The organism is Sphingobium sp. MP9-4, assembly GCF_005281675.1.
In the GTDB taxonomy this organism is placed as follows: domain Bacteria; phylum Pseudomonadota; class Alphaproteobacteria; order Sphingomonadales; family Sphingomonadaceae; genus Sphingobium; species Sphingobium yanoikuyae.
Window position 1 is genome coordinate 110,315 of sequence record NZ_LUFI01000003.1, and the last position, 44,604, is coordinate 154,918.

48 protein-coding genes and 1 pseudogene (1 of these 49 running past the window's edge) are annotated in these 44,604 nt (G+C 66.0%); 27 read left to right on the forward strand and 22 right to left on the reverse strand.

Annotation, left to right across the window (positions count from 1 at the left end):
• Positions 1-842, reverse strand: partial view of a prolyl aminopeptidase gene (gene pip / locus A0U87_RS02470; RefSeq protein WP_048936251.1) — the 5' portion only. The gene continues 100 nt to the left of window position 1, outside the view; only the first 842 of its 942 coding nucleotides appear in the window; it begins with the start codon at positions 840-842; its stop codon lies off the left edge, out of view.
• Positions 843-892: 50 nt separating this feature from the next.
• Between pip and A0U87_RS02475 the strand changes: the two genes are divergently transcribed.
• On the forward strand, positions 893-2,029 hold the full coding sequence (locus A0U87_RS02475) for a nucleoside hydrolase (RefSeq protein ID WP_048936250.1): 1,137 nt from the start codon (positions 893-895) through the stop codon (positions 2,027-2,029).
• Between the two features lie 3 nt (positions 2,030-2,032).
• Here A0U87_RS02475 and A0U87_RS02480 read toward each other — a convergent pair whose 3' ends face one another.
• The 3 genes from A0U87_RS02480 to A0U87_RS02490 form a co-directional block, all read right to left on the reverse strand.
• A complete protein-coding gene (locus tag A0U87_RS02480; RefSeq protein WP_048936249.1) occupies positions 2,033-2,437 on the reverse strand; it encodes a Rap1a/Tai family immunity protein in 405 nt (134 codons plus the stop codon).
• Positions 2,438-2,447: 10 nt separating this feature from the next.
• Positions 2,448-3,122, reverse strand: a complete 675-nt coding sequence (locus A0U87_RS02485; protein ID WP_048936248.1) for a hypothetical protein — start codon at positions 3,120-3,122, stop codon at positions 2,448-2,450.
• A 118-nt stretch (positions 3,123-3,240) separates the two neighbouring features.
• Positions 3,241-3,540 carry a hypothetical protein gene (locus tag A0U87_RS02490; protein WP_004209889.1) on the reverse strand — a complete coding sequence of 100 codons (300 nt, stop codon included), beginning with the start codon at positions 3,538-3,540 and terminating at the stop codon, positions 3,241-3,243.
• 222 nt (positions 3,541-3,762) lie between these two features.
• On the opposite strand from A0U87_RS02490, the gene A0U87_RS02495 reads away from it, so the two are divergent.
• Together A0U87_RS02495 and A0U87_RS02500 are read left to right on the forward strand one after the other, a co-directional pair.
• Positions 3,763-4,518 (forward strand): methyltransferase domain-containing protein, encoded by a 756-nt coding sequence (locus A0U87_RS02495; protein ID WP_048936247.1) that lies wholly within the window; start codon positions 3,763-3,765, stop codon positions 4,516-4,518.
• 28 nt (positions 4,519-4,546) lie between these two features.
• On the forward strand, positions 4,547-5,254 hold the full coding sequence (locus A0U87_RS02500; RefSeq protein ID WP_048936246.1) for a 2OG-Fe(II) oxygenase: 708 nt from the start codon (positions 4,547-4,549) through the stop codon (positions 5,252-5,254).
• A gap of 35 nt (positions 5,255-5,289) precedes the next feature.
• Here the strand turns inward: A0U87_RS02500 and A0U87_RS02505 are convergent, their stop codons facing one another.
• Entirely contained in the window at positions 5,290-6,894 is a 1,605-nt protein-coding gene (locus A0U87_RS02505) for a M20/M25/M40 family metallo-hydrolase (RefSeq protein WP_048936245.1), read from the reverse strand.
• 223 nt (positions 6,895-7,117) lie between these two features.
• Between A0U87_RS02505 and A0U87_RS02510 the strand changes: the two genes are divergently transcribed.
• Entirely contained in the window at positions 7,118-9,994 is a 2,877-nt protein-coding gene (locus A0U87_RS02510) for a TonB-dependent receptor (RefSeq protein WP_048936244.1), read from the forward strand.
• Between the two features lie 43 nt (positions 9,995-10,037).
• Here A0U87_RS02510 and A0U87_RS02515 read toward each other — a convergent pair whose 3' ends face one another.
• The gene (locus A0U87_RS02515; RefSeq protein ID WP_048936243.1) at positions 10,038-12,635 is read right to left on the reverse strand and encodes an EAL domain-containing protein; all 2,598 of its coding nucleotides are present in this window, start codon (positions 12,633-12,635) and stop codon (positions 10,038-10,040) included.
• Positions 12,636-12,725: 90 nt separating this feature from the next.
• Entirely contained in the window at positions 12,726-13,838 is a 1,113-nt protein-coding gene (gene dnaN / locus A0U87_RS02520; protein ID WP_004209883.1) for a DNA polymerase III subunit beta, read from the reverse strand.
• A 171-nt stretch (positions 13,839-14,009) separates the two neighbouring features.
• On the opposite strand from dnaN, the gene A0U87_RS02525 reads away from it, so the two are divergent.
• From A0U87_RS02525 to A0U87_RS02535, 3 genes are all read left to right on the forward strand, one after another.
• The gene (locus A0U87_RS02525; RefSeq protein ID WP_170978346.1) at positions 14,010-14,513 is read left to right on the forward strand and encodes a hypothetical protein; all 504 of its coding nucleotides are present in this window, start codon (positions 14,010-14,012) and stop codon (positions 14,511-14,513) included.
• Between the two features lie 48 nt (positions 14,514-14,561).
• Positions 14,562-15,821: a 23S rRNA (adenine(2503)-C(2))-methyltransferase RlmN gene (rlmN, locus tag A0U87_RS02530; protein WP_004209881.1), complete on the forward strand. Its 1,260-nt coding sequence runs from the start codon at positions 14,562-14,564 to the stop codon at positions 15,819-15,821.
• Between the two features lie 83 nt (positions 15,822-15,904).
• Complete coding sequence (locus A0U87_RS02535) at positions 15,905-16,327, forward strand: hypothetical protein (RefSeq protein WP_048936242.1); 423 nt, start codon at positions 15,905-15,907, stop codon at positions 16,325-16,327.
• A gap of 52 nt (positions 16,328-16,379) precedes the next feature.
• On the opposite strand, the gene A0U87_RS02540 is transcribed toward A0U87_RS02535, so the two are convergent.
• Entirely contained in the window at positions 16,380-16,889 is a 510-nt protein-coding gene (locus A0U87_RS02540; RefSeq protein WP_004209879.1) for an outer membrane beta-barrel protein, read from the reverse strand.
• Between the two features lie 326 nt (positions 16,890-17,215).
• A complete protein-coding gene (locus A0U87_RS02545; protein ID WP_037507272.1) occupies positions 17,216-17,776 on the reverse strand; it encodes a porin family protein in 561 nt (186 codons plus the stop codon).
• Positions 17,777-18,039: 263 nt separating this feature from the next.
• Between A0U87_RS02545 and A0U87_RS02550 the strand changes: the two genes are divergently transcribed.
• From A0U87_RS02550 to A0U87_RS02580, 7 genes are all read left to right on the forward strand, one after another.
• Positions 18,040-18,756: a cytochrome b/b6 domain-containing protein gene (locus A0U87_RS02550; RefSeq protein ID WP_048936439.1), complete on the forward strand. Its 717-nt coding sequence runs from the start codon at positions 18,040-18,042 to the stop codon at positions 18,754-18,756.
• The gene (locus A0U87_RS02555) at positions 18,753-19,499 is read left to right on the forward strand and encodes a molybdopterin-binding protein (RefSeq protein WP_048936241.1); all 747 of its coding nucleotides are present in this window, start codon (positions 18,753-18,755) and stop codon (positions 19,497-19,499) included. Before A0U87_RS02550 ends, A0U87_RS02555 begins: the two co-directional genes overlap by 4 nt.
• Before the next feature lie 32 nt (positions 19,500-19,531).
• Positions 19,532-20,773 carry a cyclopropane-fatty-acyl-phospholipid synthase family protein gene (locus A0U87_RS02560; RefSeq protein ID WP_004209872.1) on the forward strand — a complete coding sequence of 414 codons (1,242 nt, stop codon included), beginning with the start codon at positions 19,532-19,534 and terminating at the stop codon, positions 20,771-20,773.
• A gap of 163 nt (positions 20,774-20,936) precedes the next feature.
• Positions 20,937-21,245 (forward strand): hypothetical protein, encoded by a 309-nt coding sequence (locus A0U87_RS02565; protein WP_010336501.1) that lies wholly within the window; start codon positions 20,937-20,939, stop codon positions 21,243-21,245.
• A gap of 73 nt (positions 21,246-21,318) precedes the next feature.
• Positions 21,319-21,741 carry a DUF350 domain-containing protein gene (locus tag A0U87_RS02570; RefSeq protein ID WP_004209870.1) on the forward strand — a complete coding sequence of 141 codons (423 nt, stop codon included), beginning with the start codon at positions 21,319-21,321 and terminating at the stop codon, positions 21,739-21,741.
• A gap of 4 nt (positions 21,742-21,745) precedes the next feature.
• The gene (locus A0U87_RS02575; protein ID WP_048936240.1) at positions 21,746-22,576 is read left to right on the forward strand and encodes a serine protease; all 831 of its coding nucleotides are present in this window, start codon (positions 21,746-21,748) and stop codon (positions 22,574-22,576) included.
• Positions 22,577-22,632: 56 nt separating this feature from the next.
• A complete protein-coding gene (locus A0U87_RS02580) occupies positions 22,633-22,911 on the forward strand; it encodes a DUF3297 family protein (protein WP_004209867.1) in 279 nt (92 codons plus the stop codon).
• Between the two features lie 38 nt (positions 22,912-22,949).
• Here the strand turns inward: A0U87_RS02580 and A0U87_RS02585 are convergent, their stop codons facing one another.
• From A0U87_RS02585 to A0U87_RS02600, 4 genes are all read right to left on the reverse strand, one after another.
• Positions 22,950-23,705: a CHAP domain-containing protein gene (locus A0U87_RS02585; RefSeq protein WP_048936239.1), complete on the reverse strand. Its 756-nt coding sequence runs from the start codon at positions 23,703-23,705 to the stop codon at positions 22,950-22,952.
• Positions 23,706-23,785: 80 nt separating this feature from the next.
• On the reverse strand, positions 23,786-24,319 hold the full coding sequence (locus A0U87_RS02590) for a CHAP domain-containing protein (RefSeq protein WP_004209865.1): 534 nt from the start codon (positions 24,317-24,319) through the stop codon (positions 23,786-23,788).
• Positions 24,320-24,426: 107 nt separating this feature from the next.
• Positions 24,427-25,500: a DNA replication/repair protein RecF gene (gene recF, locus A0U87_RS02595; RefSeq protein WP_048936238.1), complete on the reverse strand. Its 1,074-nt coding sequence runs from the start codon at positions 25,498-25,500 to the stop codon at positions 24,427-24,429.
• Between the two features lie 40 nt (positions 25,501-25,540).
• Positions 25,541-26,047 carry a hypothetical protein gene (locus tag A0U87_RS02600; protein ID WP_234893095.1) on the reverse strand — a complete coding sequence of 169 codons (507 nt, stop codon included), beginning with the start codon at positions 26,045-26,047 and terminating at the stop codon, positions 25,541-25,543.
• Positions 26,048-26,148: 101 nt separating this feature from the next.
• On the opposite strand from A0U87_RS02600, the gene A0U87_RS02605 reads away from it, so the two are divergent.
• Positions 26,149-26,541: a VOC family protein gene (locus A0U87_RS02605; RefSeq protein ID WP_004209861.1), complete on the forward strand. Its 393-nt coding sequence runs from the start codon at positions 26,149-26,151 to the stop codon at positions 26,539-26,541.
• 21 nt (positions 26,542-26,562) lie between these two features.
• Complete coding sequence (locus A0U87_RS02610) at positions 26,563-27,096, forward strand: peroxiredoxin (protein WP_004209859.1); 534 nt, start codon at positions 26,563-26,565, stop codon at positions 27,094-27,096.
• 24 nt (positions 27,097-27,120) lie between these two features.
• Here A0U87_RS02610 and A0U87_RS02615 read toward each other — a convergent pair whose 3' ends face one another.
• The 3 genes from A0U87_RS02615 to A0U87_RS26095 form a co-directional block, all read right to left on the reverse strand.
• Positions 27,121-28,032 (reverse strand): dienelactone hydrolase family protein, encoded by a 912-nt coding sequence (locus A0U87_RS02615; RefSeq protein ID WP_048936236.1) that lies wholly within the window; start codon positions 28,030-28,032, stop codon positions 27,121-27,123.
• A gap of 239 nt (positions 28,033-28,271) precedes the next feature.
• A complete protein-coding gene (locus A0U87_RS26090) occupies positions 28,272-28,439 on the reverse strand; it encodes a hypothetical protein (RefSeq protein ID WP_170978345.1) in 168 nt (55 codons plus the stop codon).
• The gene (locus A0U87_RS26095) at positions 28,436-28,672 is read right to left on the reverse strand and encodes a hypothetical protein (RefSeq protein WP_170978343.1); all 237 of its coding nucleotides are present in this window, start codon (positions 28,670-28,672) and stop codon (positions 28,436-28,438) included. The genes A0U87_RS26090 and A0U87_RS26095 overlap by 4 nt, the downstream gene beginning before the upstream one ends.
• Between A0U87_RS26095 and A0U87_RS26950 the strand changes: the two are divergent.
• The 3 genes and pseudogenes from A0U87_RS26950 to guaA form a co-directional block, all read left to right on the forward strand.
• Positions 28,659-28,802 (forward strand): annotated as a pseudogene (locus A0U87_RS26950) (tetracycline resistance MFS efflux pump); the annotation flags it as partial. The gene A0U87_RS26095 and the pseudogene A0U87_RS26950 sit on opposite strands and share 14 nt — an antisense overlap.
• A 67-nt stretch (positions 28,803-28,869) precedes the next feature.
• On the forward strand, positions 28,870-29,817 hold the full coding sequence (locus tag A0U87_RS02620; protein ID WP_276609680.1) for an MFS transporter: 948 nt from the start codon (positions 28,870-28,872) through the stop codon (positions 29,815-29,817).
• Between the two features lie 182 nt (positions 29,818-29,999).
• Complete coding sequence (gene guaA, locus A0U87_RS02625) at positions 30,000-31,571, forward strand: glutamine-hydrolyzing GMP synthase (protein ID WP_010336491.1); 1,572 nt, start codon at positions 30,000-30,002, stop codon at positions 31,569-31,571.
• Between the two features lie 170 nt (positions 31,572-31,741).
• On the opposite strand, the gene A0U87_RS26955 is transcribed toward guaA, so the two are convergent.
• The gene (locus tag A0U87_RS26955; protein WP_048936233.1) at positions 31,742-32,578 is read right to left on the reverse strand and encodes a LysR family transcriptional regulator; all 837 of its coding nucleotides are present in this window, start codon (positions 32,576-32,578) and stop codon (positions 31,742-31,744) included.
• A gap of 102 nt (positions 32,579-32,680) precedes the next feature.
• On the opposite strand from A0U87_RS26955, the gene A0U87_RS02635 reads away from it, so the two are divergent.
• Complete coding sequence (locus tag A0U87_RS02635) at positions 32,681-34,141, forward strand: amidohydrolase family protein (protein WP_048936438.1); 1,461 nt, start codon at positions 32,681-32,683, stop codon at positions 34,139-34,141.
• Positions 34,142-34,145: 4 nt separating this feature from the next.
• Here A0U87_RS02635 and A0U87_RS02640 read toward each other — a convergent pair whose 3' ends face one another.
• Positions 34,146-34,922 carry a carbonic anhydrase gene (locus A0U87_RS02640; RefSeq protein WP_048936232.1) on the reverse strand — a complete coding sequence of 259 codons (777 nt, stop codon included), beginning with the start codon at positions 34,920-34,922 and terminating at the stop codon, positions 34,146-34,148.
• 96 nt (positions 34,923-35,018) lie between these two features.
• Here A0U87_RS02640 and A0U87_RS02645 point away from each other — a divergent pair, with 96 nt between their 5' ends.
• Entirely contained in the window at positions 35,019-36,203 is a 1,185-nt protein-coding gene (locus A0U87_RS02645; protein ID WP_048936231.1) for an aminotransferase, read from the forward strand.
• On the opposite strand, the gene A0U87_RS02650 is transcribed toward A0U87_RS02645, so the two are convergent.
• From A0U87_RS02650 to A0U87_RS02660, 3 genes are all read right to left on the reverse strand, one after another.
• The gene (locus A0U87_RS02650; RefSeq protein ID WP_048936230.1) at positions 36,158-36,670 is read right to left on the reverse strand and encodes a hypothetical protein; all 513 of its coding nucleotides are present in this window, start codon (positions 36,668-36,670) and stop codon (positions 36,158-36,160) included. The two genes, A0U87_RS02645 and A0U87_RS02650, sit on opposite strands and share 46 nt — an antisense overlap.
• Positions 36,671-36,737: 67 nt before the next feature.
• A complete protein-coding gene (locus tag A0U87_RS02655) occupies positions 36,738-37,523 on the reverse strand; it encodes an SDR family oxidoreductase (RefSeq protein WP_048936229.1) in 786 nt (261 codons plus the stop codon).
• Positions 37,524-37,591: 68 nt separating this feature from the next.
• Complete coding sequence (locus A0U87_RS02660) at positions 37,592-38,422, reverse strand: alpha/beta hydrolase (protein WP_048936228.1); 831 nt, start codon at positions 38,420-38,422, stop codon at positions 37,592-37,594.
• Between the two features lie 131 nt (positions 38,423-38,553).
• Here A0U87_RS02660 and A0U87_RS02665 point away from each other — a divergent pair, with 131 nt between their 5' ends.
• Both A0U87_RS02665 and rmuC read left to right on the forward strand, forming a co-directional pair.
• A complete protein-coding gene (locus A0U87_RS02665) occupies positions 38,554-39,537 on the forward strand; it encodes a GlxA family transcriptional regulator (protein WP_048936227.1) in 984 nt (327 codons plus the stop codon).
• Between the two features lie 77 nt (positions 39,538-39,614).
• Complete coding sequence (gene rmuC, locus A0U87_RS02670) at positions 39,615-41,096, forward strand: DNA recombination protein RmuC (RefSeq protein ID WP_048936226.1); 1,482 nt, start codon at positions 39,615-39,617, stop codon at positions 41,094-41,096.
• A gap of 12 nt (positions 41,097-41,108) precedes the next feature.
• Here the strand turns inward: rmuC and A0U87_RS02675 are convergent, their stop codons facing one another.
• Positions 41,109-42,125, reverse strand: coding sequence for an acyltransferase (locus A0U87_RS02675; protein ID WP_080993505.1), 1,017 nt, complete (start codon positions 42,123-42,125; stop codon positions 41,109-41,111).
• Positions 42,126-42,160: 35 nt separating this feature from the next.
• Between A0U87_RS02675 and A0U87_RS02680 the strand changes: the two genes are divergently transcribed.
• From A0U87_RS02680 to A0U87_RS02695, 4 genes are all read left to right on the forward strand, one after another.
• Complete coding sequence (locus A0U87_RS02680) at positions 42,161-42,790, forward strand: nicotinate-nucleotide adenylyltransferase (protein WP_048936224.1); 630 nt, start codon at positions 42,161-42,163, stop codon at positions 42,788-42,790.
• 12 nt (positions 42,791-42,802) lie between these two features.
• On the forward strand, positions 42,803-43,192 hold the full coding sequence (gene rsfS, locus A0U87_RS02685) for a ribosome silencing factor (protein WP_004209841.1): 390 nt from the start codon (positions 42,803-42,805) through the stop codon (positions 43,190-43,192).
• 53 nt (positions 43,193-43,245) lie between these two features.
• On the forward strand, positions 43,246-43,668 hold the full coding sequence (locus A0U87_RS02690) for a 23S rRNA (pseudouridine(1915)-N(3))-methyltransferase RlmH (RefSeq protein ID WP_048936223.1): 423 nt from the start codon (positions 43,246-43,248) through the stop codon (positions 43,666-43,668).
• 57 nt (positions 43,669-43,725) lie between these two features.
• The coding region (locus A0U87_RS02695) for a metalloendopeptidase (RefSeq protein ID WP_137405197.1) at positions 43,726-44,604 on the forward strand (879 nt) is incomplete at its 3' end.

Below are 44,604 nucleotides of genomic sequence, written 5' to 3' on the forward strand. Positions count from 1 at the left end.
GGCCAGGCGCGGTGCAGTGCCCAGGCGGTTTCGGCCGGGCAGGCCATGTCATAGCGGCCCTGAACGATGACGCCGGGGATGCCGGCCAGCTTGCTCGCCTCGCGGATCAACTGGCCATCTTCCAGCCAGCCGCGATGGACGAAATAATGATTTTCGATCCGGGCAAAGGCGAGCGCGAAATCATCGCCCTCATGGGTGGCGGACAGCGCCTCGTCGGGCAGCAGGCGGATGGTCTCGCCCTCCCAGACGCTCCAGGCCTTGGCGGCGGCGACCTGCGCGGCGCGATCATCACCGGTCAGGATGCGGCGATAGGCGCCGACCATGTCGTCGCGCTCGCCTTCGGGAATCGGCGCGACAAAGCGTTCCCACTTGTCGGGATAGATGCGGCTGGCGCCCTGTTGATAATACCAGTCGATCTCTGACTGGCGGATGGTGAAGATGCCGCGCAGCACCAGCTCCGACACGCGCGCGACATGCGCCTGCGCATAGGCGAGCGCCAAGGTCGATCCCCAGCTGCCGCCGAAGACCAGCCACTGGTCGACGCCCATCATCGCGCGCAAGCGCTCGATATCGGCGACCAGATGCCAGGTGGTGTTGGCGTCGAGATGGGCATGCGGGGTCGATCGACCGCAGCCGCGCTGGTCGAACAGCAGCACGTCATAACGGGTGGGGTCGAACAGGCGGCGATGATCGGGCGATATGCCGCCGCCCGGCCCGCCATGCAGGAAGACTGCGGGCTTGGCGCCGGGCGTGCCGGACCGTTCCCAATAGAGGCTGTGGCCATCGCCTACGTCAAGATGACCAGTGGCGTAGGGTTCAATCGGCGGATAGAGGCTGCGCATGACACCGTCCTAACAGGCGGCGGGACGAAGCGAAATGGGGGTTTGACGCAATGCGGACGATGAAGATCATGCTGGGCGCGCTGGCGCTGATGCTGGGCGTGCAGGGCGCGAATGCGAAGCCCGCCGCGCCGGCAAGCCCCAAGCGGCTGGTGATCGTCGACGACGACATGATCGGCCTCAACGGCGTGCCGCTGCTGTTGCTGCAAAGCCCAGATGTCGAGGTGCTGGGCATCACCACCACCAGCGGATCGGTGTGGCGCGACACGGCGACCGCCTATGCGCTGCGCACGCTGGAGATATTGGGCCGGACCGACGTGCCGGTGGTGCCCGGCGCGACCTTCCCGCTGCTCAACAGCGCCGAGGCGACCAAGCGCTGGGAAGGCCAATATGGCCGGCTGGTGTTCAAGGGGCCATGGACCGATTACTGGCCGGGCGACACGATCCAGGAGCATCCCGGATCGACCGATCCGACCAAGGTGCCCGACCTGCCGATCGGCAACCCCAGGACGAAGCCCAGCGCCGAGATTGCCGCCGCCTTCCTGGTGCGGATGGTGAAGGCGCATCCGGGCGAGATCACCCTGTTCGCGACCGGGCCGATGACCAATATCGCCATCGCCCAGAGCCTGGACCCCAGCTTCGCCGCCAATGTGAAGGAAATCCTCTATATGGGCGGCAGCCTGGCGCCGCATCAGGTGCTGGAAGGGCCATCGGCCGAGCAGTTTGCCCGCGAATTCGTCAACTCGCCGCGCCGCGAATTCAACATTCGCTGGGATCCCGAAGCGGCCAAGATCTTTGCCCATGCGCCGTGGAAGAAGATCATGATGATCCCGGTCGATCCGTCCACCGGCACACAGTGGACCCGCGCCTTCCTCGACGGGCTGAAGCCCGCCCACACGCCGCTGACCGATCTGTTCCAGACCGGGCTGGAGCCGGGCTATCCGATGTGGGACGAGATCGTCGCCATGGCCTGGCTCAATCCGGAGATCGTGACGAAGGACGAGACTTTGTGGGTCGATTTCGAGACCAGCCAGACCGCGGCCTATGGTGACACGCTGTCCTGGACGGAATCCTATCGCCCGCATCTGGGCGAGCAGGCGCAGCGCGTGATCCTGTCGGTCGACCGGGCGAAGATGGAGGCAGCGATGGCGCGCCTCTATATGCGGCCCATCGGCAAGGCCGCGAAATAAGCGCTATTTCCGCTTTTTCTTCACGCCAGACCTGGCCTTCGCCTTGGGGCAGGGCCAGGCCTGGCGCGTAGCGGTGAAGACCAGAGCGGAGGCGGACTGGCTGCGCTTGTCCGGATTGGCGCGCAGATAGTCGACGGTGGCGCCCTTCAGCTGGTTGAGCGTCACATCGGCGGGGATGCAGCTTTTGAGACCATTCACCTCGCGCGTGGTGTTGAACGCATCGACCGCGCCGGCGACATAGCCGACGCATTCATAGCTCTTCTCGAAAAAATCCTTGGCATTGCGGTCGGCGGTGCAGCTTTCCAGCAGCGCCTCGCCCGAATAAAAGCCAGCCTGTGCGCTGCCCGGCGACAGGCCCGCCGCCGCAACCAGTATCAGGCCGCTTGCCCTCCGGATCATCATGCGCATGGCTCCCGCCTTATGAGGATGCGTCCGCCTTCCGATAAGACTGGACATGCAGGGGAGGGAAAACCGCTTCGAGCGACTTTGTGTCCGGCAGCACATAGACATAGCCGCCCTTTTTCAGAAATTGCGGGCGCAGGCCGCGATTATAGAAGGCGATCGGCACGTTGATGCAGCCAAAGGTGATGCGATTATCGTCGATCGTGGGCGACAGCATGCGCTCGCGCCGCTTTTCCTTGGGATTGCCCTTGGGGATGGTGTGCATCGCGACCGAGGTCGCATAATCGACCCACAGCACGCGTTGCTTGCCCGCCGCAAGGCCGAATTTGGCGAGAAAACGCCCGGCCGGCGTGGTCTTTTCCGCCGGGCCGATCTCCGCCAGGCTCTTCTTGCCGACGCCGGGCGTGGCATCGTCTCCGGGCGCGATGCCGATCAGCACCGGCGCATCGGCCAGCGCCTTCCCCTTGGCATCGAACAGGAAGACATGGGCCGCCTGCTTGTCGACAATGGCATAGGGCAGGCCATGATTGTCGCCGGTCGCGGCGATCCAGTCGATCACCCGGCGCGCATCGGGCGATCGCGGCGTTTCAGGCGCTGGCTTCTCGGACGCGGCCGCTTCTGGCGCGGCCGCCCGCGCGGGAGAGGCACCGAACAGCGCCAGCATCGCCAGCGCCCATGGGAATTTGTGCATGGAGGAGCCTATCCGGGAATGGGGCCGGCGCCCCCCCATGAAGCGGGGGCGCCGGCACGGGATCGGGACCAGCCCGACCGGATCGGTAGCTTGATCGGCTACGTGATCAGTTGCGTGATCAGTTTCTGGCGCGCTTGGTCTTGGCTTCGCGCATCTGCTGCTCGACACCGTCGACGCGGGCGTTCAGCTGATCGAGGCGCTGGCCGTTATTCTGGGCCTGACCGGCTGCCGACTGGGCCTGGGCCAGAGCCTGCTGTGCCGTGCCGTCGGTGGTCTGCAGCTTGGCGTCGAGCGCATCGACGCGCTGGTTCACGGTCGCCACCTGTTCGCGCACGAAGGATTTCGTGGCACAGCCACCCAGCCCCAGCGAGCCCACCAACACCATGGCAATGGGGGCTAATTTCATCGGGTGCGACATCATTTTCTCCTTATCATCTGCCCCCGCGCCGTCCCAAGCCGAGCCCGTTAACCATGACAATATGATTGGGCCTGAACGTGCATGTGGAGAGCCGAGTGGACGCGGCAGGCCCGCCCCGCCCTTCGACCAACGACCGGAATCGATCGACCGGCATCGGCGCGGATCGTTGAACGGATGCGCGATCGGGCGCATGCTGGCCCGCCTTCCATGAGGGGAAAATCCATGCGCCTGATGCTTGCCCTGGCCCTGAGCGGCCTTGCCCTGTCCACGCCGATCATCGCCCTTGCCAAGACCGACTTGGCCGCCGCCGTGGCCGACCCAAAGCGTCCGGCCGACGCACGGGCGCTGGACGAGAGCCGCAAGCCGGCCGAGACGCTGGCCTTCCTGGGCCTCAAGCCCGGCATGAAGGCGGCCGACATCATGACCGGATCGGGCTATTGGGCGGAGATCATGGCCGATGCGGTCGGCGCCAAGGGTAAGGTGACCGGGTTCGAGCCCAGCCAATTCTATGCCAGCGAGGAAGAGAAGCCCAAATGGGCGGCACTGGTCGCGCGCCGGCCGGAGGTCGACTGGGTGCGCTATCCGTTCGAGGCCTTTGCGGCGGCGCCCGACAGTTTCGACTTCAGCATCATCAACCTGAGCTACCATGATCTCTACTGGCAATCGGACAAATATGGCATTCCGCGCACCGACCCCGATGCCTTCGTGAAGACGCTCTATGCTGCGACGAAACCGGGCGGGATCGTCGGTATCATCGACCATGTCGGCCCGGCGGGCGACACCCGCGCCGTCGTGGACAAGCTCCACCGGATCGACCCGGCGGTGGTGAAGGCCGACTTCCTGCGTGCCGGCTTCGTGCTGGAGGCGCAAAGCCCGCTGCTCGCCAACCCCGCCGACGATCACAGCAAGCTGGTGTTCGATCCCGCCATTCGCGGCAAGACGGATCGTTTCCTCTACCGTTTCCGCAAGCCGAAATGAGGCGGCGGATTTGAGCGCAAGGCACGGGATGACGCCGCGCCGCGCGCCGCCCATGCTGCGCGCCATGGACCTCACTGACCTCGACCTTCATGGCGCCGCGCGCCTGCCTGCCCTGCTTTCCCCGGACCGGTGCGACGCGATCGTCGCGCTATGGGACCAGCCCCATGCCTTCCGCAAGGAGGTGGTGATGGCGCGCCATGGCTATGGCCGGGGGCGCTATCGCTATTTCAACTACCCATTGCCCGAGCCGGTCGCCACGCTGCGCGAGGCACTCTATCCGCCGCTGGCGCAGGTCGCCAATCGCTGGGCGGCGATGCTGGGAAGCGATGCGCTCTACCCCGCCCGTCACGCCGATTTCCTGAACCAGTGCGCGCTCGGTGGCCAGGACAAGGCGACGCCCTTGCTGCTGCGCTATGAGGCGGGCGACTGGAATGCGCTGCATCAGGATGTCTATGGCGCGACCATCTTCCCGTTGCAGGCGGCGATCCTGCTGTCTGAGCCGGAGGCGGACTTCACCGGCGGCGCCTTCATCCTGACCGAACAGCGCCCGCGCATGCAGTCTCGCCCCGAAATGGTGCCGCTGCGCAAGGGCGATGCCGTGGTCTTCCCGGTGCGCGAGCGGCCGGTGAGGGGCACGCGCGGCGTTCACCGGGTGCAGATGCGCCATGGCGTCAGCCGGCTCTTGTCCGGCATGCGCCACACGCTGGGCATCATCTTCCACGACGCCCAGAGCTAGGCGGGGCGATCGAGGGATCGCCCCGCCCCTTTCCATCAATCCAGCGCCGGATCCTCATATTTGAACGGATCGCTGACCGCCGGCTGGGTCGGCAGCGGCATGCGCGGCAGGGTCTTGTCGCTGTTCGCGGCCTGCAGCAGCATGCCGGCGAGGACGACCGCGCCCTGGCGCATATCCTCCGCCTTCAGATGATCGAAGGTATCGATGCCGCTGTGATGGACCCGGCTTTCATAGTCGAGCGGATCCTGGATGAACTGATAGCCCGGCACGCCGATCGCCTGCATATATTCATGGTCGGTGCCGCCGGTCGGCTGCGACACGACATTGCCCGCGCCCATGCTGGCAAAGGGGCTGAGCCATTCGCGCAGCAGCGAGACGGCGGCGACATTGCGTTCGGCATAGAGGCCGCGCAGCTTGCCCGAGCCATTGTCGATGTTGAAATAGGCCTTGAGGTCCGCATAGCCGGGCTTGGGCGTGATCGGGAAACGGGTCTTGTAGCGGAAATACATTTCCTCCCGCCCCTCTTCTTCCTTCGGCCCCGGCGCGCGGGTGGCGAGATATTCGTCGACATAGGCCATGGAGCCGAACAGTCCCTGTTCCTCGCCCGACCAGAGGGCGAAGCGGATCGTGCGCTTGGGCTTGATGCCCAGCGACTTGAGGATACGCGCCGCCTCCATGATCATGGCGCTGCCCGCGCCATTGTCCGCCGCGCCGTCGCCCGCGACCCAGCTGTCGAGATGTGCGCCGGCCATGACATAACCGGCCTTGGGATCGCTGCCGGGGATATCGGCCAGGATGTTGTAGGCGTTGACGTCGCTGTCGTCGAAACGGACGTCGCTGTTGATTTCCAGCACCGGCGCCGGGCCGGTCTTGGCGAGGCGGGCGAGACGGCGATAATCCTCCGCCGCGATCTCGACGCCGGGCAGCGCGGGCGTGTCGCTGACGCCGAAATCATAGCCCTCGCCATGCAGCAGCTTGCCGTCGCGATAGGATTGCCGCGCCCAGCCGACCGCCCCCTCGGCCTTGAGGAAGGCCTCCAGCTTGCGGGTGAAGCTGAGGCGCTTCATCAGCCGCTCCAGCGACGCCGGATCATTTTTCGGCTGCTCGAACTTGTCGAGCTTCTCGATATCCTCACCCTTGAGCCGCTGGAAGGCGGCCTCGTTCGGCTCGTCGCCCGTGCCGGGCAGCGACACCAGTACGATCTTACCGGCGAGCTTGCCGCGCCAGGCGTCGAAATCGCGCGCCTTCTTCATCGGGGCAACGATGATCGGTGCGCTCAGCACGCCATTGGTCGGTGGCGTCCAGGCGATGGGGATGGCGATAAGCTGGATCGGGCGGGGGCTGATCATCTTCACCGAGGAGGCGGCAATCCACCAGCCGCGACCGAAGCGAAAGCCCTGCTTGCGGACATTGGACAGGCCCCATTGGCGAAACTGGTCGGCGGTCCAGGCCTCGGCCTGCCGCATCTGCGGCGAATTGGTCATGCGCCCGCCAATATCGTCGGTCAGATGCTGGGCGATCTGCATCACCTGGCTGTGGTTCAGCCCTTCGTCGATGACGCGGTTGAGATCGTCGGGCTGCTGCGCGGCGACCGGCGCGGCCAGGCACAGCAAGGGCAGCAGGATGATGGAATGGCGCATATAATCCCCCTTCGTCCGGCCGTCAGGCGCGGCCGCGAAAGCCCGTCTATGCCCGACTGACGCGGGATCGCAAGTGAAGCAGATCACGCCCGAACACGCATTTGTTGCACCATGTGACGCGTCGTTACACTTTGCGACAAAACTGTCTTTGCCTTGCCAGATTTTTGCGACAAGTGCGGCCTAAACGAGATCCTGCCAGGGTCCAGATTAGGGGTAAATTTCCGTGCGCCAGACGACGTCGCTGCTGCTGTTTTCACTGATGCTGGGCGCGGCGCCCGGCGCGCTGATGGCGCAGGAAGCCGAGCAGAAGGGGCCGCCGGCCCAAATGGACGAGGGCGACGAGATTGTCGTGACCGGCGCGGTCCAGCGCGGCGCGGTACCCGGCGACATCAAGCCCGAACAGCAATTGTCGCCCGCCGATGTCCGGGCGCTGGGCGTCACGTCGATTTCCGAAATCATCACCGAATTGTCGCCGCAGACCAACGGCACCCCGGTCATCCTGCTGAACGGCAAGCGCATTTCCAGCTTCTCGGAAATTTCCGACCTGCCATCCGAAGCGGTGTCGCGGGTCGACATCCTGCCCGAGGAAGTGGCCCTGTCCTATGGCTATGCGCCGACGCAGAAGGTGGTGAACATCGTCCTGCGCCAGCGTTTCCGCGCGACCACGGTCGACCTGCGCGGCGGCACGACCACCGATGGCGGACGCGAAAATGGTCAGGGCGAAGTGGGCGTGCTGCGCATCCGAGGCGACAATCGGCTGACGCTGAACGTCAAATATAGCCGGGCCGACAATCTGCTGGAGAGCGAGCGCGGCATCAATGCGGCGGCGCCCAGCATGCCCTATTCGCTGGCCGGCAATATCACCGCGATCGAGCGGGGGGCGGAGATCGACCCGGCCCTGTCGGCCGCCGCCGACCAGACCGTGACGGTCGCCAGCGTGCCCGGCAGCGCCGCCAATGGCGCCCCCGCCCTCAATGATTTCATCGCCGGCGCGAACCAGACCAGCGTCAGCAATCTCAGCAAATATCGCACGCTCAGCCCCGCGACCGAAAATTTTTCCGCCAACGCGACCCTGGCGCGCGCGCTGGGCGGCGTATCGGCGACGATCAACGGCCGGCTGGAACTGTCCGACAATGATTCGCTGCAGGGCCTGTCAGCGGCCGCCCTCACCCTGCCCGGCGGCAATCCCTTCTCCGCCTTTGGCGACGATGTCCGCCTCTATCGCTATCTGGAGCAGGCCGGCGCGCTGGGACAGAAGATTCGCGGTACCACCGGGCACATCGGCGTCACGCTGAACGGTCGGCTGGGCGGCACCTGGCAATGGTCCTTCACCGGCAATGGCGACATTTCCGACACTCGCACCCGCACCGATCGCGGCGTCGACACGGGCGGCATCCAGGCCGCGCTCGATGCCGGATCGGCCAGCGTCAATCCCTATGGCGCCTTCACCGCCGACCTGCTGCAATCGCGCCTGACCGACCGCGCCCGGTCGCAATCGCGCGCGATCGGCGGCGACCTGCTGGTCAGCGGATCGCTGCTGACCCTGCCGGCCGGCAATATCATGACGTCGGTGCGGGTCGGTGGATCGGCCAATGGCTTTGAAAGCCATTCGGTGCGGTCAGGCGTGGAGCGCGGCCTCGACTATAATCGCGAGATTGCGAGCGGACAGGTCAGTTTCGACATACCGCTGACCAGCCGGTCCAAGGGGTTCCTGGGCGCGATCGGCGATGTCGGCGTCAACATGAACGCCGGGGCGCAGCATCTGTCGGATTTCGGCACGCTGTCGACGCTAGGCTATGGCCTGCGCTGGCGGCCTGTGCCGGCGGTGCAGTTGCTGGTGTCGGCCAATCAGGACAAGTCGGCGCCGACCGGCACGCAGATCAACGATCCGGTGATTTCGACGCCCAACGTGTCGGTGTTCGACTATGCCACCGGCCAGACCGTGTTCGTCACGCAATTTTCCGGCGGCAACCCGGACCTGCGATCCAGCACGCGGGACCAGTTCCGCATCAACGCCCGGATCAAGCCGTTCGAGAAGCCGAACCTGACGCTGACGGCCACCTATCTCAACAGCCGGACCAGCAACCCCATTTCCGCCTTCCCGACGCCGACGCCGGCGATCGAGAATGCCTTCCCGCAGCGCTTCATGCGCGACGAGGATGGCCAGTTGCTGAGCATTGACGGGCGGCCGATCAACTATCTGCGTTCGCAGAGCGAGCAACTGCGCTGGGGCTTCGACCTGTCCATCTCATTGAAGTCGCACATCCAGAAGGTGATCGAGGCGTGGCGCGCGGCCGGCGCCAAGCCCGAGGATCGGCCCAAGGAATTGCAGGACATGCGCGCAGCCTTCGGCAATCGCGGCCCGCGCGACGGCGCGGAGGGCAATCGCGAAGGCGGTCCGCCGCGCGGCGAAGGCAATGACGGCGCGCCCCGCGGCGACGGCGACAACAACCAGCGCGGCAATGATGGCCCCGGTGGCCAGAATGGCGGCCAGGGTGGCGGCGACAATGCGCCGGGCGGTGGCGATGGTCCGCGCGGGCCGGGCGGTCCGGGTGGTCCGGGCGGCGGCTTTGGTGGGCCGGGCGGTTTCCGTGGCCCCGGCGCCGGCCAGGCTGGCGGGCGGCTGACCTTCAGCCTCTATCATATCTGGCACCTGACCGAGAGCATCCTGATCGCGCCCGGCGTGCCCGAACTCAATCTGCTCAATGGCGATGCGGTCGGCTCGTCGGGCGGGCAGCCGCGCCACGAGCTGAAGGCGCGGGTCGGCTATGTGAACAATGGCATTGGCGGCCGTCTGGGCGTCGACTGGGAAAGCGGCACCCATGTCGATGGCGCCTTGGGCGGCAGTTCGCGGCTGGACTTTGCCAGCCTGGCGACCGCCAATCTGCGGCTGTTCGCCAATTTCGGCCAGATGCCCAGCCTGGTGAAGGCCCATCCCTTCCTGCGCGGCGCGCGCGTGTCGATCGGCATCGACAATATCTTCAACACCCGCCGCGACGTGACCGACGCGACCGGGGCAACCCCGGTCCGCTATCAGCCGGGCTATCTCGACCCGCTCGGCCGGACCGTGTCGGTCAGCTTCCGCAAGCTGTTCTTCTGAAAGGTCGGCCGGCCGGGCGATGTCCGGCCGGTCGCCTGTGTCGCTATCCGGCCAGCGCGCGCGCCTGCGGGCGAAGCAGGGCCAGATCGATCGGGGCGGCAAATTCAACCCCCATGCGGTCCTCGCGCGACCAGCGGGTGGTCGCGTCGACGCTCTGCCCCTCCGACAGGTCGATCGCGAACTGCGTGCCTTCCGGCACATTCCACAGCCCCTCGATCATCGCGCCGGTGGCGGAGATGTTGCGGATGCGACCATTATAGACATGGCCGTCATGATGGACGGCGACCGTGCGCAGCATCGCCTTGCGCTCCGGCCGGCTCGACTGGAAGCCTTCGGACCGGGCGGAGACGCCATTGGCGCGCTGCCCTTCCAGCACCTGGGCGGCGGGCATCGGCCGGCCATAGATATAGCCCTGGATATGGCTGCACCCCAGTTGCCGGATCAGGTCCAGCTCGTCGCGCGTCTCGGCCCCTTCCGCGGTCGTATCCATGCCCAGCGCCTCGGCCAGGCTGACGATCGCCTTGATGATCGCGCTGTTGCGGCTGCCCCGGATCGCGGCGCCGCGCACGAAGCTCTGGTCGATCTTGATCTTGTCGAACGGCGCCTTCTTGAGATAGCCGAGCGACGAATAGCCGGTGCCGAAATCGTCGAGCGCCAGCCGCACGCCCAGCCCCTTGAGCCGGGTGAACATGGCGTCGGTGCCGTCATTGTCGTTCAGGAACACGCTTTCGGTGATTTCCAGCTCCAGCCGTTCGGACGCCAGTTGCGCGCTCGCCAGGGCCTGCATGACGGTGGTCGGGAAACCGGGATTGGCGAATTGCATCGCCGAGACATTGACAGCAACGCGGATGCCCGCGTCCCACTGGGCCGCATCACGACAGGCGGTGCGCATCACCCATTCGCCGATTGGCGCGATCAGGCCGCTATCCTCCGCAATGGGGACGAACAATGCCGGCGAGATGGCGCCGCGCACCGGATGATCCCAGCGCAGCAGCGCCTCATAGCCGGTGATGCGCTCGGTCGTCGAACTGACGATCGGCTGATAAACGAGGTGCAGGCCGTCCGCCGTCAGCGCATGGCGCAGATCCTGTTCGAGCTGGCGGCGATCCTCCGCATCGGCGTGCATGTCCGCCGAATAGAAGCGATAGACGCCGCGCCCATCGCCCTTTGCCTTGTAGAGGGCGAGGTCGGCATTGCGGATCAGGGCATCGGCGGTGACGCCATCCTCGGGGCAGAAGGAAATGCCGATCGACACGCCGATCACCACGCCCGTGCCCTCGATCGAATAGGGTTGCGACAGGGCGCTGATGATCGCCTGCGCCAGCAGGCCCAGCCGGTTGCGGTCATGGCGGCCATGCACCAGCACCTTGAACTCGTCGCCGCCCTGGCGCCCGACCAGCCCCTGATTGCCGACCACGCGCTGGAGGCGCTGGCTGACCTGGCGCAGCAGCGCGTCGCCGGCCGGATGCCCGAGCGTGTCGTTGACGCTCTTGAACCGGTCGAGGTCGAGCATCATCAGCGCGCATTCGCCCTGCTTGCCGCGCGAACCCAGCACCGCCTGCTCCAGCGCCTGCAGCATCTGCACGCGGTTGGCGAGGCCGGTCAGCGAATCATATTGGGCCAGGCGCGTCACTTCCGCCTGGCTGCGGCGCATTTCGGTCAGGTCGGTGCCGGATCCGCGGAAACCGTGGAACTGGCCATATTCGTTGAACACCGGTTCGCCCGAGATCGACCACCAGCGTTCCTCGCGCGCAATCGCGGCCCGCACGGCGATGTCGGCAAAGCCGGTGCGGGCCGAGAGGTGGAAGCCCAGCGTTCGCTCGCCATCGCCCTGTTGCCGGTCACCCTGCTGGATGATGTCGGTCAGCGACCGGCCGATCAGGCTGCCCGCTTCCACGCCCAGCGGTTCGGCCAGGGTGGCGGAGATATAGGTGATGTGGCCGTGGCGATCGGTTTCCCAGAACCAGCCGCGGCCGGACTGTTCATATTCCTCCAGCAACCGGTCGGAACGCTGCGCCTTGAGATCCTGCCGATGCTGTTCGATCGCCCGTTCACGATCCGCCGCCGCCTGCCGCAGGGTGGCGATCGCCATCACCGCCAGGCAGCTGGCCAGCAGCCCCAGATGCACCATGCCCGCATGGGCGATGCCGGCCACCAGCAGCGCGCCCATGAAATAGCTGAGCCCCAGCAGGCGCCGGTCGCCGACGATGCAGACCGCCAGCAGCGCGATCGCCATTTCCGGCACAGCGGACGGCATCGCCACGCCATTACCCTGCGCCAGCCACAGGCTGAAGATCAGTCCCGAACAGAAGAGCGCGGGCAGCATCAGCCAGTTCTGGACATGGGGGCGCAGATTGCGGAACAGCGCCCAGCGCGGCACCAGCATCAGCAGGCCATCGATCAGCACCACGCCGCACAGCAGGGCGCCATGTTCCGGCCGGGTGAAGGAAAGCATGCCGAGCAGCGCCGCAACGCACAGCTTGGCCAGCAGCATCAGCGGCCACAGGGCGGCGACATGGGTGAAGCTGCGCGACAGCCAGTTGGCGGCGACTTCCGTGCCACTTTCGGCCAGACCTAGCGAAACCAGCAGGCTCGCGGTCCTGGCCGGCGCATCAGTATCTGTTTTGCGGACAATAGCCATGCCGATCGTCTAACCGACAAAGCTTGAGAAGCGATTACCCGCCGGGTCCGGGAGATTCCCTGATATTCAGCGATCTCCCGGCAAGACCGGTCAGACGCGCATCGGCATCAGCACATAGAGCGCCGGGCTGCGATCATTTTCGCGGATCAGCGTCGGAGCAGCCGCGTCGGCCAGGTGCAGTTCGACGATATCGGTGTCGATCTGGCCAAGGATGTCGAGCAGATAACGAGCGTTGAAGCCGATATCGAAGCCTTCGCCCTGGAACGCGCCGGGCACTTCTTCGGCCGCCGTGCCATTTTCCGGGCTGGTGACCGACAGGGTGATCTTGTCCTTGTCGAGGCTCATCTTGACCGCGCGGGTCTTTTCGGTGGCGATGGTCGCAACGCGATCCACGCCTTCCTCGAAGCTGCGCGGGTCGATCTTGAGCAGCTTGTCGTTCGCGGTCGGAATGACGCGGCTATAATCGGGGAAGGTGCCGTCGATCAGCTTGCTGGTCAGGATCGCGCTGCCCAGGCCAAAGCGGATCTTGCTGGCCGACAGGCTGACCTGAACCGAACCCTCGACCTCGTCCAGCAGCTTACGCAGTTCGGCGATGCACTTGCGGGGGATGATGATGCCCGGCATGCCATCGGCGCCGTCGGGACGCGGCACGGTGACGCGGGCCAGACGGTGGCCGTCGGTCGCGGCGGCCTTGAGCACCGGCGAACCTTCGTCCGAGACGTGGAAATAGATCCCGTTCAGATAATAGCGCGTCTCTTCGGTCGAGATGGCGAAGCGCGTCTTGTCGATGATCTGCTTGAGCGTTTCGGCCGGCAGTTCGAAGCTGGTCGGCAGGTCGCCCTCGGCAATCACCGGGAAATCGTCACGCGGCAGGGTCGACAGGTTGAAGCGGGCGCGGCCGGCCTGGATCAGCATCTTGCCGTCGGCCGCCTGCAGCGACACCTGGCTGCCTTCGGGCAGCTTGCGGGCGATGTCGAACAGCGTGTGGGCGGAAATGGTGGTGGCGCCGGCCTGTTCGACCTGGGCCGACACGCTTTCCACGACCTGCAGGTCGAGATCGGTCGCCATCAGCTTGATCGCGCCATCCGCCGATGCCTCGATCAGCACGTTGGACAGGATCGGAATCGTGTTGCGCCGCTCGACCACCGACTGGACGTGGCTGAGGCTCTTGAGGAGCGTTGCGCGTTCGATGGTGGCCTTCATGTCCCTGTTCTGTCCGTTCTTTTTGCGTCGATGGCGAGGATTCGGTCGAATCCCGGCGGCAATGATGGATGGTCCTTCATAACCGCTATGTCAGCGGCGGCAAGCACCTCGACGCGCTTTCGAAACGAAGCCGGGCTTGCAAATGGCGATGGCTTGCGCTTTGCCCGGACCATGCGCCGCCTGCCCGCCCTGCTGATCCCGCTCGTCCTGCTCGCCAGTCCGGCCATGGCGCGCGATTCGCTCGGCATTTTCGAAAGCTGGGGGGCGTTTCGCGATCCCGGCGCCGGCCAGAACGGCCCGCGCTGCTACGCCATCGCCATGCCGGTGCCGCGCCGCGCGGGCGATGCGCCCAAGGGTTTTGCCGCCGTCGGCACCTGGCCGCGCCAGCATGTCCGCGGCCAGGTCCATTTCCGCCTCAGCCGGCCGCGCGCCGCCAATGCGCGGGTCTCGCTCAGCGTCGGCGACCGCCGTTTCGCGCTGGTCGCGGGCCAGGCCGATGCCTGGGCCGCCAATCCGCAGGACGATGCCGCGATCATCGCCGCGATGCGCTCCGCCAGCAGCATGAGCGTGCAGTCGACATCGGCCAAGGGCGGCGCCTTTGCCGACAGCTATGCGCTGCGCGGCGCGGCCACGGCGATCGACGCGGCAGCGCTGGGGTGCGCCCGTTTACGCTGATTGCAACGCCACTTTAAAAATCCGGCAAAATCGACTATGTGCGCGACCATGCATTCCGCCGCCAATCCCATCATGCCGATTCCCGGCCTTATCGACCCTGTGCCCGTGCCCCGCGCGGTGACGCCCCGTGAGGACGGGCGCGTCGACATGCTGGGCCTGACCCGCGCCCAGATGAAGGGCGTGCTGGAAGAAGCTGGACTCGATCAGAAGGCCGCCAAGCTGCGTTCCAAGCAACTGTTCCATTGGCTCTATCATCGCGGCGAAACCGACTTCGAGAAGATGACCGACCTGGCCAAGCCGATGCGGCTGTGGATGGCGGAACGCTTCATCGTCGGCCGGCCGCAGGTGGTGGAAGCGCAGGTGTCGAACGACGGCACCCGCAAATGGCTGCTCCGTTCGGACGATGGCCAGGATTATGAAATGGTCTTCATCCCCGATGCGGACCGCGGCACCCTGTGCGTGTCGAGCCAGGTCGGCTGCACGCTCAATTGCAGCTTCTGCCACACCGGCACGATGCGACTGGTCCGCAACCTGACGCCGGGCGAGATTGTCGGCCAGGTCATGCTGGCACGCGATGCGCTGGGCGAATGGCCCAAGGGCAGCATGGCCAGCGCCAATGACGATGAGACGGACGAGGATTCGCAATATACGGCGGACGGCCGCATGCTCACCAACATCGTGATGATGGGCATGGGCGAGCCGCTCTATAATTTCGATCATGTCCGCGACGCGCTCAAGCTGGTGATGGACGGCGATGGTCTGGCCCTGTCGAAGCGGCGCATCACCCTGTCGACCAGCGGCGTCGTGCCGATGATGGCGCGCGCGGCGGAAGAGATTGGCGTGAACCTGGCGGTCTCGCTCCATGCCGTGACCAAGGAAGTGCGCGACGAGCTGGTCCCGCTCAACCGCAAATATGGCATCGAGGAACTGCTTCAGGCCTGTGCCGATTATCCCAAGGCGAACAATGCCCGTCGCATCACGTTCGAATATGTGATGATCAAGGACAAGAATGACAGCGATGCCGACGCGCATGAGCTGGTCCGCCTGATCCGCAAATATAAGCTGCCGGCCAAGGTCAACCTGATCCCGTTCAACCCCTGGCCGGGCACCGACTATGAATGTTCGAGCCCCGAACGGATCCGCGCGTTCAGCACGATCGTGTTCGAGGGCGGCATTTCCGCGCCGGTCCGCACGCCGCGCGGTCGCGACATCATGGCCGCCTGTGGCCAGCTCAAGTCGGCGAGCGAGAAGAAGAGCAAGGCGGAACTCAAGCGCCTGGCCGAAGAGAAGCAAGCTGCCCTGGGATAATCCGGGGACGACTGGCTGCGCGCATGCCGCGCGACGACAAGCCCCGCCCATACCGGCGGGGCTTTTCTTTTGGGGGAATGAGGATGACCGATGACGAGATCGAAGCGCTGGGCACCGGCTTTTGCGCCTGCACCTTGCCCAAGGCGAGCTGGACCCATGGCGCCCATTTCGCGACCGCGCTGTGGCTGATCCTGCGCCGGCCCGATATTGACGCCGAAATTGACATGCCCGGCATGATCCGCCGCTACAATGAAAGCGTCGGCGGGGTGAACAGCGACACGAGCGGCTATCATGAGACCATCACCCAGGCCTCGCTGCACATGGCCCGACAGTTACTGACCGGCCTGCCCGCCGATGTGACGCCGGCCGCAGCCTATGCGGCGCTGATGGCGTCGCCGCTGGGCGACAAGGACTGGCCCTTCACCTACTGGACGCGCGAGACGCTGATGAGCCCGGCCGCGCGCCGGGCATGGGTCGCGCCCGATCGGACGCCGCTGCCGACATAAAAAAAGGGCGGCCCGAACGGACCGCCCTTCCCCATATTCCGATCGAGAGGGATCAGAAACGGAAGCCGATGCCGACGACGCCAGCGTCACGGCCACCGAAATTATCTTCATACTCGGTGCGCTGATATTCGGCCGAGATGTAGGTGTTCGGGGTCACCGAATATTCCAGGCCACCGCCGTAACGCACGCCTTCCAGCGAGGTGTGGGCGCCAGCGGCTTCGATGCGGCTCGAAGCGTAGCCGACCTTGCCGAACGCCAGGATCTGCGGGGTCACGACATAGCCGAGACGGACCGAAGCGGCGAGGTCGCGGCTGGCGTCGAAGCCCTGGCCGTCGACGGTCGAGTCACCGAACGACACTTCCGGACCGAAGGTCACGCGGTTGGCAACGGCGAGGTCATAGCCGGCGGTCACGCCGTAGCTGAAACCGTCTTCGCCCTGCGCCTTGTCAAAGCCCATGGTGACGCCAGCGCGCGGACCGGTGAACGGCGCAGCATCCTGAGCGAAAGCGGGGGCCGAAACAGCGGCGGCAGCAGCAATCGCTGCGAAAATCACAGTCTTCATAAAGTCCTCGATATTTATTATGACGCTACGACTTAATTGTTCATCTAGCGTTCAGGTTTGATGCTAGGAAAATATGAAATAGAATCACACTTCCTCCTGCTTATTCTTCTCCGACACTTCGGAGAGGAACTGCCCCCTCTGCATCATGAGAGCGCAGTGGCCATCTAGGATCGCCAAACTCACTTGCAAAGGGGCAAGGCCTTTATTTCAATCAATTTCAGGGCTTGTGTTGCAAAAGTGTGACAACGCGCCTGCAGCACGACCGACCGCAAAAAGGGGACGGCCCGACAGCCGCCCCCTTCGCGAAAGCCCCGGTTTCCGGGCGATCAGAAGCGCAGGCCGATGCCCGTCACCAACTGGTGGCGCGACACGCCTGCCTCATAATCGGAATAGCGATATTCGCCCTTGAGGAAGAGCTTTTCGGCGATCCGATATTCCAGACCCGCGCCCAGCCGCAGCCCATCGCCATTGTCGCCGCCGCGGATCAGGCCGCCTTCGCCGTCACTGGCTTCATATTCCATCCGGGCATTGCTGTAGCCCGCCTTCACATAGGCGAGCGCCTTGCTGCCAAGCGGCACACCGATCCGCCCGCCGACATACAGGTCGCGATCGGTCTCGCTCTTGCCGCCGGCGACATGCAGACGGGTGGTGGAATCGGAAATTTCGCCCTCGATGCCCAGGATCAGGCCGCCCAGGGCAAAATCATAGCCGGCATTGAGGCCATAGAGCAGACCGTCGGCCGATTTGACGCCCTTGGCATCGACCACATCATAGCCGGTGATGATTTCGGCATGGGCACCCGTGAAAGGGGCATAATCCTGCGCAAAGGCAGGAGCCGAAACAAAACATAGAACAGCCGAAGCGATGAAAAACGTGATACTCTTCATATTACCCATCCAATATCTGCGTCGAAGCGCCGAAAATCGTGACAGGCGACCTTGTTTATACTCCCGTTTCGTGGAGGAATTTTATCAATTCAAATTTCTGTACGAAAATTCTTTGAAGTCGACTTCATCAGTCCCTTGCAGGGCCAGCCGTTGATCGCAATCGCACGGCGCGCACCATGGCCATTCGACCAACGACGGGCCTGGACATGCGAACGACCGCGATGCGGCTGGATATTTCGACGAAAGACAATAGGGTCATGGCCATGGAGCCGCCTTACGCCCCAGGGGACATGGTCCGCCGCCACCGCCTGGCCACCCGGCTGTGGCACTGGCTGAACGCGCTGCTGCTCTATATCCTCTTCACCTCCGGCCTTGGCATCTTCAACGCCCATCCCCGCCTCTATTGGGGGCAATATGGCGCCAATTTCGATCATGCCTGGCTGGAGCTGGACCGGTTCCCCGGCTGGATCACCCTGCCCGCCCTCTATAATCTGGCGCTGTCCCGCCACTGGCACCTGACCGCCGCGCCGATCTTCGCCTTCGCGCTACTCTTCTACATGCTCTGGAGTCTGGCGGGCGGCCATATCGCCCGTGACCTGGCCTTTCGCCGCGGCGAACTGGCGCCGCGCCATGTCTGGCAGGACATTTGTGACCATGCCCGACTGCGCTTGCCCACCGGCGCCGCGGCGCTGCGCTACAATGTGCTGCAGAAGGCGAGCTATATCGCCGTCCTCTTCATCGCCCTGCCGCTGCTGATCCTGACCGGGCTTACCATGTCGCCGGGCATGAACGCCGCCTGGCCCTGGCTGGTCGACCTGTTCGGCGGGCGCCAGGCGGCGCGGTCGATCCATTTCCTGACCGCTTTTGCGCTGGCCGCCTTCTTCCTGGTCCATATGCTGATGGTGCTGCTGGCCGGCCCGGTGAACGAGATAGGATCGATGATCACCGGCCGCTATCGCCTGCCTAAGGACCGGCCATGATCCTGACCCGCCGCACCCTGCTGCTGGGCGCGACCGCGACGCTGGCGGGATGCGACCGGATCGCGCGCCAGCCGCTGGCCCGCGACATCCTCTTTTCCGCCGACAATTTTCATCAATGGGCGCAGCGCACAATCATGGCGCGCGACGCACTGGCGCAGGAATTCCAGCCCGACCAGATTTCGCCCTTCTTCCGCGCGAACGGCACCGCCAATCCCAACACCCCGGCCTACAAGGCGCTGTGGCGCAGCGGCTTTGCCGACTGGCGGCTGCGCGTCGACGGACTGGTCGCCCGCCCCCTGTCGCTTTCGCTGTCGCAATTGTACGCCCTGCCCCATCGCGAGCAGATCACCCGCCATGACTGTGTCGAGGGGTGGAGCGCGATCGGCAAGTGGCGCGGCGTGCCCTTGAAGCTGCTGCTCGACGGCGCGGGCCTGCGCGATCGCGCGCGCTATATCGTGTTCCACTGCGCCGACGACATGGGCGGCGGCACCGCTTATTATGAGAGCATCGACCTGATCGATGCCTTCCATCCCCAGACCATCCTGGCCTTCGCGCTCAACGACCGGCCGCTGAGCGTCGCCAATGGCGCGCCGCTACGGCTGCGGGTGGAGCGGCAACTGGGCTATAAACAGGCCAAATATCTGATGCGGATCGAGGCGGTCGAGAGCCTATTGTCCATCGGTCGGGGCAAGGGTGGTTTTTGGGAAGACCGCGCCAATTATGATTGGTATGCAGGTATTTGACGGCCGCGTAACGAGAAGGACCAGCCTGCTCCATGAAGATTTTCGACCGCGTTCTGAGACGTCTTGTCACCAAGGGTCAGTTGACCGTTTTCTATGCCGATGGCCGTAGCGTTACCGTCGGTTCGCCCGATCCCGACCTGCCCCCGCTGGCGCTGCGCTTCCTCGACAAGCGCGTGCCCCTCGACATCGTCAAGGATCCGCGCCTGGGCATGGCCGAGGCCTATATCGATGGCCGGGTGGCGATCGAGGGCGGCGGCATCATGGAATTCGTGTCCATGATCCGTCAGAACAACGCCTGGGAAAATGGCAAGTCGATCGACGCCAAGGGGCCGGTGCAGCGCGCGCTGAAGACGGTGCGCCGCAAGCTGTGGAAGGCCAATCATCGCAGCCGGTCCAAGGCCAATGTCGCCCATCATTATGACCTGTCGGGCGCGCTCTACGCCCTCTTCCTCGACCGCGACCGCCAATATAGCTGCGCCTATTTCCCCGATGCGGAGAATGAGGCGGGGATCAGCCTGGAACAGGCGCAGGAAGACAAGAAGGCGCATATCGCCGCCAAGCTCTACCTGAAGCCGGGCATGAAGGTGCTGGACATTGGCTGCGGCTGGGGCGGCATGGCGCTGTACCTGCACAAGCATTTCGGTGTCGACGTCACCGGCATCACCCTGTCGGAAGAGCAGTTGAAGGTTGCGCGCCAGCGGGCGATCGACGCCGGCGTGGCCGACCATGTCCGGTTCGAACTGATCGATTATCGCGACATTGAAGGGCCGTTCGACCGGATCGTGTCGGTCGGCATGTTCGAACATGTCGGCACCGCCGACTATCGCGTCTTCTACAACAAGTGCCGCGACCTGCTGACGCCGGACGGCGTGATGCTGATCCACACGATCGGCCGGGTTGATGGCCCCGGCATCACCGATACCTTCACCACCAAATATATCTTCCCCGGCGGCTATATCCCCGCTTTGTCGGAAATGGTGGCGGGCAGCGAAGGCACGCGGCTGATGATCACCGACGTGGAAGTGCTGCGCATCCATTATGGCCTGACCATCCGCGACTGGTACAAACGGACCATGGCGCACAAGGCGGATATCGTCGCCCTCTATGACGAGCGCTTCTTCCGCCTGTGGACCTTCTATCTGGCGGGCGCGGCGACCGTGTTCGAACATGGGTCGATGGTCAATTTCCAGGTCCAATATGTGCGCGACCGCCGCGCGCTACCTATCACCCGCGACTATATGATCGAGGCAGAGACCGCGCTGCGCGGGCGCTGAAACACCATCGCGCACCGATGATGCGAGGCAGAATTGCGACCGTCCGGGCGGGCTGAACAAAGCCTGTCAGCCCCGTTCCCGGACGGTTCAGTGACCGGCCCCCATTCTCCTCCCCACGTCCCCGCGCTGCCCCGGCAGCCGGGCCGGACAGAGGAGAAGCAAGATGAAATTCCTGTGGAAAAGCGCCGCGATGCTGGGCCTGGCCATGGCCGGCATCGCCGCCACGAGCGCGCCTGCCCAGGCGCAGCATTATCGCAGCGACGGCTGGCGCGGCGATCGTGACGGCCGCTGGGATGGCCGGCGCCATTGGGACAATCGCCGCTGGGACGACCGCCGTCGCTGGCGCGGCGACCGGCGCTATTATGACGGACGACGCGGCTATTATCGCTCCGCCTATCGCCAGCGCTGCTGGGACGAATGGCGCTATAATTCCTATCGCGACCGTCGGGTCCGGGTGCGTGTCTGTCGCTGATCCCGCCTGAGCAAATCCATATCGCGGCCCGCCCCGATTGAACCCGAGGGCGGGTTGCGGCATTTCTGTGCCCATGAGCGATCCTACACCCGTCATCCAGAGCCTGTTGTCGGGCCTGCCGATCCTGCTTCTCCACCTCGCCTGCGCCACCCTGGTCTGGGCGGCCGCCATGGCGGTCTATATGTGGATAACCCCGCACGACGAGTTCAAGCTGATCCGCGCCGGCAATGAGGCGGCCGCCATTTCGCTGGGCGGCGCCTCCGTCGGCCTCGCCGTGCCGCTGGCCTTCTGCCTCGCCGGATCGGTCAATGTCTGGGACGTCGTCATCTGGGGCAGCGTCACGCTGGTGCTGCAACTCATCGCCTTTCGCCTGGTAGACCTGTTGCTGGGATCGCTGTCGGGCCGGATCGAGGCGAATGAGCGTTCCGCCGCGATCTTCCTGGCGATGATGAAGGCCGCGGTCGCCTGCCTGACGGCTGCGGCCGTGGCGGGCTGACGCGATGGGGCGTGGGGGCTGTGGCTGCCTGCCCTGGCTGCTGGGCCTGATCCTGCTGCTCGCCTGGCTGGGCGAGATGCAGGCACCGTCCTTGCAGGTCGAACAATATGATCCCCGTTCGCCCCGCCGCCCGCTGCCGCGCGGTAGCGAGGAACAATATATTATCGAGGATCGGCCCGGCGGCCCGGCCGACGCCATGGGCACGGCCTTTGCCGTCGATCGCAGCGGCGTGTGGATGACCGCCGAACATGTCACCCATGGCTGTTCGCGCGTCGGGCTGGAACAGCGCGGCCGCGCGCTGGAGGTGCCGCGCGTCATCGAAAGCCGGGAATCGGATGCCGCGATCATCCCGCGCGGCCCCCGCAGCCCCGCCGCCCTGCCGCTGCGCAGTGGTGCGCCCTCGCCCGGCTCCACCGGCTATCATATGGGCTTCCCCGCCGGCGAACCGACATTGGTCCTGTCCGAACTGATCGGCCGGGCCGAAGCGCGGCGCGGCAGCAGCGGCATCGACCAGCCGGTGCTGGTCTGGGCCGAGCGTGGCCGCCTGCCCGAGGGCGATGGCACCCTGTCGGGGATCAGCGGCGGCCCGGTCTTCTCCACCGATGGCCGGGTGGTCGGCATCAACAGCGCATCGACCGACCGGCGCGGCCGCATCCTGACCGTGGCGCCCGACGCGATGATGCGCCTGACCGCCGCCAGCCGTGCCGTTGGCGACCAGCCGGTGCCCTATCCCTTTGCCGGGCTGACCGACGCGCAGGAACGTTTCGCCAACTGGCTGGACGATGGCGTCATCCGCCGCATCTTCTGCGATGTCGATGACGGGCGCGGCGGTTGACGCCTGCGGGCAGGAAAGAGTAGGCGCTGCGCAGCATTTTCAGGGAAATTGAGATCATGAGCGACACGCCCCCCGACCATCTGTCCACCAACCCGCGCAGCCCCCATTTCGACATGGAGGTGCTGCAGCGCGGCATCGGCATCCGTTTCAAGGGCCGTGAACGCAAGGATGTGGAAGAATATTCGATTTCAGAGGGCTGGATTCGCGTTGCCGCCGGCAAGACCCGCGACCGTCACGGCAACCCGCTGACCATCAAGCTGTCGGGTGAAGTCGAGGCCTGGTTCGAAAACCCGGCCGAAGGCGCCGAGGGCGACAAGGCCGCCGACGCCGAATAAGCTTATAAGGCCGGTCCCCGCTTGATCGCGGGGGCCGGTCAGTTCATCAGGGATTCGCGCTTCACGTCGGCGATGACGTCGCCCAGCGAGCGATCCGACGGGCTGTTGTCCGCATATTCGATGATGAACGGGTCCGCCTCGATACGGGGCGCCGCCTTGCGCCGGGGCGCAGCAGGCTTGGGCGAAACCGCCGCCACCATCGCATGCGTCTGAACCGACGCCATCCGTGTCGCCGCCCTGGGCAGCGGCGCAAGCTCCGCACCGTCCTCACCATCGCCTGTCTCGGCCGCGACGCTGGCATAGCGAAGGCTGCTGCCCAGCGCCGGATCGGGCGTGAAGGGATGCAGCTTCGCCCTGGTCGGATAGATGAAGCCGAAGGTCGGGTTGATGCGGGCGCCCATCTGGCCGGTCGGGCTGTGCCAGACGCGCACCTGGCTCCAGTCGCCCGCATCCGACACGTCGATCGCCAGCACATCCTCCTCGATCGCGCCGGGCGACGACCAGTTGGCGTGGCGGATCAGCACGCGGCGATCATCCAATATCCGGCTGACCACGGCGACATGGCCCAGGGTCATCGGCCCGACGGGCCGGAAGGCGAGCACCGCCCCCTTTTTGGGGATGCTGCCGCGCTTGTAATGATCCTGTGCCTGGTCCCACCAGGTCAGCGCATCACCATAGATTTCCACGCCCGACACGATGCGCGCATAAGGAACGCACTGCAGCGCCGTGGCGCCCAGCACGGGCGCCGCCGTCAGGCCGGACAGCAAAGCCATCCAGCGGACATATCGAAACATTTAATGCGACCTCTAAGCGTCGAGTATCGCCCCACCGCGATCGACCCTAGAGCCCCATCCGTAAGGATTGGGTTAACGGCTCAGAAAGCACCCTTGGCGCTGTCGGTGCCGGCGGTGGCGCGATCGGCCAGGGCGATCTGGACCGGCTGATCGATTTCCGGCTTGTCGGCATAGATGAAGCCGTTGGTCGGGTTCGAACGCAGGCCAACGTCGCCGATCGGGCCATACCATACGCGCACGTCGGTCCAGTCATTGTTGGGCGACACGTCGATAGCGCGGACATTGCGCTCGACACCGCCACGATAGGACCAGTTGGCGTGGGTCAGCAGCACTTCGCGATCATTGACGATCTTGCTGACCATGGCGACATGGCCGACCGGCATGGCGCGGCTGGACGCGAAGGACAGGACGGCGCCGACGCGGGGCTCATGACCACGGTCGTAGCGACCGGCGGCCTGGTTCCACCAGGTGTTGGCATTGCCGAAAATCTCGATGCCCGAAACTTCGCGGGCGAAGGGCGCGCATTGCAGGACACCGGCGGTGGCGGGAACGGCAGAGAAGGCACCGAGCGCAAGCATGGCGGCTGCGAACAGCGCGCGAAAACCACCGATCATTCCTTGCGACCCCCGACTTGTAGGTAGGTATAATCCCCGATGACCTCCTTAGGGCAGACGCCGTTCGTCTTGAAAACCGCCGAGCGATGAGTCGTTGCTGCGATGCGTCATGCTGCGGAACGAAAAACATGCCCGGCCGTTACATGGAGCCGGGTTGCACCGTTCAACTCGTTGAAAAGACTATCTTCCGTGCCGGTCATCCAGACCTGGCCGCCGGTTTCGCGCAATCGGTCGAACAGCGCAGCTCGTCGCGACGGGTCGAGATGCGCCGCCACTTCGTCGAGCAGAAGCACCGGCGGCTGGCCGCGATCAGCCGATACCAGAGCCGCATGCGCCAGCAGGATCGAAAGCAGCAGCGCCTTCTGCTCGCCGGTCGAACAGAGCGCCGCCGCCTGATTCTTGGCGATGTGGATGACATCCAGATCATGACGATGCGGGCCAGAAAGGGTGCGGCCGGCCGCGGCATCGCGTCGCCGCTCGCGGGCAAGCCGCTGGCCGAGCGGTTCGTCACTGGCGCCGTCCTCCTGCGCGATTCGGATGAGGGGCCGGGCGAAGGGCTCGTCGGGCTGATCGACCAATTGCCGGTTGAGGCGCGCGACCAGATCGGCGCGGGCGGCCGCGAGCGCCGTGCCATGCTCTTCCATCTGCGCCTCCAGCGCGCCGATCCACGCCGGGTCCGCCCGGCGCAGATCGGTCAGCAGCCGGTTGCGCGCCCGCATCGCCGCTTCATAACGGGCGCTGTGCGCGGCATGGCCGGGATGGAGCGCCAGGGTGAGGCGATCGAGGAAGCGCCGGCGACCGCCGGGGCTGTCGAGGAACAGCCGGTCCATCGCCGGCGTCAGCCAGACGATCGAGAGATGGTCGGCCAGCGCATTGGCGGACGAGGCGACCCCGCCGATCCGCACCTGCCGCCGGTCGGGCGCATCCGCGCTGACGCCGGTGCCCAGCACCACGCCATCCACCTCCGCCGCGATGCCGAAGCTGCCGCCGCCATCCTGCCGCGCCATCGCCCGCAGCGCCGCGCCGCGCAGCCCCCGGCCGGGCGCCAGCATCGATACCGCTTCCAATATGTTGGTCTTGCCCGCCCCATTGTCGCCGGTCAGCAGGACGAATGGCTGGTCGGGCACGATCAGCGCGTCCGCATGGTTGCGGAAATCACTCAGGGTGAGGCGGCCGATCATCGCGCCGCTGTAGCGAGGACTGCGCGCCGGGGGAAGCGGTTCAGGCCGCCGGGGTGCAGCGCTTGCGCACGATCGCCGTGCCGTCATTGGTGATGGTAAGCTGCTGCCCATCGGTCGAGGGACGCAGCATCAGGGTCCGGGTCCAGCTTTCGCCCTCACCCGTGAAATTGGCGACGACCGCCAGCCGCCCCTCCCCCTCGCGCGTGACACGCTGAACTGTGCCGACGCTTTCGTGGAAGATCAGGCTGGCCGCGGTCAGTTCCAGCGCCTGGGCCGCCGCCCGGTCGCCGCAGCGTTCCTTGGTGCCGGTCCAGCGCCCCTGCAGCGCGATCGGGATCGCATTGGCGTGAAGCGCGTCGCCCCTGGCCACGGGCAGGTCGGGCGCGGGCTCTACCGGGGTGATGGCATTGGCGCCGGGCGGGACATCGCGCGTGCTCGGCAAGGCCTGGTCCAGGATGTTGGTGACCATGCCGGACTGATTCTGTTCCTTGCTGCCGCAACCGGCGAGCAGCAGCAGCGGAAGGGCGAGGAGGAAATGGTTACGCATGCGATGCCAACCCGGCAGGGCGGCATCGGGTTCCCCCAACCCTCGCGTGACCGGCCATCGCGGCCATGCTATCACCGCCGCGACAATCGAGGAGGGATGCCATGCCGGTCCTGGGAATGGGCGGACTTTTCTTTCGCGCGCGTGATCCGCAGGCCCTGTCCGCCTGGTATCGCACTCATCTGGGCGTCGGCGGCGGATGCAGCGCCGATCCCGACATTCCGGCGGTCAACGAATATGTCTGGCAGACGCTGGGCGGACCGATGGTCTTTTCGCCGTTCAAGCAGGACAGCGACTATTTCGCCGCCGACAAGAGCTTCATGATCAATCTGCGCGTGTCCGATCTCGACGGGCTGCTGGCGGACTTGCGCGCGGCGGACGTTGAGGCCATCACCAAGCCCGAATGGGATCATCCCGATGTCGGGCGCTTTGCCCGCATCCATGATCCCGAGGGCAATGCCATCGAATTGTGGGAACCGCCCACCCCCGCCGCCTGACCGACCCATGGGAGCTAGATTATGAAGAGCGCGAAGATCATCCTGGCCCTGGCGGCCGCAGCCCTGGGCACGCAGGGCAGCATGGCGGCACTGGCGGTCGGCGCCAAGGCGCCGGAATTCACCACGCGCGGCGCGCTGGCCGGCAAGACCTTCACCGTCACCCTGTCGCATCAGTTGAAGCGCGGGCCGGTGGTCCTCTATTTCTTCCCCAAGGCCTTCACGCCGGGCTGTTCCGCCGAAGCGCGCGAGTTCGCGGAGAATATCGACAAGTTCAAGGCGGCCGGCGCCACCGTGATCGGCATGTCGGCGGATCCGGTCGACGATCTGGTCGCCTTCTCCACCAAGGAATGCGCCGGCAAGTTCGCGGTCGCCTCGGCCGGGCCGAACATCGTGTCGGGCTATGATGTCGCGCTCAAGATGCGGCCGGGCATGACCGACCGCACCTCCTATGTCATCGCGCCGAGCGGCCGCATCGCCTTCGTCCATAGCGAGATGAGCTATGCCGGCCATGTGAAGAGCACACTGGCTGCGGTCGAGGCGATGAAGCAGAAATAAGGCGCAACGGCGAAGGGGTGCCGGTCACCCCTTCACATATTTGTCGAACCAGCCGATCGTTTCATTCCAGGCGGCCTTCGCCGCCGCCGCATTATAGCTGGGCCGATAATCGGCCATGAAACCATGGTCGGCGCCGGCATGGACCGTGATCGCATCGGGTGGCGACTTGCCCGCCGCCTTGAGCGCCGCGCGCATCGCTTCGACATCGGCCTGGGGTATGCCCTTGTCCAGTTCGCCATATTGGCCAAGCACCGGCGCCTTGAGCTGCCCCACCTCCTCGATCGCCGACAGGGTCTGGAGGTCGTTCTTCTGGGTCACGAGCCGACCATAGAAGGCGACGCCGGCGTCGAGCGCGGCACTGTGCGCGGCATAGAGCCAGACCACCCGGCCACCCCAGCAGAAACCGGTGATGCCGCGCCGTGACGCGTCGCCGCCATGGGCGCCGGCAAAGGCATAGGTGGCATCGATGTCGGACAGGACCTGCGCGTCGGGCGCCTTGCTCACGATCTCCGCCACCAACTGCTTGAAGTCGCTGACCTTGGTCGCGTCGCCATGGCGGGCGAACAGATCCGGCGCGACGGCATGATAGCCGGCTTTCGCGAAGCGCCGGCACATGTCGCGCACCCATTCATGGACGCCGAAAATCTCATGCACGACGACGATCACCGGCGCCTTCTTCTTGCCCGCCGGGCGGGCGACGAAGCCGGGCATGGCGAAACCGTCACTGGTCGGGATCGAGACGGCTTCCTCCACCAGCCCGTCGGGCGCGGTCTGGATGGTGCTGGCCGCGACCGGCTGGCAGGCGGCGGCAAAACCGGCGGCAAAGGCGCCGCCGGCCAGGATGTGACGCCGGCTGAGCCCGGTCGAGGCAATCCAGTTGCGATCCTCCGCCAGCCGCTCGACGGGGGACGGCACATCATCGCGATCGGTGGTCATCGGCGCTCTCCTGCTGTGGACGGGCGCAGACTAGCCCAAGCCCACGGTCGCGCAAGCCGACAGGACAATCCCATGACGCCATCGCCGCCATCGGCGTTCCGATCGATCCAATTTTGGGCGAGACGCAGGAAATATGGCAGCTTGTCCGCAGCTTGTGGCGGACTTGATTTCGATCAGCATGATTTTTCGGAACATCGCTGCGCCGGCCCAAGTTGAGCGCAGGCGGGTTACGATGCCCGTTAGGAGAGTGTGAGATGGCAAACCAGAACCAGAATCCCGGTCAGCAGGGCGGTCAGCCCGGCAAGCCCGACCAGCAGAACCCACAGGATGAACAGCGTCGCCAGCAAGGCGGCGGCCAGCAGGAACGCCGCGACGATCAGGATCGCGAGCAGCGCTGATCCCTTCATGCATCCCATAGCATGAGCTGGGGCCGTCCCGCCGGGGCGGCCCTTTTTTTGGGGTGCCAGACATGGTGAAACGGCGCCCCATGCCTGAACATCGCGCCATCGCGCTTGGCATCGCCATCCCGGCAGGATAGCGCCTGCGCCATGACCGCCCCCGCCCATCCGCGCCGCACCGCCGCCATCGCCTTCATCCTGGTGACGGCGCTGCTCGACGTCATGTCAATGGGCATCGTCATTCCGGTGCTGCCGCAGCTGATCGAGACATTGTCCGGCTCCAGCAGCAGCGCGGGCCTGTGGAATGGCCTGTTCGTCGCGCTCTGGGCGGCGATGCAGTTTCTCTGCTCGCCGGTGATCGGGTCGCTGTCGGACCGCTTCGGGCGCCGGCCGGTGATCCTGATCTCGGTCGCGGGGGCTGGCGCTGGACTATGTGCTGATGGCGCTCGCGCCCAATCTCTGGTGGCTGGCGCTGGGCCGCATCCTTGCCGGCATCACCTCGTCCAGCTTCACCTCCACCTTCGCCTATATGGCCGACATCACCCCGCCCGAGGGGCGGGCGCGCGGCCATGGGCTGATCGGCGCAGCGTTCAGCGCGGGCTTCGTCGCCGGGCCGCTGCTGGGCGGGGTGCTGGGCGAGATTTCGCACCGTGCGCCCTTCTGGGCGGCGGCGGGCCTGTCCGGCCTCGCCTTTCTCTATGGCCTCATCGTGCTGCCCGAATCGCTCGCCCCGGAAAAGCGCATGGCGTTCAGCTGGCGCCGCGCCAATCCTTTCGGCGCGCTGCAATTGCTGCGCTCGCACCCCGAATTGTCCAGCCTCGCGATCGTCAATTTCCTCCTCTATTTCGCCCATCATCTCTTCTCGGCCGTGTTCGTCCTCTATGCCGGCGACCGCTATGGCTGGGGCGCCTGGCAGGTCGGCACCCTGCTGGCGATGGTCGGCCTGCTCGACATGGCGGTGCAGGGCCTGCTGGTCGGTCCGGTGGTGAAGCGACTGGGCGACCGAACGACGATGGTCGTGGGCCTCGGCTTCGGCGCGGTCGGCATCGCCGCCATGGGCCTGGCGCCCACAGGCTGGCTGTTCGTCGCCGCCATGTTCCCCAACGCGCTCTGGGGCCTCGCCATGCCGACCATCCAGTCGCTGATGACGCAGCGCGTCTCCGAAAGCGAACAGGGCCAGTTGCAGGGCGCCAACAACAGCGTCGGCGCGATCGCCGGCATCGTCTCCCCGCTCTTCTTCGGTGCGGTCTATTCCGCCTCGGTCGGCACCCGCCCGATCCTGCCCTTCATCGGCAGCGCCTTCCTGATCGCGGCGCTGGTGCTGGCCGGTGCCGCCTTGCTCGGCCACGCGGCAGGACGCAAACAGGATGGTCCTGCGCCGGCCTAGAGCATTCTGAAGTCGGCTGGAACAGCCGACGACTCGCAGAATGCGGCAAACAAAAGAAAATCAGAGCATCATCCGATTTACCCTAATCGGATGATGCTCTGAACCGGGAAAACTGGACATATCGGGGCGGTGCGACTAACCGGGCGCGAATCCCTTCCCACGCTCGATATAAAGGCGATTCGATGACGCTGCCCCTTCAGGATTCCATCCTTATCGTGGACTTCGGCAGCCAGGTGACTCAGCTCATCGCCCGGCGCGTACGCGAAGCCGGCGTCTATTCCGAGATCGCCCCCTTCACCCAGGCCCAGGCCGCGTTCGACCGCATGAAGCCCAAGGGCATCATCCTGTCCGGTTCGCCCGCCGGCGTGCCGGAGGAAGGCAGCCCGCGTGCGCCGCAGGCCCTGTTCGACGCCGGCGTGCCGATCCTGGGCATCTGCTACGGCCAGCAGGTGATGAGCCATCAGTTGGGCGGCGAAGTGCGCCCCGGTCACGAGACCGGCGAAGGCGGCGAATTTGGCCGCGCCTTCCTGACCGTGACCGAACCCTGCGCCCTGTTCGACGGACTGTGGGAAGTCGGCGAACGGCATCAGGTGTGGATGAGCCATGGTGACAAGGTCACGAAATTCGCGCCCGGCTTCAAGATCGTGGCCGTGTCGGACGGCGCGCCCTTCGCGGTGATCGCCGACGAGGAACGGAAATTCTACGGCACGCAGTTCCACCCCGAAGTCGTGCATACGCCCGACGGTGGCAAGCTGATCGCCAATTTCGTCCGCCATGTCTGCGGCCTGGCCGGTGACTGGACCATGGCCGAATTCCGCCAGGTCAAGATCGCCGAGATCCGCGAGCAGGTCGGCAATGGCCGGGTCATTTGCGGCCTGTCGGGCGGCGTCGACAGCGCGGTGGCCGCCGTGCTCATCCATGAAGCGATCGGCGACCAGCTCACCTGCGTGTTCGTCGATCATGGCCTGATGCGCCTGGGCGAAGCCGAGCAGGTGGTCAGCCTATTCCGCGAACATTATGGCATCAAGCTGGTCCATGTGAACGCCGAGGAGCGCTTCCTGGGCGGCCTTGCCGGCCTCACCGACCCGGAAAAGAAGCGCAAGTTCATCGGCGGCGAATTCATCGCCGTGTTCGAGGAGGAAGCCGCCAAGATCGGCGGCGCCGACTTCCTGGCGCAGGGCACCCTCTATCCCGACGTGATCGAATCGGTCAGCTTCACCGGCGGGCCCTCCGTGACGATCAAGTCGCACCATAATGTCGGCGGCCTGCCCGAACGCATGAACATGAAGCTGGTCGAACCGCTGCGCGAACTGTTCAAGGACGAAGTGCGCGTGCTGGGCAAGGAACTGGGCCTGCCCGACATCTTCGTCGGCCGCCATCCCTTCCCTGGCCCCGGCCTTGCCATCCGCATCCCCGGCGAAGTGACCAAGGAACGCTGCGACATCCTGCGCAAGGCCGACTTCATCTATCTGGAGGAAATCCGCAACGCGGGCCTCTACGACGCGATCTGGCAGGCCTTTGCCGTGCTGCTGCCGGTCCGCACCGTCGGCGTGATGGGCGATTACCGCACCTATGACAGCGTCTGCGCCGTGCGCGCGGTCACCTCGACCGACGGCATGACCGCCGACATCTACCCCTTCGACGCCGCTTTCCTCAGCCGCGTCGCGACCCGCATCATCAACGAGGTCAAGGGCATCAACCGCGTGGTGTATGATTACACCAGCAAGCCCCCCGGCACGATCGAGTGGGAGTAAAGCCGAAATAGCGAATGTCCGGGGGACATTCGCCGGCTTTACTCGGCCGCGCGAGCGGCCGTGGGTATCGAACTCAATCGCCGTCCGGGGGACGGCGATCCGGTTTATTCGGCACCGCAAGGTGCCGCACCGCTTAGACCCAGTTGCGGCCGCGCAAGCGGCCGCCGCCCTTACCGCGCCGCCAGCACCGCCGCCATCTGCGCGACCAGTTCGGCGGTCGGCCCGGTATCGTCCCAGGCATAGAGCGACACGCGCATTTCGGCCTCCGCCCCGAAGGGCGCATAGGGTCGCACCGCCCGCCCGGTCGCCGCGCGCATCGGCACCAGCGACAGGCCCATGCCCGCCTCCACCGCGGTCAGCACGCTGGTGAGGTCGCTGCCGGTGAAGGCGACATGGCAGCGCCGCCTCTCCCGCCCGATCCGGTCGAACATCGCGTCGCGATAGAGGCCGCCCGCCGGAAAGGCGACCAGCGGCAACGGATCGGGCCAGTCGCCCTGCCGGTCCGCGCTTTCATGCCAGCCGATCGGCTCGGCGAAACTGGCGCGGCAATCGGCGCTCGGCGTCGGTTCCTTGACAGCGATGATGTCAAACTCGCCCGCGCGGTATCGGCGCGTGAGATCGCGGCTGAGCCCGGTGGTGACGTCCAGCCGCACCGCCCGATATTGTTCGGAAAAGCGGGCGAACACCCGCATCATGGCGCGACTGGCGATGTCGTCGGGCAGGCCGATGCGGATCGACGCGCTGCCGGCCGGATCGGCAAGCAGGCTTTCCGCCTCCTGCTGCAGCGACAGGATGCGCCTTGCATGGCCCAGCAGCCGCTCGCCCGCCGCCGTCGGCCGCACCGGCCGCGCCGCCCGATCGACCAGCATATGCCCCACCGCCTGTTCCAGCCGGCCGAGCTGCTGGCTGATGGTCGACTGGGTCATGTGCAGCCGCTGCGCCGCAATGGTGAAGCTGCCGCTGTCGGCGATCGCGACAAAGGCACGGAGCAGGCGCGGATCGAGCATGGCATTCCATTTGGATCATGAATGATTGCCATTCATATATGTTGTTTGTCGATGATGCAGCCCCTGCCTATCCTGCGCGCCGCACAAGAACCGGGGATTTTCATGAAGACGCTTCTCGCCGCGCTGCTGGCCGCCACTGCCCTGTTGCCCCTGCCCACCGCAGCGAAGGCCGCGCCGGCCCGCGCCGACCTGTTGATCCGCCATGCGACGCTGGTCGATGTCGAGCATGGCCGGCTGGTCCCCAACCAGGCGGTCGCGACCAGGGGCGACCAGATCGTCGCGGTCGGCAACGACGGCACGATTGCCGCCGCCTGGCGCGCGGGCAAGAATGTCGAGGCCAAGGGCCGCTATCTGATCCCCGGCCTGTGGGACATGCATGTGCATTTCGGCGGCGGGCCGGAGCTCATCGAAGAGAATAAGGCGCTGCTGCCGCTCTATATCGCCAACGGCATCACCACCGTGCGCGATGCATCGGGCGACCTGCCCTATGATGTGCTGCGCTGGCGTAGCGAAATTGCCGACGGGCGGCTGTTCGGCCCGACCCTGCTGAGTTCCGGCCCGAAGATCGAGGGGATCAAGCCGGTGTGGAAGGGCACGCTGGAAACCGGGTCGCAGGCCGATGTCGACCAGGCGATCGCCAAGCTGAAAGAACTGAACGTCAATTTCGTCAAGATCACGGACAGCACCCTGAAACCCGAGCTGTTCCTCTATGCCGTGCGCCAGGCGCGCGGCGCCGGGCTGCGCGCGTCGGGGCATATTCCGATGGCACTCACCGTCGGCCAGGCGATCGCGGCCGGGATCAGCTCGATCGAGCATATCGACTATGCCCACAAGGCGGGCGTGAAGGACGAGGCGCGGATCACCGCCGATTTCGCCGCCGGCAAGATCGACCGGGCACAGGCCAGCGCGCAGCTGGATGCCGGCTTTGACGAAGCTACTGCCATGGCCGCCTATCGCGACATGGCGGCGCGCGGCGTGTTCGTGACGCCCACGCTCAGCATCTCGCGCACCGTCGCCTATCTTGACCAGAACGATCACAGCGCCGATCCCGAACTGGCCTATATCGGCCCGCGCCTGCGCAAGACCTATGACTGGCGGATCGAGCGCGCGGCCAAGGCGACGCCCGAGCAGATCGCCCAGCGCCACGCCATTTACGAGCATAATGCCGCGATCCTGCCGCTGTTGCAGCAGGCCGGTGTGACGATCATGGCCGGCACCGATGCGGGCTTCCTCAACAGCTTCGACTATCCCGGCTTTGCCCTGCACCAGGAACTGGCGCTCTATGTCGATCGCGGCCTGACCCCGGCCCAAGCGCTGGCCAGCGCCACCCGCGCCGGCCCGGCCTGGTTCGGCCTGCTCGACCGTTATGGCGCGGTGGCAGAAGGCAAGCAGGCGGATATGGTCCTGCTGACCGCCAATCCGCTGGAGGATATCCACGCCACAAAGGCGATCGACGCGGTGATCCTGCGCGGCACGCTGCAGGACCGCGCCCGGCTCGACGCGCTGCTGGCAGAGACGAAGGCGAAGGTCGCCGCCTGGAATGCGGCGGCAACCCGGCCCTGACGGATCAGCCGCGCATCAGCATGTCGGCCGGCACCGGCAGCATGTCGACCTTGCCGGTCGCCACGTCATAGACGGCGGCGACCACCTTCAGCGTGCCGGCCTTCACCTTCTCCTCGATCACCGGTGAGGCGTTGACCAGAGTCGCCGCCTGCACCAGTGCATTGGTACGGGTGACGATGGCCGCATCCTTGCTGCGGGCGAGATAGAGGGCGGGCAGGATCGCGGGGAAGAGCGCACTGATCTGGCCCGGTACCTCGGGATTGTCGATCGCCGCCTTCACCGCGCCGCAATTGCTGTGGCCCATGACGACCAGTGCCTTCAGCCCCAGCACCGCCACGCCATATTCCAGGCTGGCGACGATTTCGGGCGTGGTGATGTTGCCGGCGATGCGGGTGACGAACAGCCGGCCGATATATTCGTCGAATACCATCTCCACCGGCACACGCGAGTCGGCACAGGAGAGGACGCCGACCACGGGCCATTGTCCCTCGGCCGCGCGCGCCTTGATGATCGACAGGTCCTGCAGATGGGCGGTCGGCTTGCCGGCGACGAAACGGGCATTGCCGGCCATGATCTCGGCCAGAGCGGCGTCCGGCGTCATAGACGCATCCGGGCCGTCGACGGGGCGCGCCGCCATTGCGGGTGCGGCCGGCAAGGCGGCCATGGCCACCCCGCCCGCCATCGTCATCGCGGTCAGAAAGGCGCGGCGGGAGGACGCGGCGCCATCCTCCTCCTGCGTCCCGTACGGCTGGTCATGCATGCCATCGACGTCCGAACACATGGGTCTGTCTCCCTGTGATGAGGAGGCGCCATGATGCCGGACTGGTTTGCGCAGGGCAATGGAAAGACCTAGACCGCTGGCATCGCCGACGATCCGATGGAGCCCCGCTTGCCCGACACCCGACTTGGCCATCCCGTCTATCGCGATATGCCGACCACCATCTTCGAGCATATGTCGGCCCGCGCGCGGGAAACCGGCGCGATCAATCTGGGGCAGGGCTTTCCCGAAGGGCCGGGACCGCAGGATGTGCTGCAGGCCGCGGCGAATGCGCTGCTGACCCGGTCCAGCCAATATCCGCCGATGCCGGGCCTGATCGAACTGCGCACGGCGCTGGCCGATCATTATGCCCGGCGTCAGGACCTCGACCTCAGCCCGCAGGACATCATCGTCACATCGGGCGCGACCGAGGCGATTGCCGCCAGCCTGCTGGCGCTGGTGCGGCCGGGGGACGAGGTGCTGATGCTGGCACCGCTCTATGATGCCTATCTGCCGCTGGTGGAGCGGGCTGGCGGCGTGGCCAGGGTGGTGAAACTGACGCCGCCCGACTGGCGCGTCACCCGCGACGCGCTGGAGGCGGCGATCACGCCCAGGACCCGTATCCTGCTGATGAACAATCCGGTCAATCCGACCGGCATCGTGCTGCGTGAGGCGGAACTGGCGCTGCTGGCCGACCTCTGCATCAGCCATGACCTGATCGCGCTGTGCGACGAGGTATGGGAGGAGACCGTCTATGACGGGCTGCCGCATCGCCCGCTGATCGGCTTTCCCGGCATGCGCGAGCGCACGGTCAAGATCGGGTCGGCGGGCAAGATCTTCTCCGTCACCGGCTGGAAGGTCGGCTGGATGTGCGCCGCGCCGCCGATCGCCACCCTGCTCGCCCGCGCCCACCAGTTCCTGACCTTCACCACCCCGCCCAACCTGCAATGGGCGGTGGCGCAGGGGCTGGGCTGGCCCGAAGATTGGCTGAACGATCAGCGCGCCGCCTATCAGGCGTCGCGCGATCGGCTGGCGGCGGGATTGGAAGCCGCCGGCTATGTCGTGCTGCCCAGCGGCGCCACCTGGTTCCTGTCGATCGACCTGCCCGCGTCGGGCATCGCGATGGACGATGTGACCTTCTGCAACCGGATCATCGACGAAGCCGGGGTGGCGGCAATCCCGATCTCCGCCTTCTACCCCGATGATCCGGTCACCCATCTGGTCCGTCTCTGCTTCTCCAAGTCGGACGCGACGCTGGATCAGGCGATCGAGCGGCTCGCCGCCTTCCGCGCGAGCCTTGGCTGACGCAGGATCGCCGCGCCCAGGATCAGCATGACGATCAGCAGAAGACCTTGGGCGGCGAGGAAGGGCGGCTCCGTGCCGGTCGGCGCCAGCCGATTGAGCGCCGGCACCTTGAGGAAACCCTTCACGACCAGCACGAACAGGTTGAGCCACAAAGCGATGGTCGCGGTCACCGCATAAATGCCCCGCGCCCGGCCGCGCAGGCCAAGGCCGTAAAAGGCGGCGAAGGCGATGATCAGCACCAGCGTCGAGAGAATGCCGACGCCGATCGCCGGGGTGAAACCGCGAAAGGGAAAGAGGAAGCCGGTGAGGCTGGTGAGCAGGGTCGTCACCAGGAACAGGCCCTGCATTTTTGGCAGGACATGTCTCCTGGCCATGGCCGGCAGGGCGACAAGGCCGCTGACAATGCCGATCAGGCTGATCGCGACATGCAGGGCGATGAAGGCGGGAATGGAAAGACCGAGGATCATGATTTTTCTCCCTGATTTCCAATGATCCGTCGGGCTCGCATGATGAGCGAGCCGGACGGGAGCCATGTCAGGCGGTCACCCGATAACGGGGCGCCGCATCCTTGAGCGACAGGTTGGGCCGAAGCGCGGCCCGCGCGGCGAGATAGGCGTCGAGGTCAGCCCGGTCCGGCAGGGCCGGAATGGTGATGGCCTCGCCCATGTCGAGTCCGGCCAGTGCCGCGTCGACCATCACCTCGACATCCATCACCATGTGCGGCGGCAGGCCGGCAATCTGTTCCGCCGTCCAGATGGCGGTGCGGGTGATGCCGGGCAGCACCGCCTGCACCTTCACGCCCTTGCTGCCCAGTTCGACCTGCAGCGCCTCGCTAAAGGCCAGCACATAGGCCTTGCTTGCGGGATAGACGGCAGTGAAGCCGTCCGGCATCAGCGCCGTGACCGACGTGATGTTGATCAACGTGCCCGCGCCCTTCGCCGCCAGCCGCGGCGCAATGGCGCGGGACAGCCGCGTCACCGCCAATATGTTGAGGTCGATCAGGCCGGTGAGATAGGCCGGGTCGGTCTCGACAAAGGCCTGTTCCCCGGCAATGCCGGCATTGTTGACCAGGCCGGTGATCGCGTCATCGTCGCGCAGCCGCGCCTCGACCCGCGCCAGATCGTCAGCTTGTGACAAGTCGGCGGCGATCACTTCCACGCTGACGCCGCTGTCGGCGCGCAGGCGGGCGGCCAGCGCCTCCAACTTCTCGGCGCGGCGGGCGACCAGGATCAGATTGGCGCCGCGCCTGGCGAAGCGATCGGCATAGACGGCGCCGATACCGTCCGACGCGCCGGTGATGAGAATGGTGTCTTTGGTCATGGGATGTCTCCTTGGAGCCACCCCCGTCCGCTTCCGCACCTGTCGAAAACGAACGGGGGTCGGAATTGTCAGCCGTTGATAAAATCGAGCAGGTCGGCGTTGAACCGGTCCTGGTGAGTCTGCGTCAGCCCATGGTCGGCGCCTTCATACACGATCAGCACCGCATCCGTAACGATCTTCACCGTCGATAGGGCGGCTGCACCGATCGGCACGATCTGGTCGTCATCGCCATGCAGGACCAGGGTAGGCACATCGACCTTCGCCAGGTCGGCATGGAAATCGCTTTCGGAAAAGGCGCGGATCGAGTCGAGCTGCCCCTTGAGGCCGCCCATCATCCCCTGCCGCCAGAACTCCTCGCGAATGCCCTCGGAGATGACCGCGCCGTCCCGGTTATAGCCGTAGAAGGGGATGGTCAGATCCCTGAAGAACTGGCTGCGATTGTCGAACGTGCCCTTGCGGATGCCGTCGAACACGTCGATCGGCAGGCCGCCCGGATTGGCTTCGGTCTTGAGCATCAGCGGCGGCACCGCGCCGATCAGCGCCAGCTTGGCGACCCGGCTGGTGCCATGGCGGCCGATATAGCGGGTGACTTCGCCGCCGCCGGTCGAATGGCCGACTAGGATGATGTCCGACAGGTCCAGCGCCGCAATCAGGTCAGCCAGATCGTCGGCATATTGGTCCATATTATTATTGTCCCACACCTGGTCCGACCGGCCATGGCTGCGGCGGTCATGGGCGATGGTGCGGAAGCCCTGATTGGCGAAATAGACCATCTGCGCGTCCCAGGCGTCGGCGCTGAGCGGCCAGCCATGGGAGAAGATAATCGGCTGGCCGTCGCGCGGTCCCCAATCCTTGTAGAAGATGCGGGTGCCGTCCTTGGTGGTGACATAGTTGCTCATGTGAAATTCCCTTCTTCTGTTCCAGAAGGGCGTCCTTCACGCCCTGTGCTTGCACTATTAGGGGCGATGGCGGAGGATCGGGATTGGCGGTTCCGACATTAAGCGGGCCGATTCCGACAAAGGACCAGGACATGGCCGACAGCAGCCTTCCGCGTGCCGAAGTGGGCTTATTGCTCTATCGCAACTGCCAGCAGGCGATGGTCCATGGCATGACCGACCTGATCGACATTGCCGGACAATTCTCGGTCCAGCATGGCGGCCCGGTGGTGCGCGTCAGCCATTGGCAGATGCAGGCCGATAGCTGCTTCGCCCGCAGCCATGACACGCATGAAGGATTGGGCGGCACGCCCGACATCTGGCTGGTCCCCGGCCGCCTGACCGGCGTGCCCGAGGCGGAGGAAGCCGCGCCCTATGCCCGCTGGCTGCTCGATCGCCATGCCGCTGGCGCCACCCTCGCCTCCAATTGCGGCGGCGCCTTCCTGCTGGCGGCGACCGGCCTGCTCGACGGCCGCCCTGCCACCACCCACTGGTGGTTCGCCGACGCCTTCCGCACCCGCTTCCCCGCCGTGCAGCTCGATTGCGACCGCATCGTCATCGACGATGGCGATATCATCACCGCCGGCGGGCTGATGGCCTGGACCGACCTTGGCATGCGACTGGTCGACCGGCTGCTTGGCCCGACGGTGATGCTCGACACCGCCAAATTCTTGCTGATCGACACGGCCGGGCGGGAGCAGAAGCATTTCGCCCGCTTCCTGCCGCGCCTGACCCATGGCGACGAGCCGATCCTAAAGGTGCAGCACTGGCTCGCCGCGCGGGAGGCGAAGGCGGTCAGCGTCACCGAGATGGCGGCGCAGGCCGCGCTGGAGGAACGCACCTTCCAGCGCCGGTTCAAGGCGGCGACGGCCATGACCCCGATCGAATATGTCCAGCATCTGCGCGTGGCAAAGGCGCGCGAGCATCTGGAATTTACCCGGCGCACGATCGACCAGATCGCCTGGAGCGTCGGCTATGAGGATGCCGCCGCCTTCCGCAAGCTGTTCCACCGCCTGGTCGGCCTGTCGCCCGGCGACTATCGCGCCCGCTTCGCCGCACCCAGCGCACAGGCGGCATGACGGCAGGCATGAGGAAGGTTCTTGCGACCTTCGACGCGCCCCGCTAAGTTCCCGTTTCGTTCCCAAAAAGGATAGTTATGGACAGCCTTGCCGCCCTTCTCATTCCCGTCGCGCTGCTGATCGGCCTCGCCGTCGGCTGGCTGCTCAAGGGCAAGGCGCTGGCGCCGCTGACCGCCGAAAAGGCCGATCTGACCGGCAAGCTCGACATCGCCACCGCCCAGCGCAACGGCGCGATCGCCGAACTGGCGGTGGAGAAGGAACGGGTCGCGCAGGGCATGGCCCAGCTCGCCCGGCTCGAATCCGCGCAGGCCGCATCCGAACAGCGGATCGAGGCGCTACAGGCCGCCGCCAGCCAGCGCATCGAGGTGATCCAGACCGAGCGCGAAGCCGCGCTGCGTGACCTCGCCGCGCTCCAGTCCGACATCCATGCCCGCACCCAGGCGTTCGAGCAGCAGATCGCCGCGCTCAAGGACGCGAAGGAACAGCTTTCCGCCCAGTTCAGCGAAATCGGCGGCAAATTGCTCGAATCCGCCCAGACCCAGTTCCTGACCCGCGCCGACCAGCGCTTCGCCCAGGCGAGCGAGAAGAGCGAGGCGCAGTTGAAGACGCTGCTCAACCCGGTCGAAACCACGCTCAAGCGCTATGAGGAAGGCCTCGCCCGCGTCGAGAAGGACCGGGTCGGCAGCTATGCCGAACTGCGCGAGGCGGTGCAGCAGGTTCATCTGGGCCAGGGCCAGGTGCGCGAGGAAACCGCCAAGCTGGTCAACGCCCTGCGCGCCGCGCCCAAGACGCGCGGTCGCTGGGGCGAACAGCAGTTCAAGAATCTCATCGAAACCGCCGGCCTTTCCCCGTTCGTAGACTTCAAGGAGGAGGTGTCGGTCGCAGTCGAGGACGGCCGCCTGCGCCCGGACTTCGTCATCAACCTGCCCGGCGACCAGCAGATGGTGGTCGACGTCAAATGCTCGCTGGTCGCCTATCTGAACGCAGTCGACCAGGTCGACCCCGCACAGCGCGACGCCCATATGCTCGACCATGCCCGCGCCATGCGCACCCATGCCGACGCGCTGGGGCGCAAGGCCTATTGGGAACAGTTCGACAAGGCCCCCGACTTCGTCATCATGTATGTGCCCGGCGACAATTTCGTCACCGCCGCGCTGGAGGCGGACATGGAGCTGTGGGAACGCGCCGCCAAGAATCGCGTCATCATCTGCGGCCCGGCCACCTTCCTGCCGCTCGCCCGCACGCTGGCGGGCCATTGGCGCCAGGCCAAGATGCAGGAACAGGCGCAGCAGGTCGGCCAGCTCGGCAAGGAACTCTATGAGCGCCTGTCCGTCGCCGCGACCCACCTCAAGCGCCTCGGCTCCGGCCTCAACAGCGCAGTCTCCAACTATAACAGCTTCATCGGCAGCTTCGAAACCCGCGTCCTGTCCACCGGGCGCAAGTTCCGCGATCTCGACATCGAGACCGGCGGCAAGGAGATCGAGGCGATGGAACCGCTCGACGTCCTCGCCCGTGACGCGCAGGCCGACGAAGCGCGCGCGCTGCCGGCGGCGGAATAGGATCGTCTCGGGCTAGCTTGCCGCCACAGGCGCGGACGGAAGCGTCGCGGATCCCGGACGACGCGGCCGCGCCTGCATCCAGGCAATCAGCCCCGCAACCGCCAGGCTGGCGGCAACGCCGCCGGCCACGGGCACGCCCAGCATCAGCCCCGTCATGCAGACCGGGGCATGAACGGCATAAAGCGGAAAGGAAAGTGCCCCCGCCGCCGTCATCCACCGCGATTGTCGCTGCCAGCGCAGCCCGCCCGCCAGCATCAGCGGACAGACCAGCAGGATGAAGACCATGCCACTGATCCAGCCATCCGCGTCGATCACCGTGCCGATGCCAAAATAGAGCGGCATCGCGACCAGGGCCGCCAGCGGCGGAACGGCAATGGTCGGCCTGTCGCGCCACCAGCGCCACAATATGACCCCCATGCCATAGGCGCACATCACCCGCGGCAGGCCGAAGAAGAAGCTGGCAGGCTGCGCCCCCACGTCCATCCCCACACGACTGGCGACAACCGCGAACAGGGTCGCGCTCAGCAGCACGACATGCACCAATATCCTGGTCGACAAGCGGCGCAGGACAAGGCCGTGTGCCATGTTGGCGATCAGTTCCAGGAGGATCGACCAGGCCGGCCCGTTCAACGGATAGAGACGCCCGGTGAAGAGGCTGGGAATCAGCAGCAGATTGGCAAGGGCCACCGGCCAGAGCGACATCTCATTGGTGAGGAGGAAGCCGGGCAGCGCGATCAGCCCGGCTATGGCCATCACTGGCAGGAAGCGTCGATATCGCGCACGAACAAAGTAGATGGTCGACAGCCCCTGCCCCAATCGCGCTTCATAAGTGCGCGCCATCACATAGCCGCTCAGCATGAAGAAGAAGTCGACCGCCAGATAGCCGTTGCCCCGCGCGTCGCCCGTGGTCCAGGTCAGCGCATGGAACAGCAGGACGCTGAGTGCGGCAATCCCGCGCAATCCATCGAATCCGATCAGCCGCCCCTGCATGGCGCGGCTATAGCGGGCAAGCCTTAAGAATCTGCCCATTGCCGCCCCGCCCCGGCGCTGGCATGGCTGCCCCCATGAAAAAGATCGGCCTGCTTGGCGGCTCCTTCAATCCGGCGCATGGCGGGCATCGCGCCATTTCGCTGTTCGCCAGGGACGCCCTGGGTCTCGACGAAATCTGGTGGCTGGTATCGCCCGGCAATCCGTTGAAGCCCGCCAGGGGCATGGCGCCGCTGCCCGTCCGCCTTGCCCATGCGCAGAAAATCGCCCGCCGCGCGCCGATTCGCGCCACCGCGATCGAGCGCCAATTGGGCACGCGCTACACCGTCGACTCGCTGCGCGCGCTCCGCCAGCGCTACCCCCGCAACCACTTCGTCTGGCTGATGGGCGCCGACAATCTGGCGCAATTTGGCCAGTGGCGCGACTGGCGCGGCATAGCACGACAGATGCCCATTGCCGTCATCGCCCGTCCGGGCTATGATGACGCTGCCCGTGGCTCTACGGCCATGAGTTGGCTGCGGCGCTTCGTCCGGTCCGCGCGCCAGAGTGCAGACTGGACGAATTGGAGACCACCGGCGCTCGTGCTATTGCGCTTTCGCCCTGATCCAAGATCGGCAACCCTGCTACGGCAGGCGGACCCCCTCTGGCATCGCGAATATGAAGCAACGTGTGTGCGCGATCCGCTCACGCGCCGGATGATCGTCTAGATTGGAGTTTAATTGACTAACCTCGCCCCTGCCAACGATACGGCGCCTGCCGCCGATAGCGTGGCCGCCCTGCACGCCCTTGTCATGCAGTCGCTCGACGACGACCAGGCGCAGGAAACCATCTCCATCCCCCTCGAAGGCAAGAGCAGCATCGCCGATCATATGGTGATTGCGAGCGGCCGTTCGTCGCGTCAGGTCGCGGCGATCGCCCAGCATCTGGCCGAACGGATCAAGAAGGCCACCGGCCGCTCCGCGCGGGTCGAAGGCCTGCCGGTCGCCGACTGGGTGCTGATCGATGCCGGCGACGTGATCGTCCATCTGTTCAAGCCGGAAGTGCGCAGCTTCTACAATCTGGAACGGATGTGGGGCTTCGTCGACGCGCCGGTCGCGGGCAACGCCTGATCCTTGCCGTCGCGCCCTTCGACATGGGCGCGATGACAGGCTAGGGGGGAGCCATGCTCCTCCACATCATCGCGCGCGGCAAGATCGGGCGCTCGCCCGAAGCCGATCTGGTCGACCGCTATGTCAAGCGGCTGACCATGCCGCACAAGATCACCGAAATGCCCGACCGGGGCGGCAAGCTGCCGCCCGTCGGCCCCGGCACGGTGACGGTCATGCTCGATGAAAAGGGCAAGCAACTTTCCTCGATGGACTTTGCCCGGCGGATCGAGGGCTGGCGCGACACCGGCACGCGCGAGATCCGCTTCCTGATCGGCGCGGCCGACGGCTTCGACGATGCCGAACGGACCAATGCCGACCTGCTGATCGCCTTTGGCGCCATGACCTGGCCGCACATCATCGCCCGCGCCATGCTCGCCGAACAGCTGTGGCGCGCCTGCTCGATCCTCGCCAACCACCCCTATCACCGCGAAGGCTGAGGCTCGACATGCCCACGGCTTGCGCCTAGTCAAAGCCCTATCGGGCGGGACAAGCGGTTGAAGCGCAGCATCATCAGCAACAGCATCACGGGCATCGCACTGGCGGGCATCGTGGCCCTTGTCGCCACGCGCCTGCCCGCCGCGGACGATGCCGCGATCATCCTGCCCGGCACCGCCGGCACCACGCTGGCACAGGAACAAAAGGCGCTGCGCGACGCCCGCCGCCAGTCGGTGGAGGCTGCCGACCGATCGGTCCGGCTGGAGCGCCAGGCCGGCATGGCCCGTGACGAGGCCGAACAGGCCGGCCGCCGCGCCGCCGCCATGGCCGCCCGCATCCAGCAGGCCGAGGCCGATGTGCAGGCCGCCCAGGCCCGCATCGCCATCATTGCCCGGATGCAGCGCACCCAGGCCGCGCGCCTCGCCGCCAGGCAGGAACCGGTGGTGCGACTGACCGCCGCGCTGCAGATGATGAGCCGCCGCCCGCTCGCCCTTGCCCTCGTCCAGCCCGGATCGATCAGCGACGCCGTCCATATGCGCGCGGTGCTGGGACAGGTGCTGCCGGTGATCGAGCAGCGCACCGCTGGCCTGCGCGCCGAGCTGGACCGCAGCCGCGCGATCCGCGCCACCGCGCAGCAGGCCGCCGACGCCCTGACCAAGAGCCGCCGCGATCTTACCGATCGCCAGGCCGCCCTGCGCCAGCTCGAAACGCAAAAGCGCGTCGCCGCCCGCGACTATCGCGCCAATGCAGGCCTCGAAAGCGAACGCGCACTGGCGCTGGGCGAGAAGGCGCGCGACATTGTCGACCTGATGGACCAGCTGGAGGTGGCGAGCGACCTGCGCGATCGCCTGGCGCAACTGTCCGGCCCGGTGCTGCGCCCCGCCCGCCCCGACCAGGCCGGCGCCCCTGCCCCCGACCGCGAGGCGCTGGACAGCGGC

Excerpts from the sequence above, each read along its gene's own strand:
- A0U87_RS02605 (WP_004209861.1), top strand. The coding sequence starts at position 26,149 with ATGCCGGTCCTGGGAATGGGCGGACTTTTCTTTCGCGCGCGTGATCCG.
- A0U87_RS02610 (WP_004209859.1), top strand. The coding sequence starts at position 26,563 with ATGAAGAGCGCGAAGATCATCCTGGCCCTGGCGGCCGCAGCCCTGGGC.
- A0U87_RS26090 (WP_170978345.1), bottom strand. The coding sequence starts at position 28,439 with ATGAAGGGATCAGCGCTGCTCGCGATCCTGATCGTCGCGGCGTTCCTG.
- A0U87_RS02640 (WP_048936232.1), bottom strand. The coding sequence starts at position 34,922 with ATGTGTTCGGACGTCGATGGCATGCATGACCAGCCGTACGGGACGCAG.
- guaA (WP_010336491.1), top strand. The coding sequence starts at position 30,000 with ATGACGCTGCCCCTTCAGGATTCCATCCTTATCGTGGACTTCGGCAGC.
- A0U87_RS02635 (WP_048936438.1), top strand. The coding sequence starts at position 32,681 with ATGAAGACGCTTCTCGCCGCGCTGCTGGCCGCCACTGCCCTGTTGCCC.
- A0U87_RS02525 (WP_170978346.1), top strand. The coding sequence starts at position 14,010 with ATGCGCCGCCTGCCCGCCCTGCTGATCCCGCTCGTCCTGCTCGCCAGT.
- A0U87_RS02615 (WP_048936236.1), bottom strand. The coding sequence starts at position 28,032 with ATGACCACCGATCGCGATGATGTGCCGTCCCCCGTCGAGCGGCTGGCG.
- A0U87_RS02575 (WP_048936240.1), top strand. The coding sequence starts at position 21,746 with ATGGGGCGTGGGGGCTGTGGCTGCCTGCCCTGGCTGCTGGGCCTGATC.
- A0U87_RS02495 (WP_048936247.1), top strand. The coding sequence starts at position 3,763 with ATGCGCCTGATGCTTGCCCTGGCCCTGAGCGGCCTTGCCCTGTCCACG.
- A0U87_RS02580 (WP_004209867.1), top strand. The coding sequence starts at position 22,633 with ATGAGCGACACGCCCCCCGACCATCTGTCCACCAACCCGCGCAGCCCC.
- A0U87_RS02570 (WP_004209870.1), top strand. The coding sequence starts at position 21,319 with ATGAGCGATCCTACACCCGTCATCCAGAGCCTGTTGTCGGGCCTGCCG.
- A0U87_RS02505 (WP_048936245.1), bottom strand. The coding sequence starts at position 6,894 with ATGCGCCATTCCATCATCCTGCTGCCCTTGCTGTGCCTGGCCGCGCCG.
- A0U87_RS02490 (WP_004209889.1), bottom strand. The coding sequence starts at position 3,540 with ATGTCGCACCCGATGAAATTAGCCCCCATTGCCATGGTGTTGGTGGGC.
- A0U87_RS02560 (WP_004209872.1), top strand. The coding sequence starts at position 19,532 with ATGAAGATTTTCGACCGCGTTCTGAGACGTCTTGTCACCAAGGGTCAG.
- A0U87_RS02485 (WP_048936248.1), bottom strand. The coding sequence starts at position 3,122 with ATGCACAAATTCCCATGGGCGCTGGCGATGCTGGCGCTGTTCGGTGCC.
- A0U87_RS02600 (WP_234893095.1), bottom strand. The coding sequence starts at position 26,047 with ATGCGTAACCATTTCCTCCTCGCCCTTCCGCTGCTGCTGCTCGCCGGT.
- A0U87_RS02475 (WP_048936250.1), top strand. The coding sequence starts at position 893 with ATGCGGACGATGAAGATCATGCTGGGCGCGCTGGCGCTGATGCTGGGC.
- A0U87_RS02565 (WP_010336501.1), top strand. The coding sequence starts at position 20,937 with ATGAAATTCCTGTGGAAAAGCGCCGCGATGCTGGGCCTGGCCATGGCC.
- A0U87_RS02675 (WP_080993505.1), bottom strand. The coding sequence starts at position 42,125 with ATGGGCAGATTCTTAAGGCTTGCCCGCTATAGCCGCGCCATGCAGGGG.
- recF (WP_048936238.1), bottom strand. The coding sequence starts at position 25,500 with ATGATCGGCCGCCTCACCCTGAGTGATTTCCGCAACCATGCGGACGCG.
- A0U87_RS02535 (WP_048936242.1), top strand. The coding sequence starts at position 15,905 with ATGACCGATGACGAGATCGAAGCGCTGGGCACCGGCTTTTGCGCCTGC.
- A0U87_RS02680 (WP_048936224.1), top strand. The coding sequence starts at position 42,161 with ATGAAAAAGATCGGCCTGCTTGGCGGCTCCTTCAATCCGGCGCATGGC.
- A0U87_RS02645 (WP_048936231.1), top strand. The coding sequence starts at position 35,019 with ATGGAGCCCCGCTTGCCCGACACCCGACTTGGCCATCCCGTCTATCGC.
- A0U87_RS02545 (WP_037507272.1), bottom strand. The coding sequence starts at position 17,776 with ATGAAGAGTATCACGTTTTTCATCGCTTCGGCTGTTCTATGTTTTGTT.
- A0U87_RS02585 (WP_048936239.1), bottom strand. The coding sequence starts at position 23,705 with ATGTTTCGATATGTCCGCTGGATGGCTTTGCTGTCCGGCCTGACGGCG.
- A0U87_RS02620 (WP_276609680.1), top strand. The coding sequence starts at position 28,870 with ATGGCGCTCGCGCCCAATCTCTGGTGGCTGGCGCTGGGCCGCATCCTT.
- A0U87_RS26095 (WP_170978343.1), bottom strand. The coding sequence starts at position 28,672 with ATGACGATGCCCATTGACATGACGTCGAGCAGCGCCGTCACCAGGATG.
- A0U87_RS02590 (WP_004209865.1), bottom strand. The coding sequence starts at position 24,319 with ATGATCGGTGGTTTTCGCGCGCTGTTCGCAGCCGCCATGCTTGCGCTC.
- dnaN (WP_004209883.1), bottom strand. The coding sequence starts at position 13,838 with ATGAAGGCCACCATCGAACGCGCAACGCTCCTCAAGAGCCTCAGCCAC.
- A0U87_RS02500 (WP_048936246.1), top strand. The coding sequence starts at position 4,547 with ATGACGCCGCGCCGCGCGCCGCCCATGCTGCGCGCCATGGACCTCACT.
- A0U87_RS02650 (WP_048936230.1), bottom strand. The coding sequence starts at position 36,670 with ATGATCCTCGGTCTTTCCATTCCCGCCTTCATCGCCCTGCATGTCGCG.
- A0U87_RS02555 (WP_048936241.1), top strand. The coding sequence starts at position 18,753 with ATGATCCTGACCCGCCGCACCCTGCTGCTGGGCGCGACCGCGACGCTG.
- rmuC (WP_048936226.1), top strand. The coding sequence starts at position 39,615 with ATGGACAGCCTTGCCGCCCTTCTCATTCCCGTCGCGCTGCTGATCGGC.
- A0U87_RS02515 (WP_048936243.1), bottom strand. The coding sequence starts at position 12,635 with ATGGCTATTGTCCGCAAAACAGATACTGATGCGCCGGCCAGGACCGCG.
- A0U87_RS02655 (WP_048936229.1), bottom strand. The coding sequence starts at position 37,523 with ATGACCAAAGACACCATTCTCATCACCGGCGCGTCGGACGGTATCGGC.
- A0U87_RS02660 (WP_048936228.1), bottom strand. The coding sequence starts at position 38,422 with ATGAGCAACTATGTCACCACCAAGGACGGCACCCGCATCTTCTACAAG.
- A0U87_RS02690 (WP_048936223.1), top strand. The coding sequence starts at position 43,246 with ATGCTCCTCCACATCATCGCGCGCGGCAAGATCGGGCGCTCGCCCGAA.
- A0U87_RS02540 (WP_004209879.1), bottom strand. The coding sequence starts at position 16,889 with ATGAAGACTGTGATTTTCGCAGCGATTGCTGCTGCCGCCGCTGTTTCG.
- A0U87_RS02480 (WP_048936249.1), bottom strand. The coding sequence starts at position 2,437 with ATGCGCATGATGATCCGGAGGGCAAGCGGCCTGATACTGGTTGCGGCG.
- rlmN (WP_004209881.1), top strand. The coding sequence starts at position 14,562 with ATGCATTCCGCCGCCAATCCCATCATGCCGATTCCCGGCCTTATCGAC.
- A0U87_RS02550 (WP_048936439.1), top strand. The coding sequence starts at position 18,040 with ATGGAGCCGCCTTACGCCCCAGGGGACATGGTCCGCCGCCACCGCCTG.
- A0U87_RS02665 (WP_048936227.1), top strand. The coding sequence starts at position 38,554 with ATGGCCGACAGCAGCCTTCCGCGTGCCGAAGTGGGCTTATTGCTCTAT.
- A0U87_RS26955 (WP_048936233.1), bottom strand. The coding sequence starts at position 32,578 with ATGCTCGATCCGCGCCTGCTCCGTGCCTTTGTCGCGATCGCCGACAGC.